The organism is Wolinella succinogenes DSM 1740 (genome assembly GCF_000196135.1).
Lineage (GTDB): Bacteria > Campylobacterota > Campylobacteria > Campylobacterales > Helicobacteraceae > Wolinella > Wolinella succinogenes.
In genome coordinates, this window is the sequence record NC_005090.1 from 343,658 (window position 1) to 399,643 (window position 55,986).

58 protein-coding genes and 1 tRNA gene (2 of these 59 only partly in view) are annotated in these 55,986 nt (G+C 48.9%); 51 read left to right on the forward strand and 8 right to left on the reverse strand.

The window, feature by feature from the left end; genetic code table 11:
- A protein-coding gene (locus WS_RS01730; RefSeq protein ID WP_011138297.1) for a hypothetical protein crosses the window boundary here: on the forward strand, positions 1-25 show its end. It extends 392 nt beyond the left edge of the window; 25 of the gene's 417 nt are visible here — the last part of the coding sequence; its start codon lies beyond the left edge, outside the window; the stop codon is at positions 23-25.
- Here the strand turns inward: WS_RS01730 and WS_RS01735 are convergent.
- Positions 22-849 carry a prephenate dehydrogenase gene (locus WS_RS01735; protein WP_041571689.1) on the reverse strand — a complete coding sequence of 276 codons (828 nt, stop codon included), beginning with the start codon at positions 847-849 and terminating at the stop codon, positions 22-24. The two genes, WS_RS01730 and WS_RS01735, sit on opposite strands and share 4 nt — an antisense overlap.
- A gap of 129 nt (positions 850-978) precedes the next feature.
- Between WS_RS01735 and bamA the strand changes: the two genes are divergently transcribed.
- From bamA to WS_RS01790, 11 genes are all read left to right on the forward strand, one after another.
- Positions 979-3,210: an outer membrane protein assembly factor BamA gene (gene bamA, locus WS_RS01740; protein ID WP_011138299.1), complete on the forward strand. Its 2,232-nt coding sequence runs from the start codon at positions 979-981 to the stop codon at positions 3,208-3,210.
- Positions 3,210-4,253, forward strand: coding sequence for a dehypoxanthine futalosine cyclase (locus WS_RS01745; protein WP_011138300.1), 1,044 nt, complete (start codon positions 3,210-3,212; stop codon positions 4,251-4,253). Before bamA ends, WS_RS01745 begins: the two co-directional genes overlap by 1 nt.
- Positions 4,254-4,306: 53 nt before the next feature.
- Positions 4,307-5,551 carry a M16 family metallopeptidase gene (locus tag WS_RS01750; RefSeq protein ID WP_011138301.1) on the forward strand — a complete coding sequence of 415 codons (1,245 nt, stop codon included), beginning with the start codon at positions 4,307-4,309 and terminating at the stop codon, positions 5,549-5,551.
- Complete coding sequence (gene recG / locus WS_RS01755; RefSeq protein ID WP_011138302.1) at positions 5,551-7,368, forward strand: ATP-dependent DNA helicase RecG; 1,818 nt, start codon at positions 5,551-5,553, stop codon at positions 7,366-7,368. Before WS_RS01750 ends, recG begins: the two co-directional genes overlap by 1 nt.
- Before the next feature lie 103 nt (positions 7,369-7,471).
- Positions 7,472-8,893, forward strand: a complete 1,422-nt coding sequence (locus tag WS_RS01760; RefSeq protein ID WP_011138303.1) for a replicative DNA helicase — start codon at positions 7,472-7,474, stop codon at positions 8,891-8,893.
- 46 nt (positions 8,894-8,939) lie between these two features.
- On the forward strand, positions 8,940-10,148 hold the full coding sequence (locus WS_RS01765; protein ID WP_011138304.1) for a ComEC/Rec2 family competence protein: 1,209 nt from the start codon (positions 8,940-8,942) through the stop codon (positions 10,146-10,148).
- 52 nt (positions 10,149-10,200) lie between these two features.
- Complete coding sequence (locus WS_RS01770) at positions 10,201-10,743, forward strand: DUF502 domain-containing protein (protein ID WP_011138305.1); 543 nt, start codon at positions 10,201-10,203, stop codon at positions 10,741-10,743.
- Between the two features lie 3 nt (positions 10,744-10,746).
- On the forward strand, positions 10,747-11,610 hold the full coding sequence (mqnP, locus tag WS_RS01775; protein ID WP_011138306.1) for a menaquinone biosynthesis prenyltransferase MqnP: 864 nt from the start codon (positions 10,747-10,749) through the stop codon (positions 11,608-11,610).
- Positions 11,607-12,092: a hypothetical protein gene (locus WS_RS01780; protein WP_011138307.1), complete on the forward strand. Its 486-nt coding sequence runs from the start codon at positions 11,607-11,609 to the stop codon at positions 12,090-12,092. Before mqnP ends, WS_RS01780 begins: the two co-directional genes overlap by 4 nt.
- A 37-nt stretch (positions 12,093-12,129) precedes the next feature.
- On the forward strand, positions 12,130-12,645 hold the full coding sequence (locus tag WS_RS01785; RefSeq protein WP_041571691.1) for a DUF6115 domain-containing protein: 516 nt from the start codon (positions 12,130-12,132) through the stop codon (positions 12,643-12,645).
- A gap of 99 nt (positions 12,646-12,744) precedes the next feature.
- Positions 12,745-13,290: a queuosine precursor transporter gene (locus tag WS_RS01790; RefSeq protein WP_011138309.1), complete on the forward strand. Its 546-nt coding sequence runs from the start codon at positions 12,745-12,747 to the stop codon at positions 13,288-13,290.
- Here the strand turns inward: WS_RS01790 and WS_RS01795 are convergent.
- Together WS_RS01795 and WS_RS01800 are read right to left on the reverse strand one after the other, a co-directional pair.
- Entirely contained in the window at positions 13,280-13,606 is a 327-nt protein-coding gene (locus tag WS_RS01795; protein WP_011138310.1) for a hypothetical protein, read from the reverse strand. The genes WS_RS01790 and WS_RS01795 overlap by 11 nt on opposite strands.
- Before the next feature lie 2 nt (positions 13,607-13,608).
- Positions 13,609-14,112 carry a peptidylprolyl isomerase gene (locus WS_RS01800; protein ID WP_011138311.1) on the reverse strand — a complete coding sequence of 168 codons (504 nt, stop codon included), beginning with the start codon at positions 14,110-14,112 and terminating at the stop codon, positions 13,609-13,611.
- Positions 14,113-14,186: 74 nt separating this feature from the next.
- On the opposite strand from WS_RS01800, the gene WS_RS01805 reads away from it, so the two are divergent.
- The 12 genes from WS_RS01805 (at position 14,187) to WS_RS01860 (ending at position 25,737) form a co-directional block, all read left to right on the forward strand.
- Positions 14,187-14,906 carry a hypothetical protein gene (locus WS_RS01805; protein ID WP_011138312.1) on the forward strand — a complete coding sequence of 240 codons (720 nt, stop codon included), beginning with the start codon at positions 14,187-14,189 and terminating at the stop codon, positions 14,904-14,906.
- Between the two features lie 54 nt (positions 14,907-14,960).
- Positions 14,961-17,447 carry a DNA gyrase subunit A gene (gene gyrA, locus WS_RS01810; protein ID WP_011138313.1) on the forward strand — a complete coding sequence of 829 codons (2,487 nt, stop codon included), beginning with the start codon at positions 14,961-14,963 and terminating at the stop codon, positions 17,445-17,447.
- Positions 17,419-17,868: a hypothetical protein gene (locus WS_RS01815; RefSeq protein ID WP_011138314.1), complete on the forward strand. Its 450-nt coding sequence runs from the start codon at positions 17,419-17,421 to the stop codon at positions 17,866-17,868. Before gyrA ends, WS_RS01815 begins: the two co-directional genes overlap by 29 nt.
- A 15-nt stretch (positions 17,869-17,883) precedes the next feature.
- Positions 17,884-19,197 (forward strand): sigma-54-dependent transcriptional regulator, encoded by a 1,314-nt coding sequence (locus WS_RS01820; RefSeq protein WP_011138315.1) that lies wholly within the window; start codon positions 17,884-17,886, stop codon positions 19,195-19,197.
- A 5-nt stretch (positions 19,198-19,202) separates the two neighbouring features.
- Positions 19,203-20,234 (forward strand): aspartate-semialdehyde dehydrogenase, encoded by a 1,032-nt coding sequence (locus WS_RS01825; protein ID WP_011138316.1) that lies wholly within the window; start codon positions 19,203-19,205, stop codon positions 20,232-20,234.
- Positions 20,235-20,237: 3 nt separating this feature from the next.
- Positions 20,238-20,753 carry a YqhA family protein gene (locus WS_RS01830; protein WP_011138317.1) on the forward strand — a complete coding sequence of 172 codons (516 nt, stop codon included), beginning with the start codon at positions 20,238-20,240 and terminating at the stop codon, positions 20,751-20,753.
- Between the two features lie 19 nt (positions 20,754-20,772).
- Entirely contained in the window at positions 20,773-21,795 is a 1,023-nt protein-coding gene (gene hemE / locus WS_RS01835) for a uroporphyrinogen decarboxylase (protein ID WP_011138318.1), read from the forward strand.
- The gene (locus WS_RS01840) at positions 21,795-22,298 is read left to right on the forward strand and encodes a TRAP transporter small permease subunit (protein ID WP_011138319.1); all 504 of its coding nucleotides are present in this window, start codon (positions 21,795-21,797) and stop codon (positions 22,296-22,298) included. The genes hemE and WS_RS01840 overlap by 1 nt, the downstream gene beginning before the upstream one ends.
- On the forward strand, positions 22,292-23,584 hold the full coding sequence (locus WS_RS01845) for a TRAP transporter large permease (protein WP_011138320.1): 1,293 nt from the start codon (positions 22,292-22,294) through the stop codon (positions 23,582-23,584). The genes WS_RS01840 and WS_RS01845 overlap by 7 nt, the downstream gene beginning before the upstream one ends.
- A gap of 22 nt (positions 23,585-23,606) precedes the next feature.
- Positions 23,607-24,665 carry a TRAP transporter substrate-binding protein gene (locus WS_RS01850; RefSeq protein WP_011138321.1) on the forward strand — a complete coding sequence of 353 codons (1,059 nt, stop codon included), beginning with the start codon at positions 23,607-23,609 and terminating at the stop codon, positions 24,663-24,665.
- A 4-nt stretch (positions 24,666-24,669) separates the two neighbouring features.
- Complete coding sequence (locus tag WS_RS01855; RefSeq protein WP_011138322.1) at positions 24,670-25,581, forward strand: radical SAM protein; 912 nt, start codon at positions 24,670-24,672, stop codon at positions 25,579-25,581.
- A gap of 81 nt (positions 25,582-25,662) precedes the next feature.
- A tRNA-Asn gene (locus tag WS_RS01860) sits at positions 25,663-25,737 on the forward strand.
- A 186-nt stretch (positions 25,738-25,923) separates the two neighbouring features.
- Here the strand turns inward: WS_RS01860 and WS_RS01865 are convergent.
- Complete coding sequence (locus tag WS_RS01865; RefSeq protein ID WP_011138323.1) at positions 25,924-26,634, reverse strand: SIMPL domain-containing protein; 711 nt, start codon at positions 26,632-26,634, stop codon at positions 25,924-25,926.
- 153 nt (positions 26,635-26,787) lie between these two features.
- On the opposite strand from WS_RS01865, the gene WS_RS01870 reads away from it, so the two are divergent.
- The 22 genes from WS_RS01870 (at position 26,788) to WS_RS01970 (ending at position 47,724) form a co-directional block, all read left to right on the forward strand.
- A complete protein-coding gene (locus WS_RS01870; RefSeq protein ID WP_011138324.1) occupies positions 26,788-27,300 on the forward strand; it encodes a response regulator in 513 nt (170 codons plus the stop codon).
- A gap of 28 nt (positions 27,301-27,328) precedes the next feature.
- Complete coding sequence (locus tag WS_RS11270) at positions 27,329-27,478, forward strand: helix-turn-helix domain-containing protein (RefSeq protein WP_331852779.1); 150 nt, start codon at positions 27,329-27,331, stop codon at positions 27,476-27,478.
- On the forward strand, positions 27,450-28,895 hold the full coding sequence (locus tag WS_RS01875; RefSeq protein ID WP_011138325.1) for an ATP-binding protein: 1,446 nt from the start codon (positions 27,450-27,452) through the stop codon (positions 28,893-28,895). The genes WS_RS11270 and WS_RS01875 overlap by 29 nt, the downstream gene beginning before the upstream one ends.
- Before the next feature lie 120 nt (positions 28,896-29,015).
- On the forward strand, positions 29,016-31,088 hold the full coding sequence (locus tag WS_RS01880) for a cytochrome c (RefSeq protein ID WP_041571692.1): 2,073 nt from the start codon (positions 29,016-29,018) through the stop codon (positions 31,086-31,088).
- A gap of 90 nt (positions 31,089-31,178) precedes the next feature.
- Positions 31,179-31,970, forward strand: coding sequence for an FKBP-type peptidyl-prolyl cis-trans isomerase (locus WS_RS01885; RefSeq protein ID WP_011138327.1), 792 nt, complete (start codon positions 31,179-31,181; stop codon positions 31,968-31,970).
- Positions 31,971-32,006: 36 nt separating this feature from the next.
- On the forward strand, positions 32,007-32,684 hold the full coding sequence (locus tag WS_RS01890; RefSeq protein WP_011138328.1) for a 4Fe-4S dicluster domain-containing protein: 678 nt from the start codon (positions 32,007-32,009) through the stop codon (positions 32,682-32,684).
- A gap of 2 nt (positions 32,685-32,686) precedes the next feature.
- Entirely contained in the window at positions 32,687-33,643 is a 957-nt protein-coding gene (nrfD, locus tag WS_RS01895) for an NrfD/PsrC family molybdoenzyme membrane anchor subunit (RefSeq protein ID WP_011138329.1), read from the forward strand.
- 9 nt (positions 33,644-33,652) lie between these two features.
- Positions 33,653-36,346, forward strand: coding sequence for a cytochrome c biogenesis protein CcsA (locus WS_RS01900; protein WP_011138330.1), 2,694 nt, complete (start codon positions 33,653-33,655; stop codon positions 36,344-36,346).
- Between the two features lie 22 nt (positions 36,347-36,368).
- Entirely contained in the window at positions 36,369-36,899 is a 531-nt protein-coding gene (locus tag WS_RS01905; protein WP_041571693.1) for a CopD family protein, read from the forward strand.
- Positions 36,896-37,744, forward strand: coding sequence for a tetratricopeptide repeat protein (locus WS_RS01910; protein ID WP_011138332.1), 849 nt, complete (start codon positions 36,896-36,898; stop codon positions 37,742-37,744). Before WS_RS01905 ends, WS_RS01910 begins: the two co-directional genes overlap by 4 nt.
- A gap of 15 nt (positions 37,745-37,759) precedes the next feature.
- Complete coding sequence (locus WS_RS01915; RefSeq protein ID WP_041571694.1) at positions 37,760-38,809, forward strand: nitrous oxide reductase accessory protein NosL; 1,050 nt, start codon at positions 37,760-37,762, stop codon at positions 38,807-38,809.
- A complete protein-coding gene (locus WS_RS01920) occupies positions 38,806-38,994 on the forward strand; it encodes a hypothetical protein (RefSeq protein ID WP_011138334.1) in 189 nt (62 codons plus the stop codon). Before WS_RS01915 ends, WS_RS01920 begins: the two co-directional genes overlap by 4 nt.
- Entirely contained in the window at positions 38,984-40,093 is a 1,110-nt protein-coding gene (locus tag WS_RS01925; protein ID WP_011138335.1) for an ABC transporter permease, read from the forward strand. Before WS_RS01920 ends, WS_RS01925 begins: the two co-directional genes overlap by 11 nt.
- Entirely contained in the window at positions 40,090-40,767 is a 678-nt protein-coding gene (locus WS_RS01930; RefSeq protein WP_011138336.1) for an ABC transporter ATP-binding protein, read from the forward strand. The genes WS_RS01925 and WS_RS01930 overlap by 4 nt, the downstream gene beginning before the upstream one ends.
- The gene (locus WS_RS01935) at positions 40,764-41,717 is read left to right on the forward strand and encodes a hypothetical protein (RefSeq protein ID WP_011138337.1); all 954 of its coding nucleotides are present in this window, start codon (positions 40,764-40,766) and stop codon (positions 41,715-41,717) included. Before WS_RS01930 ends, WS_RS01935 begins: the two co-directional genes overlap by 4 nt.
- On the forward strand, positions 41,714-42,223 hold the full coding sequence (locus WS_RS01940) for a hypothetical protein (RefSeq protein WP_011138338.1): 510 nt from the start codon (positions 41,714-41,716) through the stop codon (positions 42,221-42,223). Before WS_RS01935 ends, WS_RS01940 begins: the two co-directional genes overlap by 4 nt.
- Before the next feature lie 15 nt (positions 42,224-42,238).
- On the forward strand, positions 42,239-42,631 hold the full coding sequence (locus WS_RS01945; RefSeq protein ID WP_011138339.1) for a thioredoxin fold domain-containing protein: 393 nt from the start codon (positions 42,239-42,241) through the stop codon (positions 42,629-42,631).
- 89 nt (positions 42,632-42,720) lie between these two features.
- On the forward strand, positions 42,721-43,431 hold the full coding sequence (locus WS_RS01950; RefSeq protein WP_011138340.1) for an MOSC domain-containing protein: 711 nt from the start codon (positions 42,721-42,723) through the stop codon (positions 43,429-43,431).
- A 175-nt stretch (positions 43,432-43,606) separates the two neighbouring features.
- Positions 43,607-45,334, forward strand: a complete 1,728-nt coding sequence (locus WS_RS01955) for an aldehyde ferredoxin oxidoreductase family protein (protein ID WP_011138341.1) — start codon at positions 43,607-43,609, stop codon at positions 45,332-45,334.
- A gap of 2 nt (positions 45,335-45,336) precedes the next feature.
- Positions 45,337-45,567: a MoaD/ThiS family protein gene (locus tag WS_RS01960; RefSeq protein ID WP_011138342.1), complete on the forward strand. Its 231-nt coding sequence runs from the start codon at positions 45,337-45,339 to the stop codon at positions 45,565-45,567.
- The gene (locus WS_RS01965) at positions 45,564-46,235 is read left to right on the forward strand and encodes a HesA/MoeB/ThiF family protein (RefSeq protein WP_011138343.1); all 672 of its coding nucleotides are present in this window, start codon (positions 45,564-45,566) and stop codon (positions 46,233-46,235) included. The genes WS_RS01960 and WS_RS01965 overlap by 4 nt, the downstream gene beginning before the upstream one ends.
- 121 nt (positions 46,236-46,356) lie before the next feature.
- Positions 46,357-47,724 (forward strand): sensor domain-containing diguanylate cyclase, encoded by a 1,368-nt coding sequence (locus tag WS_RS01970; RefSeq protein ID WP_011138344.1) that lies wholly within the window; start codon positions 46,357-46,359, stop codon positions 47,722-47,724.
- Here WS_RS01970 and WS_RS01975 read toward each other — a convergent pair.
- Together WS_RS01975 and WS_RS01980 are read right to left on the reverse strand one after the other, a co-directional pair.
- The gene (locus WS_RS01975; RefSeq protein ID WP_011138345.1) at positions 47,721-48,140 is read right to left on the reverse strand and encodes a PNPOx family protein; all 420 of its coding nucleotides are present in this window, start codon (positions 48,138-48,140) and stop codon (positions 47,721-47,723) included. The two genes, WS_RS01970 and WS_RS01975, sit on opposite strands and share 4 nt — an antisense overlap.
- Before the next feature lie 16 nt (positions 48,141-48,156).
- On the reverse strand, positions 48,157-49,488 hold the full coding sequence (locus WS_RS01980; protein ID WP_011138346.1) for a cation:dicarboxylate symporter family transporter: 1,332 nt from the start codon (positions 49,486-49,488) through the stop codon (positions 48,157-48,159).
- Positions 49,489-49,744: 256 nt separating this feature from the next.
- Here WS_RS01980 and WS_RS01985 point away from each other — a divergent pair, with 256 nt between their 5' ends.
- On the forward strand, positions 49,745-50,914 hold the full coding sequence (locus WS_RS01985; protein WP_011138347.1) for a MalY/PatB family protein: 1,170 nt from the start codon (positions 49,745-49,747) through the stop codon (positions 50,912-50,914).
- The gene (locus WS_RS01990) at positions 50,893-52,140 is read left to right on the forward strand and encodes an MFS transporter (RefSeq protein WP_011138348.1); all 1,248 of its coding nucleotides are present in this window, start codon (positions 50,893-50,895) and stop codon (positions 52,138-52,140) included. Before WS_RS01985 ends, WS_RS01990 begins: the two co-directional genes overlap by 22 nt.
- Here the strand turns inward: WS_RS01990 and WS_RS01995 are convergent.
- Positions 52,109-52,705 carry a pyridoxamine 5'-phosphate oxidase family protein gene (locus WS_RS01995; protein WP_011138349.1) on the reverse strand — a complete coding sequence of 199 codons (597 nt, stop codon included), beginning with the start codon at positions 52,703-52,705 and terminating at the stop codon, positions 52,109-52,111. The two genes, WS_RS01990 and WS_RS01995, sit on opposite strands and share 32 nt — an antisense overlap.
- Before the next feature lie 216 nt (positions 52,706-52,921).
- Here WS_RS01995 and WS_RS02000 point away from each other — a divergent pair, with 216 nt between their 5' ends.
- From WS_RS02000 to WS_RS02010, 3 genes are read left to right on the forward strand one after another with little or no spacing between them, the layout of a single operon-like run.
- Positions 52,922-53,194, forward strand: a complete 273-nt coding sequence (locus WS_RS02000; protein ID WP_011138350.1) for a hypothetical protein — start codon at positions 52,922-52,924, stop codon at positions 53,192-53,194.
- Between the two features lie 45 nt (positions 53,195-53,239).
- On the forward strand, positions 53,240-54,742 hold the full coding sequence (locus WS_RS02005; RefSeq protein WP_232013700.1) for an ABC1 kinase family protein: 1,503 nt from the start codon (positions 53,240-53,242) through the stop codon (positions 54,740-54,742).
- Positions 54,743-54,766: 24 nt separating this feature from the next.
- Positions 54,767-55,666, forward strand: a complete 900-nt coding sequence (locus WS_RS02010; RefSeq protein ID WP_129545351.1) for an AEC family transporter — start codon at positions 54,767-54,769, stop codon at positions 55,664-55,666.
- Here the strand turns inward: WS_RS02010 and WS_RS02015 are convergent.
- Positions 55,663-55,986 carry the 3' portion of a P-II family nitrogen regulator gene (locus WS_RS02015; protein ID WP_011138353.1) on the reverse strand. Its footprint extends 15 nt past the window's final position, so the window shows 324 of its 339 coding nt (coding positions 16-339); the start codon falls outside the window, past its right edge; its stop codon occupies positions 55,663-55,665. The two genes, WS_RS02010 and WS_RS02015, sit on opposite strands and share 4 nt — an antisense overlap.

Consider the following 55,986-nt stretch of genomic DNA (forward strand, 5'->3'; position numbering starts at 1 on the left):
CTCTCCTGTTCAACCCTTGATCTAGAGGATGTGATGGAGAGTGTTGGCCTTCTCCATCCATTCATAGAGCTCCTCCCAGCGCTCCTCTTTGATGAGCTGCTCCGCTAAAATCATCTCCTTGCCAAAAAAGTCAATGGTCTGAAGTAGCTCTTCTTTGTTCTGCTTGGAGACATCCGTCCACATTCTTGCTGAGCTTTGGGCGATTCGGCTCATGTCTCTAAAGCCTCCCGCCGCAAGCGCTAGAATACTTTGGGGGTCTTCTTGGGAGAGGACAGTGTTGGCTAGTGCATAACTAATGATATGGGGCAGATGACTGATGAAGGCAGCGTGGCGATCATGGGAGGCGGAGTCCATCTTCACGATATTCATGCCGATGCGAATGAAGATCTCTTTGGCTAGTGCGCGCTGAAACTCTCCGCTTCCTTCGATATCGGTGAGCACTACGATGCGATTTTGGTAGAGCTCTTTAAAGGCGGCCTTGGGGCCGAAGTTCTCCGTTCCGCACATAGGGTGAGCGGGAACGAAGTTGCGCCTGATGGATGAGGGCACACTCTCTACAATCTTTCTCTTGGTGCTTCCAAGGTCAATCACGGTGACATGAGGGGCGAGTGGAGGGAGCTTTTGGAGTGTCTCTATGATCGAATCGACAGGAATTGCCAAAAAGATCACATCGCACTCTCTCATCTCCTCCATGGTGACGCACTCGTCCACCAAGCCCAAAAAGAGCGCCTGTTGCGTGTGGATGGGGCTCGCGTCCATTCCGACCACGGTTTTGAACATTTTTGTCTCTTTGAGTGCTAATCCCATGGAGCCTCCCATGAGACCAAGACCGATGATTCCCGCCTGCATAAAAGTCCTTTATCTGCCTAAAAATCGGCTTGGATTATACCTCAAGCTCTTTTAATCAGCATTAATTTAAAGCAGGTATAATGTTTGACTATTTTTTTGAAATCCAACACCCAAGGACACACCCACAGCATGAGATTTCTACCTCTAGCCGCCTTGTGCGCTCCACTGCTTTATGCCGCCCCCCTTCCTACGGTTAAAAATATTCAGTATGAAGGGCTCATTCACATCTCCCCTATGATTGCCAATGAGATCTCCAAAATCAAAGTCGGTGATGCGCTGGATGTGCAGAAGGTGGATCGCTCTATTATTGAGTTCCACAAGCAGGGCTATTTTGAGGATATTTGGGTGACTGAAGAATCGGGAGTGCTCACCTACCACTTCATCGAGAAGTCCACCATTGCCAATATTGAGATTAATGGGTATGGTTCAGGACAAGAGCAAGAGGCACTCTACAAAGAGATTGGAATCAAAAAAGGCGATGTCTATGATGAATCCAAAGTGGAGCGCGCCAGAAAATCGATCATGGCAGCACTTGAGAAAAAGGGATTCTATGACACGGTCGTGGAAGCGACCACCGAGAAGTTGAGCGATCAAGCGATCAAATTGACTCTGGACGTCAATAAGGGTGAGGAGATCATTATTCGCAAGGTCAACTACAATGGTGCGGAGAAGCTAAGTGCTAGCAAGCTTGAGATCCCCACGGTCAACAAAGAGCGCGAATTCATGGGCTGGATGTGGGGTTTTAACGATGGCAAGCTCAAGGTGGGCGAGCTAGAGCATGATTCTTTTCGAATGAAAGACTACTACATGAAGAAGGGCTTTTTGGATGCTGAGGTGAGCCCCCCTTCTCTTTTGGCCGATTTCACCACCTATGATGCCAATTTGGAGTTTAAGATCAGCGAGGGGAAAATCTATGAGGTCTCCAAGGTGGAGATTGTTTTAGAGGAGCCTGTGGTAGGGGTCGAGGAGTTGATGGATGAGGTGAGACTCACCGAAGGAAAGCGCTTTAATATCGAAAAACTCCGCAAAGACATGGAATCGATGAAAGAGGTTGTGGGCGACCTTGGCTATGCGTTTGTAAGAATCACGCCTGATTTGGACAAGGATGAGGAGAACGCAAAGGTGCGAATCGTCTATTATGTTCAGCCAGGAAAAAAGGTCAAAATCAATGACGTTCTCGTCTCGGGCAACACAAGAACCCTTGATAGGGTCGTGAGACGAGAGATTCTTCTGGCGCCTGGAGAGATGTATGAGGCCACCAAGGTGAAAAACTCCAAAAATGCGCTCAAGCGAATGGGTTATTTTGAGAATGTGGAGATTGAAGAACGCCGCGTGAGCGAAGATAGTGTCGATCTGCTCGTGAATGTTAAAGAGGGTCGAACGGGCGAGTTCATGTTTGGAATTGGCTATGGAAGCTACGATGGTCTCCTAGGAAGTGTCTCCGTCAAAGATAAAAACGTCTTTGGAAGTGGGATGACGGCGGGTGTCTATGTGGATAAAAGTGAGAAGGAGAGTGCCTACCGAATCAATCTCTACAACCCTAGGGTCTTAGATAGTCGCTACAGCCTCTCCACCAATGTCTATAAGCGTGACTATGAGAGCTACGATTACACGGATCGAACGACAGGATTTGATGTGGTTGGGGGGCGCTATCTCACCGATCACCTCCAAGCCACGCTGGGTTATACCATTGCACAGACGGAGCTAGTGGACTTTGTGAACAATCTAGAGGAAAAATACAAGCCCTACTATCGTGAAGGGAAATATATCAAGAGCTCCGTCATCCCCGGCCTCTCTTACGACAACACCGATGACTACTACTTCCCCCATAATGGAATCATTGCTTCGGCCTACGCTGAATACGCAGGGGCTGGAGGAGATGAAAAGTTTGTCAAATATTTTGGAAAGGTAGCCGCCTACAAGAGCCTTGAAGATTCTTTGGATATGGATTTGATCCTTCGATACAAGGCACGAGCGGGAGTGATTCAGGAGAATGGCTATCTGCCTATCAACGAGAAGTTCTACCTTGGGGGGATGTCCACCATCCGAGGATATAAATCAAGCTCTGTCACGCCCAAAGATTCTAATGATGTGCGAATCGGGGGCAAATATGTCTTCTCTAATAGCGCTGAGGTGAGCTATGGACTCTTTGAGACCGTGCAGATGCGCCTCACCCTCTTTTATGACTATGGTATGATCGGACAAGATGGCTTCAATGAGATTAGGCGAAGTTCGGCTGGAGCGGCGATTGAGTGGGTTTCTCCTTTGGGGCCCATCAACTTTGTATTCCCCCAAGCCTTGGATGATAAGCCTGGGGATAAGACCTCCTCGTTTGAATTCACAATGGGTCAGAGGTTTTAATGCGTCTAAGCGATGCAGAGATTTTGCATGAGCTGCGCCATACTCCTCTTAAGGAGCTGGGTGAGCGAGCCTATGAGGTCAAAAAGCGTCTCCATCCCAAGCGAATCACCACCTTTGTAGTGGATCGCAACATCAACTACACCAATATCTGCTGGGTGGATTGTAAGTTTTGCGCCTTTAAGCGCAAGCTCTCCCAAGAGGAGACCTATATCCTCTCCTTTGAGGAGATTGATCGAAAGATTGAGGAGCTAATCGCCATTGGCGGGACGCAGATTCTCTTTCAAGGAGGGGTGCATCCTGAGCTAAAGATTGAGTGGTATGAGAATCTTGTCTCTCATATTGCCCAAAAGTTCCCAGAGATCACCATTCATGGCTTCTCGGCCATCGAAGTGGACTACATCGCACGCCTCTCGAAACTCTCCCTCAAAGAGACACTTCAAAGACTCCAAGCCGCGGGACTCTCTTCGATTCCTGGGGCGGGGGCGGAGATTTTGAGCGATCGCGTGCGCGATATTATCGCGCCTAAAAAGCTGAGTGCGGATCGCTGGATTGAAGTGCATCGTACCGCCCATCAAATCGGCATGAAAAGCACTGCCACGATGATGTTTGGGACGATTGAAGAGGAAGAAGATATCATCGAGCATTGGAGAAGAATCCGAGAGCTGCAAGAGGAGACGGGGGGGTTTCGCGCCTTTATCCTTTGGTCTTTTCAGCCTCATCACACTCCACTCAAAGCCGAGTTTCCCCATCTTCAAAAAAGCTCTTCCAATCGCTACTTAAGACTTTTAGCCGCCAGCCGGCTCTATCTGGATAATTTCCCTAACCTCCAGAGCTCTTGGGTGACCCAAGGGAGCTACATCGGGCAGATGGCACTTCTTTTTGGAGCGAACGATCTAGGGAGCACTATGATGGAGGAGAATGTCGTCTCCGCCGCAGGAGCAAGGAATCAAATGAATCAAGAGGAGATGATCGCCCTCATTAAAGATGTGGGGGAGCTGCCTGCCAAACGCAACACCGCCTATGAGATCTTAGAGCGCTACTAAAAATGTCTATTCGTCTTTTTTTTATTCTACTATTTTCACTACAAGGAATCGTAATGGCCGCCCAGTTGAGCGAGATTGAAGTCAAAGGGGTGAAGATTCCCCTCATCTATGAAAAAAGCACCCTGATGCCCGCCGTGAATCTCCAGATCGTGTTCACTCACGCAGGTTCGATCACTGATGAGATTCCCGGGCTCGCTTCACTTAGCGCGCGAATCTTTAATGAAGGCACCAAGACGCTTGGTTCGGTGGAGTTTGCCAAGGAGTTGGAGAATCGCGCTATCAGTCTTAGTGTGGGAAGCGGGAATGAGACGCTCGTCTTTGACATGAGTGCGCTAAAGAGCGAATACTTAGAGGGATTGAGACTCACTAGAGAGCTTTTAAGGCAGCCCAATTTCACCAAAGAGGCGCTCTCCAAGGTCAAAACCGACATCAAGGCCTCGCTTTTGCGCAAAGAGAGTGACTTTGATTATGTAGCGCAGGTGGAGCTCCATCGCCGTCTTTTTGAAGGAACCCCTTTGGAGTATCCCTCCATGGGAAATCGCGAGAGCATCGAGAAGATCACCCTTAAAGAGGTGGAGGAGTTTTGGAAAAAGCGAGGGGTTTTGCGCCGAGCGATCGTGCTTGTGGGGGGTGATGTGGAGCTAGAAGAGGTCAAAAAAGATCTCCTTTCGCTCCTCTCTGTGCTTCCTTTGGGTGAAGAGGGTGAGCTTGTTCGCTATGAAGCCAAAGGGGATTTGGAGGTGAAGAGTGTGATCAAAAACACCCAGCAAGCCTACATCTACTTTGGCTCTCCTTTTAGCGTGAAGAATCTTCGTGAAGATTCTTACAAGGCAAAAGTGGCGGCTTTTGTGCTAGGAAGCAGCGGATTTGGCAGCCGGATGATGGAGGAGATTCGCGTCAAACGCGGGCTGGCCTACTCGGCTTATTGGAGAATCTCGCTCAGCAAAAGCGTCAACTACTCCCTTGGCTATCTTCAGACCAAACTAGAGAATGAGCAACAGGCTATTGGCGTGGTGCGGGAGCTCATCGAGGAGTTCCTGCAAAAAGGAATCACCGAAAAAGAGTTAGAGGGAGCCAAGCAGTTCCTCTTGGGGAGTGAACCTTTGCGCAACGAAACCTTGAGTCAGCGCCTCAGCAGCGCCTTTAGCGCCTACTATCGAGGCTTGCCTCTTGATTTTGCCAAGGAGGAGCTCCATAAGATCGAGGCGCTCACGCTTGAAGAGATCAATGCCTACATCAAAGAGCATCAGGAGCTTTTGCAGCTCTCCTTTAGTGTGGTGACCGCCCCTAAAGAGTGATGGAGCCAAGCGACCTCCTCAAACTATCCAAGCTTCACTGCAAAGACGCGCTCGATTTCGCACTCCTAGCTCCCAAGGGCTATGAGGATAGGCGCCCCTCAAGCGAGCTTGTGAGTGGAGCGGAGGGGGTGGTGGAGATAGAGACGCTGGAGTTTTCCCTGCAAAAAGGTCGGGCTAGGGGGCTGGCTTGGCTGGAGCGATTTAAAGAGCGGGCGGAGCTAATCATTTTTCACCCTTCAAAATATCATCACGCTCTCTTTGCCCCCAAAGAGCGATTCTTCGTGAAGGCGAAGGTGGAGCGGCGCTTTGGAAAACTCATCCTTATTCAACCCCAAAAGCTCGCTAAAATCGGAGAGATTCTTCCTAAATTTTCCACCAAGGTGTTCAAAAATCAGACTCTTATAGAACTCGCCTCTAGGGTGTTGAGCAAGGAGAGTCTCATCGCTTTAGGGATTCCCGCTTTGTATGCTTCACGGCTTTGTGAGCTTTTTTTCCCTGATGACTCTTTTTTGAGGCGTTACCAGCAAGAGAGAGGAATTCCAAAAGAGCATCAAGAGGCGCTCAAGTTTGCGGAAATCTTCCGCCATCTTCGAGCACTCGTGGGGAAAAAGCGCTCCTTTGAGGCACTTTGTCGTTGCCAAAACGCTCCTTGGCCTTTTGTGGATTCCCTCCCTTTTCCTCTCACATCGGGTCAAAAAGAGGCGATTGGAGCGATTTGGCGCGACCTCTCTTCCTCCAAGGCGGCACGGCGAATCATCATGGGAGATGTGGGGTGCGGGAAGACTCTAGTGATCTTAGCGGCTGCCTACATGGCCTATCCAAAACAGGCGGTTTTGATGGCGCCCACGACGATTCTAGCGGAGCAGCTCTATGCGGAGGCGAAGCGTTTTTTGCCCGCTCATTTTAAGATTGCGCTGGTGATGCAGGAGAGATCAAGCGATTCTTTGGAGGCGAATCTGCTCATTGGGACGCACGCCCTTTTGTATCGAAAGCTCGATCAAGCGGCTTTAGTGATGATTGATGAGCAGCATCGATTCGGCACGGCGCAGAGAAGTACGCTAGAGCGCTCTCTTTCCGATGAGAGAGGGCATCGACCTCATGTTTTGCAGTTTTCAGCAACCCCTATCCCTAGGACGCTGGCCATGATTGAATCCAATCTCATTGATTTCACCTTTATTCGCGACATCCCCTTCCCCAAGGATATCACCACCCGCGTGATTGCAAAAGGCGATTTTCCTGCGCTTTTGAGCCATCTTGCTCAAGAGATCGCACAGGGGAAGCAGGCGGCGATTATCTATCCTTTGGTGGAGGAGAGTGAGAATCTTGACTATCTTTCGCTCAAAGAGGGCGAAGCCTTTTGGCGAAAACGCTTTGAGGGGGTCTATGTGACTCATGGGAAGGATAGGGAAAAAGAGGCCGTTTTGGAGGAGTTTAGAGAGAAGGGGAAGATTCTCCTAGCCACCACAGTGGTGGAGGTGGGAATCTCGCTCCCCAAGCTCTCCACGATCGTGATTGTGGGAGCGGAGAGATTAGGGCTTGCCACGCTTCATCAGCTCCGCGGGAGGGTGAGTCGCAACGGACTCAAAGGTTACTGTTTTTTATACACCCATCATAAAGCCTCCAAGCGACTCGATGATTTTGCCTCCACGCTAGATGGCTTTGAAATCGCCGAGCTTGACCTCAAATATCGCCAAGGAGGTGATCTCGTGGGGGGTGGACGGCAGAGCGGAGAGTCGTTTACCTATTTTGATCCAAGCTGTGATCAGGAGCTATTGCAAGAGGCGCAAGCGATTTTAAATGCACAGGTCAAAAGATAGCGAGTTAAAAAAGTGCAGTGGCGATATAGGCGTCAAAGTTAAACAATAAACCGTTATAATCTCCGATACAGCAGAGCCAAATAGCAACGGAGAGCCTAAAGAGATGCAAGAATACGGAATCCAAATCGAACGATCGGTGCTAAGCTCCATCCTCTTTGACCCGAGTCGATTCGAAGAGATTAGCACTAAAATCGATTCTAAAGACTTCTCTTATCTCCCCCATCGTCATATTTTTGAGGCACTCAAAGAGCTTCATCGACTCGACCTTCCGCTAGATGAAGAGTTCATTGTCAAAAAAGAGACGCCTGAGCGTCCGATTGACCGAGAAGAGCTCCTCTATATTTTAGGCACCAATCCTATCTCTAGTATTGAGGCCTATGTCAACGAGATCAAAGATCGCTCCATCAAGCGTGAGCTCCACCGCCTTGCTAACACGATTCGCGAATATAGCCAAAAGGAAGAGCTAGAATCAGAGCAGATTCTTGACCACCTAGAGAGCGAGCTCTATAAAATCTCTCAAGACAACGAGAATCGTGACTTCAAAGAGGCCAAAGAGGTGACGCTCGCCACGCTAGAGCACATCAAAAAGATGAAAGAGCGGGGCAATACGATTCTCATCGGGGTGGATACAGGCTTTAAAGAGCTCAATAAAATGACCACGGGTTTTGGCCATGGAGATCTAGTCATTGTCGCAGCACGCCCAGCGATGGGCAAAACCACCTTTGTTCTCAATATGGCGCAAAAAGCGCTGGACACAGGCAAAGGAGTGGCGATCTTTTCTTTGGAGATGCCCGCTGAACAGCTGATGCTACGGATGCTTTCAGCCAAAACCTCCATTTCACTTCAAAATCTTCGGGTGGGGAATCTCCAAGACGAGGAGTGGGAGCGGCTCTCAAGGGCGAGTGATGAGATGGCTAAAAAACCTCTTTTTGTCGATGATAACAGCAGTCTCACGATTAACCAGCTTCGCTCCAAGCTTCGCAAGCTCAAATCGCGTCACCCTGAAGTGGGAATGGCGATTATTGACTACCTTCAGCTCATGAGCGGGACAGGAAGCCGTGATCGACACTTGGAGGTGAGCGAGATTAGCCGAGGGCTCAAGATGCTTGCTAGGGAGCTTGAGATTCCTATTATTGCCCTCTCGCAGCTCAATCGGAGCCTGGAGAGTCGAAGCGACCGAAGGCCAATGCTCTCCGACTTAAGAGAATCGGGCGCTATTGAACAGGACGCCGACATTATCCTTTTTGTCTATCGTGAGGCGGTTTACAAAATGAAAGATGAGAAAGAGAAAGAGGAGCAGGCCAAGAAAGAGGGCAAAGAGTATCGAAGCAACTTCGTGAATAAAAACGAAGAGGAGGCGGAGATCATCATTGGCAAGCAACGAAACGGCCCTATTGGAACCGTGAAGCTCATATTCCACAAGCACTGCACGCGATTTGTTGATTTTGATAAAGAGGTGGAGATTGTCTTTGAAGAGGGAAAATTTGACACCAATGAGGCAAAGATCGAGATGGCCAGCATCTGAGATCACCCTTTTAGATTCCCCAAAGGAGTGGGCAGGATTGCTTTTGGTGGCTCTTTTGGTGGGGCTTCTCTCTTGGGGTTTTGAATATCATGCCTTTAAAAAGCTAAGAGAAGAGCCAAAGAATCGCCTCCAAGCCCAAGTGCTCCTGCAATACACTAAAAAAGATGAGAAGGGCGAGCGAATCGTGCTCAAACTTCGCACCCAAGAGGGAGTGCAGTTTTACACCACCACCAAAGAGCCTCTGCAAGATCTTACTTTTCGCTATGTTTCACTCACGATTCTTCCTCAAAAGATCACCTTTTTGGACTATCTTAAAGGCTTTTATGCCCCCTCGTATTGGATCATCTTGCGCCCTGAGCGTGACTTTAGAGGGCCTTTGAGGGCGTGGATAGAGGGGCAGCATAAAGAGGCGCTCGCCGGGAGCCTCTATCGCACCCTCTTTTTGGCCGATCCTTTGGAGAAGTCACTTCGAGAGGGGGCGTCAAGGCTTGGAATCTCGCATCTTTTAGCCATTAGCGGATTTCATTTAGGGGTGCTCTCTGGAGTGCTTTGGGGAATCTTTTGGTTTCCCTATCGCTTTTTGCAGAGACGATTCTTTCCCTATCGAAACGCTTTTTATGATCTAGGCGCGCTCACGCTTCTTTGTATGTTTGGCTATCTCCTTTTGCTTGGGGGCTCGCCCTCTTTTTTGAGAGCATTGGCGATGGGGGTTTGGGGCTATTTTTTGCTTCACAGGGGGGTGAAGATTCTCTCTTTTAGCTCGCTTTTGGCGGTGGGAATCATGCTTGTAGCCCTTTTCCCAAGACTTCTTTTTTCTGTTGGATTTTTCCTCTCGATGATGGGTGTTTTTCTCATCTTTCTCCATTTGCGGCACACAGCCCATCTCAAAGGATGGGTCAATTTTATTTTGTTGAATCTCTGCCTCTATTTTTGGATGCTCATCCCTGTGCACTCTATTTTTGAGACCTTTTCGCCCTATCAGCTCTTCTCGCCACTCCTTACGATGCTCTTCACTCTTTTTTATCCCCTCGCCCTTTTTTTGCATCTTGTCGGCGGAGGAGGCATGGGGGATGATTGGGTGCTCTTTGGGTTGCTTGGGGGTTATGAGAGCATAAGCGTGCGCGCTACTTGGCCATGGATGGCTGGCTATGGAATCCTTGCGCTCTTGGCGATGCGCTACCTTTGGGCGTATGTGGGCTTTGGGGCGCTCTGTATGAGCTTCTTTTTCTACGCTATTTATCTATTTTTGGGATGATATAAGATAAGATAAATATAAAATGATATCTCAGAGTGTTAAGGAGTGAGGGATGGAGGATATTTTTCGGCGTATTAGCAAGGGATTGCTCACGATTCTTCCTTTTGTGATTCTGGTTTGGATATTCTCTTTTGTCTATAAAATGTTGGCGGGGATCTTCTTCTATCTCTTTGGAATGACGGATAGCAACCTCTTTGCCACGCTCTTTATCATGTTCTGTTCGCTTGTGATTCTCTTTTATATTGGCTTTTTGGTGGAGAAGAATCGGGAGTTTTTGCTTTTGAAGTTCACTGAATTGGTCATTGAACGTATCCCCGTGGTCAAAGGGGTCTATGCGACGGTTAAAGATTTGATCAAAATCTTCTCTGGCGGCGACAAAGAGAACTACCTAGGCGTGGCCTATGTTGCCTTTGGGGGGAGCAAGCTGATTGGCTTTATCACCAAAGAGGAGGAGGATGGCTATTGGATATTTGTGCCCACTACGCCCAACCCCACCACGGGACTCCTGCTCAAGATCAAAAAAGAGGAGGTTGAACTCTCGAACATGAGCATCTCCGATGGCTTTAAAAAGATCATCTCCTTGGGGGTCAAGTAGGTCATGAACTTCTCTAAGGTGCTTCAGACGCTAAAAAATTTCAATGAGCTGGTGATGTTCCAGCATACGATCTTCTCGCTTCCCTTTATTTTTATTGCCATGATCACAGCTGCAGGCGGGTGGTTTGGCTGGAAGCTACTCCTTCTTGGCCTAGGGGCAGCGGTGAGCGCGAGGAACTTCGCCATGGCGTTTAATCGATGGTGTGATCGAGATATTGACGCCAAAAATCCTCGAACTGCCTCTAGACCTAGCGTGGATGGACGCGTAGGGGGAGGCAAGATGGTGCTTTTTATTTTGGGTAATGGAGCGCTATTTGTGGGGGTCGCCTATCTCATTAATGATCTCGCCTTCAAGCTCTCTCTGCCTATTTTGGGTATCTTGGCACTCTATTCGGTGATGAAACGATTCTCCTTTTTGGCGCATCTCATCCTAGGGCTCTCCCTAGCGCTCGCTCCTATCGCGGGAGTGATCGCGGTGAGCGAGAGCGTGCCTCTTTGGTCGCTCTTTCTCTCTTTGGGTGTGCTCTTTTGGGTGGCAGGCTTTGATGTGCTCTACTCCTTGCAGGATATAGAATTTGACAAAAACGAGGGGTTGCACTCTATTCCCTCGCGCTTTGGCGAAAAAAAAGCGATTCTTCTCTCTAGAATCTTTCATCTGTTCACGCTCTTTTTCTGGTTCCTCTTTGTCATCTTTGCCCCTTTAGGGCAGATCATGCTTTTTGCATGGGCCTTCTGTGTCATGATGCTTGGGTATGAGCATTACTTGGTGAGTCAGGATTTTAGGAATATTCCCAAGGCCTTCTTCACTGTCAATGGCTATCTTGGAATCGTCTTTTTAACCTTTTGTATTGCGGATAGAGCGCTATGAGTGACTGGGGGAGGGTGGTTCGCGTCCCTTTGAGCTTGGAGTGGGAGAGGGTTGAGGCGAGAGAGGGGGAGTTTGAGAGGGAATTCCTTTTGCTCTCCGACCTTGAAGATGATCCCGTGGGGCAGTGGGTGAAGATGGCCAAAGCCAAGGGAGAGGCAAAGTATAGTGATGAGCTTACACTAAAGCTTCTAGTGGCGCTTCATCAAAAGATTGACACGCTCACCAAATTGCTCCAAAATGAGAGCCGAGAGTATCCCGCGCTTGCCTTTAAAGGGGCGGTTGAATCGATAGGACATGGGGTAGTGGTGATGCAAGAATCGGTCTTTAAGAGCCAAGAGCTTTACTATGCCCGAATCAACCTCCCCGTTTTTCCTCAGAGAATCGTCCCCCCTTTTTTTAGAGGGGCTAGAGGAGAGGGCGGCAAAGCTAGTGAGAATCCACGACAAAGATCAGAAGGATTGGGACACCTATATCGCCTCTAGGGAGCGAGCGATGATTCGAGAGAGCAAAGGGGGATAAATGCTAGAGGGAAGTATGACATGGATCATGGCGGGCGGTGGAGCGCTCTTTTTACTCTTGCTTTTGGCCTACCTCTATCTCAAGGAGATGGAGACCAACAAGCGGCTTCGCCACTTTGAAAAGTCGATTGAAGAGCTCAATAAGCAGCTCTATAAGCTCCAAAAAAAGATCAAAGAGGATGAGGTGGAGAGCGAGTTCTCTAGCTCCGCGCTGAGCCACTCCCTGCGCCAAGAGGTGAAAGAGGCGGTGAATAATGCCGCGGCTGGAATCTATCAGAGTGTTGAGAGGGTCGAGGCGCTCTGGATGGAGCATCGAGACAGGGTGGACGAGAAGATCGTGATGCTAGAGGAGAGGGTCAAAGAGATGGGCTATTTCCCCACCAGCCCCAATGGAGTGGATGAGGCGCGAATCCTTAGCATGTTCAAGGATGGATGGAGTATCGATTCTATCGCCAAAGAGCTCCGCATTGGCAAGGGAGAGGTGGAGTTCACCCTCAAGCTCGCTAATATTGAGTGAGTGGATTTTTAGGCTCATTTTGGGTATATTTCCGCCCCTAAAAGGGCTCGAAAGTCGATTTTAAAACTTTGGAGCTCCCTGGAATCAAAGGAGATATTTTTGAGTTCTAAGAGTTTTTACTTCTCATCGATTCTTTTTGCTGCATTAATTGTGCTCTCTAACTTCACCGTCCAATACTCCATTAATGACTATTTGACCTACGGAGCCCTCACCTATCCCTTCACCTTTTTGCTTGCGGATGTGCTCTCGGAGCGTTACGCCAAAGAGGAGGTGCTCAAAGTGGTGCGACTGGGAATCGTGCTCGCCTTTGTCCCCTCGCTCTTGGCATCGGATTGGAGAATTGCTTTGGCTTCGGTGGGTGCCTTTTTTATTGCTCAGCCCCTAGATGTCTATCTTTTTTACTATCTCAAAGAGAAATTTCCTAAGCTTTGGTGGTTGCGCAATAATGGAAGCACTATGCTTTCTCAGTGGGTGGACACAATGATCTTTTTCCATGTGGCATTCTTATTTGTCATGCCTTGGCCTAATGTGATCATGTTGGCCTTGGGGGATTATGCGATCAAGATTCTCCTCGCGCTTTTGGATACGCCCCTCTTCTACCTTTTGGCGATTCGCGTGCAGAAGAGGCTTGGAATTAAGCGCTAGGGGGAGTGAGGAGGGTGAGAGTGATCTCTTTAGCAGGGAGGAAAAACTCCTTGGGTGAAGGCTGCTCATACTCTTTGATGATTCCTAGGCGATGAAGCTTTTCTAGGGAGAGGTAGCGCAAGTAGGTCTCTAGCGCTTCGGCGATCTCTTGATGCTCTAGGGCGCGCTTGCCTGCATTGAGCGCCAAATCAGTGATTGCTTGCATGAGGAGGGGAATCTCTGTGTCAGGATTCTCCTTGATCTTCTCAGCCTCCTTCAAGAGGGCTCCTAGCTGCTCATCAGAGAGCAGCGCGGGGAGATAGAGGGAGTTTGCCATGTTTAGGCGTGCTCAGAGATCACCACTTTGGTGATCTTATCGCCCTGCTTGAGCCTATCTAGCGCCTTCATGCTTTCGCCATCTTGTGGGTCAATCTGTCCAAAGACGGTATGCTCACCATCAAGATGAGGCTGAGGGGCAAAGCAGAGGAAAAATTGACTTCCGCCCGTGTCGCGTCCAGCGTGAGCCATGGAGAGGGCTCCTTTGAGGTGTTTGTGGGGGTTGTTTTTCACTTCGCATCGAATAGCATAGCCAGGACCGCCTGTTCCTGTGCCCTCGGGACATCCGCCTTGAGCGACAAAGCCGGGGATGACACGATGGAAGCTCAGTCCATCATAAAAGCCACTCTCGGCAAGCTCAGCAAAGTTGCTCACTGCTTGGGGAGCCTCGTTGGGGAAGAGAGCAAGCTTGATGTCGCCCTTTTCGGTTGAAATAACGGCGTATTGGAGCTTTTTTAGCTCCTCGGGGCTCTTTTTAAACTCCTTGATCTCTTTCCTGAAAAACATTCTCTAATCCTTTTTGGCATAAAATCGATTCCATATTCTATTACAGTGATGCTTGAAAAAAAGAGGGCGATTGAATGAGGGCTTGGATTGGGTGGTTTCTTTTGGTGTGGGGAGGAGTGCTTTTGGCGGGGGAGACAAGTCTTCTTCAGGTGGTGAAGCTGGAGGCACGATTAGAGAGCGGTGAAAACCAAAAAAGCCTTGGGGTTTGGCTCAAAGGAGGCTATATTCTCGCCCCCTCAGCGGCAGTGCACCGATTCTCCCCCTCTGTCTATGCCGAGCGCATTGAGGTGATGATCGTGGATGATCCAGCACTCCCCTTGATCGCCTTTGGGGGCGCGGGTGTGGTGGCGTTGGATGAGGATTTGGGTGTGGCGCTTTTGCGCATGGAGCGATTCAGCGATATTTATGGCAATCCCCTCCCGCTGAGCGCCTTTCACGAGAAGGTGATGAAGGAGCGAGGAATCTCTCGCCTGGAGGAGCAAGAGAGCGATTCTTCGGCATGGATGACTCCCGTAGAGCTTGCATGGGGGAATCTTGGGCTGGTCTCCCAAGGGGCGCCTCCAGAGATTCAAGGAAGCTCTTTTTGGGATGGAAAGGGAAATTTTCAAGGCATTATCACAGCCCTTGCCCCCAAGGAGAAACGCACCTCCCCTAAAGAGATCAAGGAGTTTGTTTGCACTCTAGCCAAAAAAGGGCTGCTCTTTAAAAAAGGGGATCCGCTCCTTGGGGTGTGCGCCCAAAAAGAGTCAAAAGAGGAGAGCGTCAAAAGCCCTAAATTAGCAAACTTCAAGTAACTCTTCGATAAAATCTAAGAATCATATAAAGCACTATCAAACAGGGAGCTGTGGATGAGCGATTTGCTGAGCAATAACGAGGACATCAAAGAGGTCAATATTGAGGATTCCGTCAAGGAGAGCTACCTAGACTACTCCATGAGCGTCATCGTGGGGCGAGCCCTCCCTGATGCGAGAGATGGCCTCAAGCCCGTCCACCGAAGAATCCTTTACGCGATGCATGAGCTAGGCGTGGGCGCTAGGGCAGCCTACAAAAAGAGCGCGAGAATCGTGGGAGATGTGATCGGTAAGTATCACCCTCACGGAGATACAGCGGTCTATGACGCGTTGGTGCGGATGGCTCAGGATTTCTCCATGCGACTTGAGCTCGTCGATGGGCAGGGAAACTTTGGCTCTATCGATGGGGATAACGCCGCGGCGATGCGATACACCGAGGCGCGCATGACGCAGGCAAGCGAAGAGATTCTTCGAGATATTGAAAAAGAGACGGTCGATTTTGTCTCCAACTATGATGACACGCTCAAAGAGCCCGATGTGCTTCCTAGCCGTATTCCTAACCTCCTTGTCAACGGCTCCAATGGAATCGCCGTAGGGATGGCGACCAACATCCCTCCGCACCGTTTAGATGAAGTGGTCGAGGCGCTTATCCACTTGATTGATCATCCTCAAGCCGAGCTTGAGGATTTGATGGGCTTTGTTGAGGGTCCTGATTTCCCCACGGGAGGAATCATCTATGGCAAGCAGGGGATTATCGAAGCCTACCGCACGGGTCGAGGACGAATCAGGGTGCGTGCTAAGACTCATATCGAGAAGAACAAAACCAAAGATGTCATCGTCATTGATGAGGTCCCCTACCAGACTAACAAAGCCAGACTTGTGGAGCAGATCGCCGAGCTCGCCAAAGAGAAGGTGATTGAAGGAATCGCCGAAGTGCGTGATGAGAGCGACAGGGAAGGGATTCGGGTCGTCATTGAGCTCAAAAAAGACGCCATGAGCGAGATTGTCCTCAACCACCTCTTTAAATCCACCGCGATGGAGACCACCTTTGGAATCATTTTGCTGGCGATTCACAACAAAGAGCCCAAAATCTTCACGCTCCTAGAGCTGCTCAATCTCTTCCTCAACCACCGCAAAACCGTGGTCATCCGCCGAACGATTTTTGAGCTGGAGAAGGCTAAGGCGCGCGCTCATATCCTAGAGGGGCTTAGAATCGCGCTGGATCATATTGATGAGATCGTTTCCCTTATTCGAGCCTCTAGCGATGCCAAGGAGGCTAAAGAGGGGTTGATGGCGCGCTTTGGGCTTAGCGAGATTCAATCTCAAGCCATTTTGGATATGCGCCTTCAGCGACTCACGGGGCTAGAGCGGGAAAAGATCGAGAATGAATATCAAGAGCTCCTCAAAGAGATCGAACGACTCACGGCGATTCTTCGTAGCGAAGAGAAGCTCAATGAGATCATCAAGCAAGAGCTCATCGAGATTCGGGAGAAATTTTCCACTAAGCGAAAGACTACCATTGAAGAGGATTATGAGAGTATTGATATTGAAGACCTCATCCCCAATGAGCCCACCGTGGTCACCATGAGTCATCGAGGTTATGTCAAGCGCGTTCCTCTGCGCTCCTACGAGAAGCAAAATCGTGGCGGCAAAGGCAAAATCTCTGGCAATACCCATGATGATGACTTCATTGAGAGCTTCTTTGTCTCCAATACCCATGACACGATTCTCTTTATCACTGACAAAGGGCAGCTCTACTGGCTCAAAGTCTATCGGATTCCTGAGGCGGGGCGAACGGCCATTGGCAAGGCGGTGGTCAACCTCATTCAGATTGGAGCGGATGAGAAGATCATGGCGACCATCACCACTCAAGATTTCAATGAGGATAAGTCGCTCATGTTCTTCACTAAAAATGGTATCGTGAAGCGAAGCAATCTGAGCGAATTCAAAAATATTCGAAGCGTTGGAATCAGGGCGATTAATTTGGATGACAATGATGAGCTTGTGACGGCTAGAATTATCGATTCCAATGTTAAAGAGATCTTTGTGGCGACCTACAAAGGAATGTGCATCCGCTTCCCCGTCGAGGATATTCGCGAGATTGGCCGAGTGGCGCGCGGCGTGACGGGAATTCGCTTCAAAGAGGATGAGGATTATGTGGCAGGCGCGACCACGATTGGTGATGAGAAAGAGGAGCTACTCACGGTGAGTGAGAAGGGAATTGGCAAGCGCACCGAAGCGGAAGAGTATCGCTTGCAGTCTCGTGGCGGCAAGGGAGTCATTGCGATGAAGCTCACGCCTAAAACGGGTCAGCTTGTGGGCGTGGTGAATGTCGATGAGAGCATGGATTTGATGCTTCTCACCAGCACGGGCAAGATGATTCGTGTCGATATGCAGACCATCCGCAAGGCGGGCAGAAACACTAGCGGAGTTATTATCGTGAATGTGAGCGATGATAAAGTGGTCTCCATTGCGCGATGTCCAAAAGAAGAGAATCCTGAAGAAGAGGCCAGCGATGAAGGACTTCTCTCTCCTGAAGCCTAAGCCTAGATTCCCCTTTAAGAGGGGGCTTGGGCTCCTTCTCTCCTTTCTCTTTTTTCCTCTTTTTCTTGAGGCAGAGACCTATATTTTCTCCTACAAAATCGCCATCAAAGACGGTCTCGTGATCAATGAGAGCTATCGATTCTCCAAAGCAATGGTGATTCCTGCTCGCTATGAGGTGCTAGGGGAGTGTGTGATTGATGTGGACGAGGAAGAGGAGAGGCGTGCGATAGGGAGGGTGAGGAGCGCTCATGCTGAAGTGCTGGAGTGTTTTTTTGAGCGAGGGGTGGGGCTTAGGGATGACACCACGGCAAGCTCTTTTCAAGCGCGCTCCACAACCACCCTCTGGATTCCTCCAACCCACGTGATAGTGGAGTTTAAAGATGGTTTTGTTATGATGAAAATCATCCAACCCCAACCCTAAAGAGTCGCCAAGACCATGAAAATCGCCATCGTAGAAGACGATATCAATATGCGCAAATCTTTGGAGATCGCTCTAGGCGAGTATCCAGAGTTTGAGATTCTCTCTTTTAAAAGCGCCAAGGATGCGCTCAAAAAGCTTGATGAGACGATTGATCTTATTGTCACGGACATCAATATGCCCGGCATGGATGGAATCGAGTTTTTAGAGCGCCTGGAGGGGCGTTATGAGGCGATCATTATCACAGGGAACGCAACGCTTAACAAGGCGATTGAATCGATTCGCCTAGGGGTGAAGGATTTTCTCACTAAGCCTTTTGAGATTGAGACGCTCGTGAGGGCGATTAGGCGCAGTCAAAAAGTGCAGGCGATTCAAAAGAGCCGACCCAAAAGCTCTCCGACTTCAGCCTCCGCCCAAGGCGCATTCATCGCCTCTTCGCCTGCTCTAGAGGGGGCGCTTAGGATCATCCAAAAGGCGGCTTTAACGGACGCTTCGATTCTTCTTTTGGGGGAGAGCGGCGTGGGCAAAGAGCTGTTTGCTTCTCATATTCACGCCCTCTCGCCGAGGAAAAACTCTCCCTTTATTGCCATCAATATGGCGGCAATTCCTGATAATCTCTTAGAATCGGAGCTCTTTGGATACGAGAAGGGGGCGTTCACGGATGCCACCGAGGGGCGTGCAGGAAAGATTGAGGCGGCTAATGGCGGGACACTCTTTTTGGATGAGATTGGCGAGATGCCTCTAGGCTTGCAAGCAAAGATTTTACGGGTTTTGCAAGAGAAAGAGGTGGTGAGGCTGGGAAGTCATAAGCCCATCAAAGTGGAGTTTCGTGTCGTGGCAGCCACGAACGCCAACATTAAAGAGAAGATACGACTAGGAGAGTTCAGAGAGGATCTCTTTTTCCGTTTGCAGACCATTCCTGTCAAGATTCCCCCCTTAAGAGAGCGAAGAGAGGAGATCATGCCTCTTTGCACTTGGAGGCTTCAGAAGGTGTGTGAGCAGTATGACCTGAACCTAAAGAGCCTAAGCTCAAGCGCGCAGAGAGAGCTTTTGGGCTATGAGTGGCCAGGAAATATTCGAGAGCTCCTCTCGGTGGTGGAGCGAGCGGCAATTTTGAGCGAAGGAGAGGAGATCAGCTGTGAAGATCTCTTTTTGAGCAGTCGTGAGAGCGGAGGGAATAGAGTCGAGAATCTGGAGCGCGATCTATTGCAAGAGGTGCTACTCTCTGCCTCGACTCTTCAGGAGTCAGCTCAAATTTTAGGCATCTCTGAAGAGATGTTAAAAAACAAAATGGCAAAATACGCCATCCAATCATCACTATTCAAAGGATAAAGGGCATGAAGCGATATAATGTAGCCGTTGTTGGAGCCACTGGAGCGGTCGGAGAAGAGATTTTCAAAATCCTTGAAGAGCGTAATTTCCCCGTGGAAAACCTCCTTCCTCTAGCGAGCGCTAGAAGCGTGGGGGCTGAGGTGCAGTTTGCAGGCAAGAACTATAAGGTGGTCGAGCTCACCGAAGAGGTTTTTGAGAAGCATCATGTCGATATCGCCTTCTTTAGCGCTGGGGGCAGCGTGAGTGCGAAGTTTGCCCCCTATGCCGCCCAAGCAGGCGCAGTGGTGATTGATAACACCAGCCATTTCCGAATGGATGAGGATGTGCCTTTGGTCGTGCCAGAGGTCAATCCCGAAGATATCGCCCTCTGGCGCAAGCGAGGAATCATCGCCAACCCTAACTGCTCCACTATTCAGATGGTGCAGGTGCTCAAGCCCCTTCACGATGCTTTTGAGATTGAGCGCGTGGATGTGAGCACCTATCAAGCGACAAGCGGCGCAGGCAAAAAAGGGATGGAAGAGCTTGTCTATCAGATGCAAAAATTCTTTGATTTCACTCTCTCAGAGTGTGAGCCCGAAGTGTTTGCTCACCAAATCGCGCTCAATCTCATCCCTCATATTGATGTGTTCCAAGAGAATGGTTACACCAAAGAGGAGATGAAGATGGTCAAAGAGACCAATAAAATCATGCATAGCCACTTTGCTGTGAGTGCGACTTGCGTGCGAGTTCCTGTACTAAGAAGCCATAGTGAATCGATCACGATTCGCTTTAAAAACAGTGCTGACGCCAAAGAGGCGCGCGAAATTCTCTCCAAAGCTCCCAGCGTGGTAGTGATGGATGAGCCCTTGGCGAAAAAATACCCCATGCCCTCCATCGCCACAGACACTGATGAGACTTATGTCGGAAGAATCCGCAACGATATCTACGATGAGAAGATTCTTCATCTCTGGTGTGTGGCGGATCAGATTCGCGTAGGAGCGGCGACTAATGCCGTGCGAATCGCCCAAAAATGGGTAGAGATCGAGGGGGAGAAGTAACGCATGGGGAAGTATTTCGAGCGACTGCTTTGGAATAGCCGACTCTTTGTCATCTTTGCTGTGGTGCTTTCGCTCCTTGGCTCTGTGGCACTCTTTTTTGTGGCGAGCATGGATATTTTCAAAGCCTCCATGAAGACGATCAGCTACTATCGTGGGCTTTTGCCCCCTGATGCGGATATTCACGAGATACTTCTTAGCAACATCATCATGGCGGTAGACCTCTATCTCATCGCCGTGGTGCTCCTCATCTTCGCCTTTGGGCTCTATGAGCTCTTTATCTCCAAAATCGATATTATCGAAGAGGAGATTGGGTCGAAGATTTTGGAGATTCACACGCTCGATCAGCTCAAAGACAAGCTCGCCAAAGTGATTGTGATGGTGCTGATTGTGAGCTTTTTTAACCGCGTGCTTCACATGGAGATGAGCACCTCCTTAGATATGCTCTACTTCGCCATCAGCATCTTGGCTTTGGCGCTAGGACTCTACTTTCTTCATAAAGATAGCCACGGCAAACACTAAACCCTCTAAAGGCAAATAGATGATTTTTATTGATGCGTGCAAGCGCCAGCCCACTCCCTATACCCCCATTTGGATGATGCGTCAAGCAGGGCGCTACCTCACTGAGTATATGCAGACGCGAGAGCGAGCGGGAAGCTTCCTTGACCTGTGCAAGAATCCAGAGCTTGCCTGTGAAGTGACTCTCCAGCCTGTGGAGATTTTGGATGTAGATGCAGCGATACTCTTTAGTGATATCTTGGTCGTGCCTATGGAGATGGGGCTAGAGCTTGGCTTCTATCAGGGTGAAGGACCGCGATTCTCTCAGACAATTCGCACTCAAAAAGATCTTTTGCTTCTTCAAGAGGGAGCGGAGAATCGCCTCGGATATGTCTATGAGGCGATCCATCGTATTCGTGAAAGTCTCCACCAGGAGAAGGCGTTGATTGGATTTTGCGGATCGCCTTGGACGCTTGCCACTTATATGATTGAGGGCGAGGGAAGCAAGACCTACGCACACAGCAAAAAGATGCTCTATAGTGATCCAAAGCTTCTCCATGCAATTCTCGCCCAAGTGAGCGAGGCACTCAAAGGGTATTTGGCTAAGCAGATTGAAGCGGGTGTGAATGCGGTGATGGTGTTTGATTCTTGGGCGGCCGCACTAGAGGAATCGGTCTATTTTGAGTTCAGCTGGGAATACATGAAAGAGATCGCCTCTTTTGTTAAGGCGCGCTATCCCCATATCCCCGTGATGCTTTTCCCTAAGGGAATCGCTGGATTCTTGGATAAGATCGAGGGTGATTTTGATGTCTTTGGAGTGGATTGGAGCACGCCTATGGATTTGGCCAAAGCCAAGCTTGGCGATCGTTATGTTTTGCAGGGGAATTTGGAACCTGCAAGACTCTATGATCGCGCCAAAATGGAAGAGGGGGTCGATCATATCCTCTCCATCATGGGCAAAGAGAGCGGTCATGTTTTCAACTTAGGCCATGGCATGATGCCTGATTTGCCAAGAGAAAACGCCATTGAGTTGGTGAAGATGGTGCGACAAAAGAGCGCGAGGTGATGGAGAAGATCTCCTATGCCTGCGATAAGTTGACCCAGTGGATGGGGAAGGCGAGCGCTTTTTTGGCGTTTGCTCTTGTCTTTTTGGTGCTCTATGATGCACTCTCAAGGTATCTTTTTAAAATGGGTTCGGTGAGTCTCCAAGAGCTAGAGTGGCATCTCTTTGCGCTCATGTTTTTGCTTGGGATTCCCTACGCGCTCAAGCACGACAAACATGTGAGACTTGATCTTTTCTATCAGCACTACTCCAAGCGCTCTAAAAGAGTTCTTTGGATTCTCTGCAACCTCCTTTTTGTCCTCCCCTTTTGCGCCTTTGTGATTTGGCATGGCTATGATTTTGCCCTCATGAGCTATCTTCAAAATGAATCTTCGGATAGCGGAGGGCTTCCCTATCGATTCCTTATCAAGTCAGCGCCTCTTTTGGCCTTTTTCCTTGTAGCGCTTCAGGCGCTTTCTGAGGTGATCAAAGCCTCTATCCTTCTTCGCAAAGAATCTTCATGTTGACCTCGATTCTCCTTTTTGTAGTGGCGTTCCTCTTCCTTTTCGTCGGGATTCCCGTGGCATTTGCCTTTGGGGGAGCGGCTTTGCTAGTCGCACTCCTCTCGCCTGAGGCGAGCCTTTCCATCCTTTCGCTCCTTCCTTCTCGAATCTATGGAATTATGAGTAACGCCACTTTGATGGCAATGCCCCTTTTTATTTTCATGGGGTTGGTGCTGGAGAAGAGCGGCATGGCGGAGAAGTTGCTTCGCAATATTGGCCGACTTTTTGGGTCGATTCGCGGAGGAATGGCTATTGGAGTAGTGGCGGTGGGAGTGCTCCTGGCCGCTAGCACAGGAGTAGTGGGGGCAAGTGTGGTTATGATGGGGGTCATTGCCGTGCCCGCGATGCTAAAGAGTGGCTACTCTCCTGCTCTCTCCTCGGGCGTGGTCGCAGCGAGTGGAACACTGGGGCAGATCATCCCTCCTTCTATTGTACTGATTTTACTAGGGGATGTGATGCAGGTCTCCGTGGGCGATCTTTTTGCGGCGGCGATTGTGCCGAGCCTTATCTTGGTGCTCTTCTATGTGTTTTTTATTTTGGCACTGGCGTTTTTAAAGCCCGCTCTAGCCCCCGCTTTAAAGGGCGAGGAGGGAGAGTCTCTTAGGGGTGTGATTCTAGAGACGCTTCAAACCTCCCTTCCTCCTATTGGACTGATTATCATCGTGCTTGGAGGAATCTTTTTGGGGGTGGTGACCCCCACAGAAGCAGCCGCATTAGGGGCGATGGGCTCGATTCTTCTCACGCTTTTTTTGCGCTCTTTTTCGTTGGAGCTACTTAGGTATGCGGCGATTCAGACGGTGGTCTTTTCAGGAATGATCTTTGCGATTCTTATTGGAGCGAGCGCTTTCACGCTGGTTTTTAATGATGCAGGGGGAGGTGATCTAATCTTTGATTTTTTCAGCGATCATCTAGGCTCCCCTTGGGCGTTTATTTGGGTGGCGATGGGGGTGGTCTTTCTGCTTGGATTCTTTATCGATTTTATTGAAATCTGTTTTGTGGTTGTGCCGCTGTTTGTCCCTCTGGTGGGGCATTTTGGAATCGATCCTATTTGGTTTGCGATGCTTTTGGCGATCAATTTACAAACCTCTTTTCTCACGCCTCCTTTTGGCTTTGCCCTCTTCTATCTCAAAGGAGCAGTGGGGGATAAGCTTAAGACCTCTGCTATCTATCAAGGAGCGGTACCCTTTATTTTGCTGCAGCTCCTTTTGCTTGGAATCGTGGTCGCTTTTCCAGCGGTGATCGTCTATTAAATTTATCAATTAAGGAGTGAAGATGAAAAGAAGAGAGTTTATCCAAAAAGCAGCCCTGGCCACAGCGGCGATTCCTGCGGTAGCCAGCGCCTCTAGCGGTAAAAAAATCCGTCTTAAGATGGCCACTAGCTGGCCTGCAAGTATGCCGATTCTCCAAAGCACGGCGGACTATTTTGCCAAGCGCGTGGGAGAGATGAGTGGGGGAGCGATGGAGATCAAAATCTATCACGCAGGCTCCCTTGTGCCTCCCTTGGGGGTCTTTGATGCAGTGAGCGCAGGACAGATCGACCTCTATCACTCCGCCACCTACTATTGGAGTGGAAAGAATAGCGCCTTTTCTGTTTTTGCGGGGACGCCTTTTGGTATGGTGGATAATGAGATGCTGGCTTGGATGCGCTTTGGTGGAGGTTTGGAACTCTGGAGAGAGCTAGGAGCCAAATACAATGTCTATCCTCTTTTGGGAGGCAACACGGGAATTCAGATGGGTGGATGGTTCAAAAAGCCTGTCGAAAAGCTGGCCGACCTCAAGGGGCTTAAGATGAGAATCCCTGGTCTTGGTGCGCAAATCCTTTCTAAACTTGGGGTGAATACGGTCATGATGGCAGGAGGAGAGATCTATTTGGCTTTAGAGCGAAATGTCATTGATGCGAGCGAATGGGTCGCTCCAGCGCTTGATCTTAGCGTTGGATTCCATAAAGTGGCCAAATACTACTACACCGCATGGCATGAGCCAGCCAGCACGGCGGAGTTTGTTTTTAACACTAAATCATGGGCAGGGTTGCCCCCAGAATATCAAGCCATCATCGAGGTGGCCTCACAAGACGCGAATGTTCGCATGACCGCTGAGTCCCAAGCTAGAAACGCCCCTGCGATGAGAGATCTTCTCAAGCAGGGAGTCGAGGTGAAGACTTTCCCTGCAGATGTGATGGCGGCGTGCAAAAAGGCTCTTGGCGAGGTGGTCGCCGAGGAGAGCGCCAAAAATCCCGATTTCAAGAAGGCGTGGGAGAGCTACTCTAGCTTTTTAGAGGAGCAGAAAGATTGGACAAAACTAGGGCTAGGCCGCTATTTGGAGACACGCTAGGACGATGGGGCGCTACCTCTTTGGTCCAATCCTCTCTAGGCGTTTTGGGCTCTCTTTGGGAATCGATCTCTCACCTGGCGCCAAACAGTGCAATTTTGACTGCCTCTACTGCGAGCTAGAGGGTAAAAAAGCGACCGATTCGATGGGAGAGGTGGCGAAGGTTGAGGAGATTTTAGAGGAGCTAAGAGAAGCGCTTCCTCGCTACAAACCCGATGTGATCACGGTCACGGCTAATGGCGAGCCGACCCTCTATCCCGCTCTTTTGCCTCTTATCCGAGGAATAAACGCTCTTCCTCATAGCGCCAAGACGCTCATTCTTAGCAATGGCTCAAGGTTTGGAGAGCCAGAGGTGCAAGAGGCGCTTTTGGAGTTTGACATGGTCAAATTTTCGCTGGATGCGGTGAGCGCTAGGGCGTTTAAGCGTGTGGATCGAGCCCATGACTCCCTCTCTATTTCGCAAATCATCCAAGGAATCAAGGGCTTTAGAAGTCGATATCGAGGTGATCTCATTGCTGAAGTGCTTTTTGTCAAAGGGGTGAATGATAGCCCAGAGGAGGCAAGAGCGATCGCTAGGGTACTAAAAGAGATCGCGCCTAGTCGTGTCGATCTAAGCACCATCGATCGTCCGCCCGCCTATAAAGTCGAGGGAGTCTCGCCTCAAAAGCTAGAGGAGCTAGCCAGTGCTTTTGAGGGGCTCAATCTCTTTATCGCCAAGCGTCAAAGCGAAGAGGGCTCATTGAGGCAAAGATTTTCCAAGGAGGAGATCCTCAACACCCTCAAAAAGCGTCCTTGGAGTCAAGAGGATGTGGAGAGGTTGCTAGAAGAGGAATCCAAACTCCTTTGGCAAGAGCTTCTAGATGAGGGGAAAATTGAGCGCCAAGAGGCGGGGGGTGTGATCTTTTTTAGGGCGCGCTAGCCTCGCTAAAGAGGCACTAGCTCTTGACAGATGAGGGGAATTTCAATATAATTCCAGCCTCTTAACAAATGAGCTTCATGTTCCGGATTAGCTCAGCGGTAGAGTAGGCGGCTGTTAACCGCTTGGTCGCAGGTTCGAATCCTGCATCCGGAGCCACTCTTCTTCACTTTATTTAATTCTTTTCAATCCGAAATCAACTTTAATCAAAATCTAAATAGCGATTCCCCCCCTCAACCCATTTTCCCGCTTTTATCTATTAAGCCCTCGTATCTCCAGAGGATGCTCCTCAAATGATTGGCTCCAAAAGGGGAGCAGGAGGGGTTTGGCGTCCCAAGGGAGGGCTTAGTCGTCCAAATAGTACTCGATGGTGGAAACCACCCTCACGCTTTTGATATAGGGGGTGTTTTTGTCTCGATTTCCGATGGTGAACTGCCCTTGGCTGGCGGATTTGATCTTGCCTAGGCGACTTTTGGAATCTTCGGCAAATTTTTGCGCCGAAGCGCGCGCACTAAGCGTTGCCTCTTCGATCATGGCGGGCTTAATTTCGTTGAGCTTAGTGTAGAGATATTCAATCTGATTCTCATACTCTCCCACGCGCAGGACAACCCCTTGTTTTCCTAAATCAGAGAGCTTGGCGGCGCTAGAGCGCACTAGATCGACTGAGGGGGTGTAGAGCGAGAGGGTTTGGGAGGCGACATAGCGGAAAGAGATCTTCTCGCCACCCCCATATTCGTGACTGAGTTTGTCGATAATGGAGGGGGCGCCTAGGCTCATCTCTTCAGCTCGGAAGCCCTCGCTGATCAAAAATGCCTCAATACGCGCCCTGTCGCGCTCTAGTTCGGTGTAGAGCGTGGCTAGGTCATTGCCAAGGCGGACATACTGAATAGGCCAAATAGCAATATCAGCTTTGACTTCACGCTCAGAGAGTCCCTTCACGCTCACGGTGCGCTCCATTCCCTTGAGGGTAAGGAGGCTGTTTCCTAGGGTGTAACCAAGCCCTAAAAGTCCAGCAAAAAGAAAGATTCCAATGATTATTGCACTGCTTTTGGTCATGCTAGCTCCTTTAAAAGTACTCTTTTTCTAGTGTAGCACACGATTCCTCAAAGGTTTGAACATCAAGAAAGAGGGACACAACTATTCTCTTTAGTTATTTTTGTGTTAAGATATTTTTAGGAGTTTTTGGGAAGGCAGAGGGAATCCATAATCATGGCTGAATGCAATTATTTGGAAATTTTATCAGACAAAAAGGTGCTTTGTGTCGAAGATGAGGAGGTGATTCGCTCCAATTTGATGGAGACGCTAGAGCTCTTCTTTGATAAAGTCTCAGGCGCAAAAGATGGCTTTGAGGCGCTTGAACAAGCCATGTGTGACACATACGATGTCTTTATTTTTGATATTTCGATTCCTCATCTAGATGGACTCGAAGTGCTCAAAAGAGTCCGTCAATTTAACAAAAAAACCCCCATTGTCATTCTCTCAGCCCATAAAGAGCAGGAGTATCTTTGGCGCGCCGTGGAGCTTAAAATCACCCGATATTTGACCAAGCCTTATGATAAAAACAGCCTGATCAAAGCTCTTGAAGAGGTTGCTTTGGAGCTCATGGACTACCATCCTCTCTTTCAAATCTCCCCCCTGCACAGTTACGACTTTTGCCGCAAGGCCATGACCTGTAAGGGGGAGATGGTCTATCTCTCCAAAAAGCGAGAGCCGACTTCTTGAATATTTTTTAAGACACGCCAATCAGACCATCACCTATGAGCAGATATCTGAGTATATGTGGGAGTTTGAACAACCCACCAAGGAGGCAATCAAGTCCATCGTGAAGGAGCTGCGTAAAAAAATCGACAACTCTTTTATTAAGAATCTCTATGGAATCGGATATCTCTTTGAGGTATAACTTCAAGATTATCATTGGCTCTTTTGTGATTCTTTATGGAGTGGTGACCCTCCTTTTTTTTAACTTCTATCGAGAGCTTGCACTCAAAGACGCTAGACAAGAGGCAGTCTTTGTTTTGGATACCATGAACGCGATCAGGGATTACGTCTCGATCATTCAGCGTCCTTTGGTTGAGGAGCTCAAAGAGAAGCATGGATTAGACCCTGACTTTTTTGATCCAAGACTGCTCTCCTCCTCCTATATTGCCCGAGAGATCTACAATATTCAGCGTGCCAAGAAAAACATCAACTATGACTATAGCCTCACCGCGCACAATCCTCTTAATCCTGAGCATGAGGGAAGCGTCTTTGAGAAGAGAATCTTGGATGATTTTAAAGAGGGAAAGTACAAGGAGTATTCAAAAATCATCCAAGAAGAGGGAACCTCCTATTTTTTTGTAGGCTTGCCCATTCGCAACTCTCATCCTTCTTGCTCGAAGTGTCATATCGCCTCGAATGCTCCCAAGGGAATGTTGGAGCAATACCCTAATCTAGGGCTCTTTGAGAGCAAGGTTGGAGAGGTGATCGCCATGATCTCATTTAAGATTCCCGTTTGGAGTATTTTGACCTACCACACCAAAGAGTTTGTGGTTGGCGGGACGGCGATGTTTGTCGTGTTTACGCTTTTTGTCTTGTTCATTTACAAGATACACAAAAAAGATCGAGAGCTGGAGGAGAAGACTCAAATGCTCATGATCAGCCAAAATCGCCTCGCCTCCATGGGGGAGATGATCGGGAATATTTCCCATCAGTGGCGGCAGCCCTTGGCGCAGGTGGGTTCGATCTTGGTCAATCTAGAGCTCTATAGTGAAAAGGAAAAGCTCACCCATGAGAAGCTTTCGCGCAAAATTCAAGAGGCCAATGAGCAGCTAGTCTTTATGTCGAGCACGATTGATGATTTTAGGGATTTTTTCCGCCCCCAGAAAGAGAAAAAACTCTTTAGCGCCCAAGAGGTGATTGGACAATCCAAAAGACTTTTGAGTGTCTCGCTGGAAAAATTTGGCATTGAGGTTGAGGTGAAGATAGAGAAGAATTTTAGACTTGAGGGCTACCCAAATGAGATTGCACAGGTGATGATCAATATTATCAATAACGCCAAGGAAGCCTTTTTGGAGAGCCCCCAGAAGAATCGCCGTGTGCTTATCCGAGCGTTTGTCTCAGAGGGCGTGGCGACGATCTCTATCAGCAACAATGCAGGTTTAATTCAAGAGAGCGTTTTGGAACATATTTTTGAACCCTACTTCACCACCAAAGAATCAGGCAGCGGATTGGGACTCTATATGAGCCAAAAAGTGGCTGAGAAGAATCACGCCCTCTTGGAGGCCAAAAATACGGCTGATGGAGTCTGTTTCACTCTCTCATTTAATTCCTTCTCTTAATATTCATTTAACACTTTTCCCCTTATTCCCCCCTCTTTTCTCGTTACCATCTCAGGTGAAGCATTCACTGCTGGTCAATGCTTTATGTTGTCAGGCTGGAGTGTTTTGAAAGGAGGAAACATGAAATATTGGGACAAAGCGTTGCTGAGTCTGTTCATGTGTGTTTCAACTCTTTCGATCGCCGCGACTCATGCGGTGGCGATGGAGGGAATGCAGATGACCAAGGAGGCACGAGAGATTATCGCTCATCCCAAAGGAACCAAGGAGAGCAGGGGAGTCATCTCTCTGCAAGACTACATAGTCGAAGAGCAAGCCATGTATGACTGGCTCTTTAAGAATCACCCTATTTTCACCAAATACGGTGGCAAGACGGTGGGCAAGTTGGTCGTGAAAGACCGTGGCGAAGAGTGGATTGAAGAGGGAAGGGGAAATGACTTCTCTAAAGCTTCCAAACGAAGCGGCGGCGAAGGTTTTAGCTCTATGATGTATAGAGTGGCTCGAAACTCGACTCTTCAATATCCCAATAAATTCATCGGGCCTGAAAAGTGTGGTGAGTGCCACCCTGCGCAGTATGAGACCTGGAGCAGGTCGCGACACGCCACCACGATTCGTTTCCCAGGCGAACACCCCGAGGTGAACAACAAGCTTAATGATCCCGTCTTTGACAAGGACACGGCTTCGATTCTTCCTCAAGGCATTACGCCTGATGTCGTCTATTGTACTGTAGGGCATATAAGAACAAAGTTTGGATTCTTTGACGCATGGCTTCTTCGAGGCACCTATCATGTCGAAGGAGGACTCCTTAAAAATGGAACAGGTCAAATTGTCGCGGGTGGAAACCAATGGCAGCGAACTTGGGCGCTCAATCTCTCTCCAGAGGTAGCGAAAAAGATCAAAAAGTGGGTTCCTGATTTTCCCGTCACTCTTGAAGAGTACGGTGATAATGGTGGCTATGTGAGAGGTTTGGCTTCTTACGCGGCTAAATATAAAAAATCAATGTCATTCCAAGCCTCCACCTCCTATTGCGAAGTGTGCCACCCTTGGAAGTTTGACTTTAAAAACGAAAGTGAGTTTTACGCGGCCCTTGGAAACGCCAAAGAGCTCCAAAAACACACCATTTCCAAGGGTGTCTCTTGCGAAGAGTGTCATGGTGCTGGCGGTCACCTCGAAGGGGGTTCAGGTTTGCTTATCTCTAACTGCGAACGCTGTCACCAACGATTCAGCTATAGTCCTGATTTGATGAGGAACAACCCTCTTAATGCGGGTAAACCCGATTTAGCGCTCAGCTCTAAATTCAAATCCATGGGACCAGGATGCGGCAGTGAAGGCTCACAGACCTACTTTACCGCACACTATGAAAAAGGAATGCGATGCGCCACTTGCCACGATCCTCATGATGTTACAGGTAATGTCACGGGCGAGAAGGGAATCAAAGGCGTGAGCTATAACTCCGAACAAGGCTATCTAAGCTCGCTCTATAGCAAGCCAAAGCTCAAAAAAGAGTGCACAGATTGCCACAAAGAGCAGGCTTATATTCAGTCCAAGGCGGACACGCACAGCAAAAACAGTTGCGCAAGCTGCCATATGCCTTTCATGATGAGTTGCGAAAACTTCTATGCGATCCAATTCCAAGACCAAGCGGGATTTGACACGCAACGAAGAGCGCACATTTGGAAGATCGATGTCGATCCTGCACGCAAGTCGCTTGTCGCTGGTTCTACCTCTAAAGATCCGCGAGATGGCAAAGATTGGCACTTTGAAAGGAACGAAGAGGGCCGAAACTTTGTTGATTTGATGTGGGCGTGCGCTCGCACCACATGGGCGGATAAAGATCAAGCCGAGGCCAAAGGCTGCCATAGTCCTGTCGTCTCTGAACTCAAAGAGACACTTCACTTCAAAGATCAAAAACAGGTCTATAACGAAGTGATGGGATGGCAAACGCCTGTTAAAGATAAGTTCACTCAGGTCAAAGTGGGAATCCAAGGACTCTACTCTTTGCTTGAGGTCAAAAAACTCGCCCCCTCCGATAAAACAAGAGTTTACGAACTGATCGAAAAAGCTCAAGATACAGTGGATTTGATTGAAAAAGATGGATCATGGGGTATGCACGGATTTAAATACACTAAACAGCGACTTGATGCCGCGGTTGAGTATATCAATGAAGCGCAGAGAATCATGAAAAAGAGCCTTTAAGGCCAAAGGTGTCGCTTTGAGGCGATGAGATAGACCAAGGGAGAACTCCCTTGGTCTTATATTGATGGTTTTGAGTGAAAGGGGTATTAGATGAGCGTTAAAAAAATCTCTGTTGGGTTGTTTCTGTTGGCCTGTTTGGTTTCTCAAGGAATCGCAAGTGATCTGAAAACAGATGTGCAAAAAGAATCGTATAGCATTGGAGCGTCCATGGGCGCTTATGTCTCCAATCAACTTTTTGAGCAATCTCAGCTCGGCGCTAAGGCGGATGTCCAAGCGTTGATTGATGGGTTTGTGGATGCTTTGAAAAAACAGCAAAAACTCTCTGATGATGAGATCATCACGCATCTTAACAATCGAGCCGAGGGTTTGAACAAAATCAGCCAAGAGAGATTTAAACAACAGCTTGATCAGAGGCTCAAAGAGGGCAAAAAGTATCTCGCCAACAACGCCAAAAACAAAAAAGTTCTCACCACCAAGACAGGCCTTCAATATGAAGAATTGGTCGCTGGTAAAGGGGAGAGACCCAAGAAAGAGAGCATTGTCATGATTCACTACAAAGGGACTCTTGTGGATGGGACACCCTTTGATAGCACCTATGAGCGTCAAACCCCTGCCCATCTCTCCATGGTCAATGTGATTGATGGTTTGCAAGAGGGGCTCATGCTTATGAAGGAGGGCGAGAAGGCTAGATTGGTGATTCCTAGTGATCTGGCGTATGGCAATGCGGATGTCCAAGCGATTCCTGCGGGCTCAACAGTGGTTTTTGAGGTGGAGCTTTTGAAGGTGCTCAAGCCTGGCGAGCTAGCTGATAGTGCCAAACCGCTTAGCGATGAGGTCAAAAAAGAGGTTGAAGAAATGGGGAAAAAGCCCATCAAAGGCTAGAAGGTTCATAGCTGCATATAAAAGGGGAAGAAGAGAATGGAACAGGATGGCAGAAGAAGACTATTTTTGAAATATATAGGAGCGGGCACCGCGGTGGTGGGTTCGGCGCTCTCAGGGGTGAGGGCCAATCAAGAGGTGGAATCTGTAGGAGAGAAGCCTCATTATGGGATGGTATTTGACCAAAACAAGTGCGTGGGATGCACGGAGTGCGAGGTGATGTGTAAAAAGGTCAATAGTGTTCCGCAGGGGCAAGCTAGACTCTATGTGCAAAACAAAACTAACCCCGAGACTCCAATGGAGAAGCGATACACTCGTGTCTCCTGCCAGCAGTGCGAGGATGCACCATGCGTTTCGGTCTGTCCAACCAAGGCTTGTCATAAAGATGAACAAACAGGAATCGTCACAATGAATCCTGAGGATTGCATCGCTTGCAAATATTGCATCGTGGCGTGTCCCTATGATGTTCGATTCATCAATCATGAGACCAAGGCAGCGGAGAATTGCAATTTCTGTCTTGGCACTAAGCTGGCCAAAAATGAGGAGCCCGCGTGCGTTCAAGCCTGTAAATACAAAGCGCTCGTCTTTGGCGATCTCAATGACAAAGATTCCTATATCAATCAGATTTTAGGGGTCAAAGATTCGGTGCGCATGAAGCCATTTTTTGGCACCAAACCCAGCTTGCGCTACATACCTGTTGTGAAAGTAGGAGTTTAGCCATGAATGAAGCGATTGAATTTACCGTTGGATTCTCGCATGGAGTGGAGTGGGGATGGCCTATTGGGGTCTATTTGTTGTTGGCGGGTATCTCAGGGGGTGCAATGATTGTGGCGCTGGCGCTTCGATACTATAAAGGGCAGAAAGAGGAGACCCCTCTTTTGAAGGCAGCCTCTTTGGTCTCTTTTGCCACTATCGCCCTAGGGATGATCTTTTTGGTGGGTGATTTAGAGAAACCCCTCTATTTTTGGAAGATTTTGATTCACTATAACTTCTCTTCGGTGATGTCTATTGGGGTGTTGGCGCTCTGCTTTTATATCCCTCTTAGTTTCTTGATGGTGGCGATCGTCTTTGAATCGATCATCACTCCGTGGCTTCAGAGGAGTCCTCTAGCGCCTTTGGTAAGAATCTATCCCCTTCTTCGGTCTCTACGGAAGCCTTTAGAGGCGATGACATTTTTGCTAGCGCTGACTGTTTGCGCCTACACGGGATTTTTGATCTCGGTATTGGTGCGATTCCCTCTCCTAAACACAGCGATTCTTCCTGCGCTCTTTGTCGCTTCGGGTCTTTCAGCAGGAACAGCGTTTTCTAGCGTGGTTGCTGCCTTTTTCTTCAAGGAGGAGACCCACTCTAGCGATCTAAAGACACTTCATGCCATCGAGTGGCCAGTCATGGCGGCGGAAATACTCTTTTTATTCATGCTTTTTGTCTCTCTAGTGCTTGGCACGCAGATGGGCAAAAGCAGTGCCCCTGCATTTTTTGAGGGAGCTTACGCGGGGCTTCTTTGGATTGGGGTTGTAGGGATTGGCTTTGGGGTGCCTTTGGTGCTTAATTTTGCCCTAGGCAAAAAGGTCGCTTCCTCTCATGCGAGCTTTTATCTCTCAGGAATCTCTAGCGTCGTTGGTGTGCTCTCTTTGAGACTCTTTATCTTATACGCGGGTCAGACCTTTGCCCTATAGGAGAATCCTTTGAAACAATGGATCAAAAAAGGCGCGGGTTTACTGTTTTCGTATCCAGCGATTCTTGTATTGCTGGCTCTTTTGGCTATGGGTGGGGCGCTGGCCACTTTTGTGGAGAGCTATTATGACACCCAAAGCGCCAAGCATCTCGTCTATGAGGCAAAGTGGTATGAGGCGGTGATGATTCTGCTCACCCTCTCTATGGCAGGACTCATCTACAGGGCGAGGATGTGGAGACGCCTAGGGGCTTTTTTGGTTCATATCGCCTTTGTGGTGATATTGATTGGGGCTGGATTGACTCGCTATTTTGGCTATGAAGGAATCATTCATATTCGAGAGGGCAAGAGCGAAAAAGAGATGATTAGTGTTCTTCCCTATCTGCAGGTCGAAGCCAAGGGGCAACGCTTCAGTTACCCGCTCACGCTTGGGCAGCTGGGAAGCAATGACTTTTTGTTTCGAGAGAGAATCGATGGCCAAGATTTGGTTCTCACCTATGAAGACTATCACTTCGACGCCAAAGGAGAGCTGGCCACGCTTTGGATCAAGGCTCGCTATGGCAAAGAGGAACGAATCTTGAAACTTCAAGGCGGTGCTGGATGGATTGAAGAGCCTGAATATCTCTCGTTTGATGATTTGGAGGTGGCGTTTGTTTGGGGCTCCAAGGTGCTCTCTTTGCCTTTTGCGCTCAAACTCAATGAGTTTCAGCTAGAGCGCTACCCCGGCTCTAAAAGCCCCTCCTCTTACGCGAGCGAGGTGGAGGTGATGACGACTCGCGGAGAGAGCCTTTTTCCCTATCGAATCTTCATGAATCACCCCCTTCATTTTGAGGGCTACACCTTTTTTCAATCCTCCTATGATCTTGATGAGAAGGGAACGGTTCTAGAGGTGAATAGAGATCCTGGAAAATGGCCTACCTATTTGGGTTATTTTCTTTTGTGCACGGGTTTTGTGCTCAATTTTTTCACCCAAGGAAGCCGATTCCTCTATCTTAAATCCTACCTGCAAAAGTCGCAGCTTTTGTGGATAGCTATCTTTTTGTCCCTTGATGGGGGCAAGCTTTGGGCGGAAGATTTTTATATGAAATCCCTTCGGCAAAACACCCTAGAGCACGCCAAAGAAGCCTTTGGAACTCTTTTGGTGCAAGATCAGCAAGGGCGAATCAAGCCCATGAGCACGGAGGCTTTGGAGATTGTCAATAAGCTCACAACCCAAAGCTCACTCTATGGGTTGAGTGCAGAGCAGTTGGTCTTGGGCATGATCACCAGCCCTGATTTGTGGCAAGAGATTCCTTTGGTGAAGGTGACCAACAAGCAGATCAAAGCGATACTCTCCCTTCCAGAGGAGAGTCGCTATATGACCTTTGCCCAAGCCTTTGATGAAAAAGGGGCTTATAAGCTGGCTCAAGCGGTCAATTTTGCCAATCAAAAGCCTCAATCCAAGAGGGGCGTATTTGAGAATGATCTTATTAAGACCGATGAGAGACTCAACATCGCCTATCTCACCTTCAAAGGAGTGCTTTTTAGATTCTTGCCTCTCCCGCAAGACGAGAATCGTCGATGGGTGGATGCAAGTGAGGCTTTTGGGAATTCTCAAATCCCCCTAGAGACTAGAGCGCTTTTGAGTGCCTATTTTGAAGGACTTCAGGAGGGAATCTCAAAGAATCAATGGGAGAGCGCTAAGGGAGCCTTAGAGCAGATCAAAGCCTATCAAAGGGAGCATGCGCAGGAGATACTCCCCTCCTCTTTACAAATCCAAGCCGAAGTGCTCTATAACCAGCTAGCCCTTTTTAAGAGATTGATTCCCTTCTATTTTCTCGTAGGATTGGGAGCGTTTGGTGTGGCGATCCTCTTTTTGTTTGCGAATCGGCGATGGATAGGAGCGGAGAGAGCGGTGGTCTATCTTTTGGGAGTGCTTTTGGTGGTGCACACTTTCGCGCTCGCGCTTCGTTGGTATGTCTCAGGGCATGCGCCTTGGAGCGATTCGTATGAATCGATGGTCTATATTGGATGGTCGGCAGCATTAGCGGGGATGGTGGTGTTTCGTCGCTCTATTCTTTCGCTCTCGGCCGCGGCTATTTTGGCGGGAATCGTCATGCTGGTGGCTCACATGAGCTTTGTCAATCCCCAAATCACTAACCTTGTTCCTGTGCTGAAATCTTACTGGCTCAGCATCCATGTCTCCGTCATCACGGCAAGCTATGGGTTTTTGGGATTGGGCGCTCTTTTGGGTTTGATGAGCCTTTTGATTATGGCGTTCAAAAATTCTTCCAATGAGGCGCGTTTCAATGCGCAGATTCGTGCGTTAGCAGCGATCAATGAGATCAGCCTTATTATCGGGCTTAGCTTGCTCACGATAGGGAACTTTTTTGGGGGAATTTGGGCGAATGAGTCGTGGGGCAGGTATTGGGGGTGGGATCCCAAAGAGACTTGGTCGTATGTCTCGATTCTCGTGTATGCGCTGATTCTTCATATGCGATTTGTCCCCAAGATCTATTCGATCTTCTCCTTCTCCCTTGCTTCGGTGGTGGGGTTTGGATCGATTCTCATGACCTATTTTGGGGTCAATTTCTATCTCACTGGCATGCACTCCTACGCAGCCTCAGGAGAAACTCCTGCGATTCCCTTGGAGGTGTATGGTGTGATCTTGTGCATCGGAGTGCTTTCTGCCTTGGCCTATCGACGCCGAAAAGTGGGGACGATTTGAAAACTCTATCTAAGGAGGTGTGATGCTTTATACCTATCTCTTGATTCTTCATGTGATGGCAGTGATGTCATGGATGGCAGTGATGTTCTATCAGCCAAGACTCTACGTCTATCACAGGGAGCATTATGAAAATGAGGGCTTTGTGGAGGTGGTGAAGATCCAAGAGTATAAGCTTTATAAATATATTGGACTACCCGCTTTTTGGGCGAGCCTAGGGAGCGGTGTGGGGATGATTATCCTCAATAACGCTCTTTTGGAGCAGTCTTGGATGTGGCTAAAGCTTGCTGTTTTGGTGCTACTCACCCTCTTCTCCTTTAGCATGGAGTATTATCGTGTGAAGCTTCTCTCCAATCCAACTCTGCATGATGGGCAGTTTTTTCGTGCATACAATGAGGTGCCCACTCTTCTATCGATTCTAATTGTTGCTTTTGTGATTGCCAAAGACGAGATGCTTTGGTTCTCTTTGGGGGTGCTTCTCTTTTTTGGTGGAGTGATCTATCAAATCGCTACCCTTAAAAAGCACGCTCAAACCTCTTTAAAGGAATCTAAATGAAATTGAAAATAGTCATCCTCTCAGCCCTCGCCCTTGCAACGCTTCAGGCGGGATTCATCAAAGAGGGAATGGAAGCCAAAGAGGGGGGCGACCATCAAAAACTAGTCGAGATCTACGAAAAAGCGTGCAATGAAGGTAAGGCTTCGGGGTGCTATAACCTCGGTGTGCTTTATGAGGAGGGAAGCGGAAATGTCGTTAAGGATGTGAAAAAAGCGATAGGGCTTTATGAGAAGGCTTGTAAGGCGGACTTCTCCTCAGCGTGCTATAACCTCGGCGTGCTTTACATCAAAGGGGTTGATGTTAAGCAAGATATTAATAGAGCCAAAGAGCTATATGAAAAAGCGTGTAAAGCGGATGATGATATCGCTTGCAATAGTTTAGGGCTTCTCTATGCCAATGGCTCAGGAGTGGCTCAAGATTATCAGAAGGCGAGCGAGCTCTATAGTCGAGCTTGCCAAAGCGGGAATCTCTATGCCTGCAATAATCTAGGCTTCCTCTATAACGAGGGGCGGGGTGTGGATCGAGATTATAAAAAGGCGAGCGAACATTACCAAAAAGCCTGCAATGGAGGCCTAGCCATGGGTTGCGATAATCTTGGGCTGCTCCATGCTTCGGGCAAGGGAGTGGCCAAGGATTACAAAAAAGCCGCTCAGCTTCACGAAAAGGCTTGCCAAAATGGCTATGAGAAGGGGTGTAATAACTTAGGGATTCTCTATGCAGAAGGCAGAGGCGTAGAGCTTAATCAAGATAGGGCTAGAGAGCTTTTTAAGCAGAGCTGCGAGAAGGGATTGCAGGTGGGATGTGAGAACGGACGCCTTCTTGATTCTCCTCATGTAAAGCCCTAAAGAAAGGATTTATGAATGTTGAAGAAGATTTTAGGATTGTGCTTTTTGTTTTTGAGTCTAGGATGGTCGGCGGAGATGTTCCAAAGCGTGCCCAAGGAGAAAGCAACCCTGATTCAAGAGGGAGAGGCGAAACAATATTGCCCTAATTGCGGGATGGATTTGGTGAAGTTTCACAAGACCAATCACGCCCACCAAAATCGTCAATATTGCTCTATGCACTGCTTGGTGGAGGAGTTTGACGGAGAAGAGGTGGAGGGGGTAAAGGTGGTGGACACCAAAAACCTCGGGTTTATCGATGCACTCAAAGCCTTTTATGTGGTGGGGAGCAGCGCGCCTGGAACGATGAGCGCGGTGAGCCAATATGCGTTCGTGAGCGAGGCAGATGCCAAAGAGTTTCAAGGTGAGCGAGGGGGTCAGATTGTCTCCTTCAAAGAGGCCTACGCCATGGCTAAAGAGAGGATGAAAGAGGATCAAGAGAGAATCAAAAGCAAGCGTGAACAGAGCGTCTATGGAGTGGGCGAGAAGCTCTACAAGAATGGATGCGAGACGATCAACCCCAATCTCTTTAGCACGATTGCTGAGCTCAAGGTGGCACTCCAAAAGTCGTGTCGCTTGGAATCAGAGGGTCAATATCAGATGGTGGCGATCTACCTTTGGGATCACAAAGGAGAGCCTACAAGCGCTGCCGTAGAGAAGATCAATGTCCCCAAAGAGGCAAAGTGCCCCATATGTGGAATGTTTGTGGCGAAGTATCCCCATTGGGCAGCCACGATTGAGTCGCCCGAAAAGAGCTTTTTCTTTGATGGGGTCAAAGATATGATGAAATTCATTTTTTTACAGAAAAAGGCTTTTGACAAAATCTATGTCAGCGATTACTACACGCTCAAAAAGATAGAGGCTAAAAAGGCTTTTTATGTAGTCGGGGCGAATGTTTATGGTCCCATGGGGGCGGAGCTGATCCCCTTTGAAAAGCAGAGCGAGGCGCTCTCTTTTATGAAAGATCACAATGGCCGGCGCGTGGTGAAGTTTGAAGAGATTGATGAGAAGCTCGTGGAGGGATTGTGAGGTTTATCCGTTTTTTGGCGCTCTTCTTTGGTTTGGCCTATGGGGTGATTTGGCTCCACTATCTTGGATTTGATCGAGCCAAAAAGAGCCAAGAGTTAGAAAAAATTGCCTCCAAGATGAGGCACATTGAGCCCTCTTTGAGTTTCAAGGGGGCATCCTACAAAGAGTTTGTCTATGATAACTAGAAATTTGATCGAATACTCCATCATCCTGCTTTTCAAAGATCGCTCAGACCACCTCTTTAGCTTTCTTATCTTTACTTTTATCGTCACTCTTTTGAGCGCGGTTTTGTTTATCTCTGATTCCCTCCAAAGCGATTTGGTGGAATCGGTGAAATTTCAACCTGATATCGTGGTGGAAAACACCTTGGCAGGAAGAGCGTTTAAGCTCAGCGAAGAGGACTTAGAGGGGGTGGCAGAGCTAGCGGGAGTGAGCGCGGTGGAGGGGGTAGTGGAGGGGCGATACTATTTTGCCCAGCAGAGAATTTGGTTTGAGATCAAAAGTGACCCTAGCCTTTCCATCAATCAGATGAGCGTGGGTGCAGGCGTGAGAGAGGCAATGAGGGCGCAGCACTATGAGGATGAGTTTAACTTCTTCACTCCCAAAGGAAAGTTCACGCTTAAGATCATCAATACGCACTCTCCCTCCGCTCACCTCCTCTCTAATAGCGCCATCTATGTCCATCCTATCAATGCGAGGGCGATTCTTGGTTTTGGGCTGGAGGAGTATTCCAAGCTTTATGTGACCGTCCCCAATCCTAATGAAGTGGGCGACATAGCCCTCAAGATTGATCAGCTCCTCCCCACAGCCAAAGCCACTCCCAAGGAGGATGTAATGGCGGGCTATCAACACCTCTTTTACTACAAAGGGGGAATCTTCATGATTCTCTATCTGGTTTGCATGGTCTCCTTTTTGATTCTGCTCAAAAATCAGATCGGTCTTGTCTATGGCGAGAAAAAGAGAGAGATTGCGATTTTGCGAAGCATCGGATATGGGATCAGAGAGATCATCGCGATGAAGTTCATCCAAAATGGAGTGGTGGCGCTTAGCGCCTTTGGAATGGGAGTCTTGATCGCTTATGTCTATGTCTTTGTTGCCCAAGCGCCGCTTTTGCGTTTGATATTTTTGGGTTCAGAGTTGAGTCATAGGGTGGAGCTTACGCCCATTGTGGATCTCAATCTGCTCTTTTTGCTCTTTGTCTTTAGCGTGATTCCTTTCATGGCGTTTGTGATTTTGCCCTCGTGGAAAGTGGCGATTGCGGATATGAGTGAGGCGGTGAGATGAAGCAGATCGTTGTCAATGGCGTGAGCAAGGTGTATCATGCGGGCAAAGCCAATGCTTTTTTTGCCCTAAAGAAGGTTCATTTAGAGGTTGAAAAAGGCGAAGTGGTGATTTTAAAAGGTGTGAGCGGAAGCGGAAAAAGCACGCTTCTTTCGCTTATTGGAGGATTGAGTAAGCCCACAGAGGGGGAGATTTTGGTGGAGGGGCATAATATTGCCAAGCTGCCTGATGTCATGAGCTCTTCTTATCGCCACAAAAGCGTGGGCTTTATCTTTCAATCCTTCAATCTTTTGGCAGGACTCACGGTCTATCAAAATGTGATGGCGCCCCTTGGTCTCACTCAGCTAAGAGGCGCAGAGATAGAGGAGCGGATCCATTGGGCGCTTGGCGTGGCGTGCATTGATCACAAAAAGCATCAAAAGGTTGGAGAGTTAAGCGGAGGCGAGCGTCAACGCTGTGCGATTGCTAGAGCGATTGTCATGAATCCTGCCATGATTTTAGCGGATGAGCCCACGGCGAATCTAGACGCTCAAAACAGTCTCGCCTTTGTCGAGATTCTAAAAAGCTTCAAGCAAATGGGCAAGAGCGTGCTCATTGCAACGCACGACCCCCTTTTTGATGAGGTGGGAGAGGTGGATCGCTCTTTGATGATGAGGGATGGAGAGATTCTCTTATGAGTATCTTTTTGTCGCATGAAATCGTGGTCTTTTTGCTGGTGGAGGCGATTATCTTGGTGCTCATGGGGATAGCTTGCGGAAACATCCTCTATATTCTGCGTCATTGGGATTTTGAGGCAACCACCTCTTTGCAGTATCGTTTAGAGAAGAGGAACTATCTTGTCAATACGATTCTCTACTTCACCGTCGGAGTGAAGATAACCCTCTTCCTCTTTTATGTGCAGTCGCTTGGCTCTCTCTCGGGGGTGGTTCCTGGGGCGATGTGTTCAGCGGGAGTGGTTGGAGCCAATGGATATGGGAATCCTCTGCTACTTTTAAAGATTCTTCTGATCTTTGGATTGGGGCTTTGGATCACGATCAACAAGCTTGATCTATTAGCGCCCAACTTTCCCTATCTGAGGCGAAAATATTGGCTTTTTTTGGGGCTTTTTGTCGGAATCTTGGGGGAGTTTGCTCTGGAGTTGACCTACTTCTCTAATATCCCTTTGAGCGTGCCTGTCTTTTGCTGTTCAGTGCTTTTTCAAGCACCTAGGCTCCCTTTTGGATACACTCAGGCCTCTTTGGTGATTCTCTTTTATCTTTTTTGGTTTTTGATCACTCTGCTCAATGGTTTGAAAAATAGCTTGGCGAGCTTTTTTTGCAATCTTATCTTTCTTTTTATCGGCTACTACGCCATCACCTACTTTTTTGGTCTTTATGTCTATGAGATGCCCAATCATCAGTGCCCCTATTGCATGCTTCAAAGAGAGTATTACTATGTTGGGTATGGAATCTGGATGGGGCTTTTTGGAGGAGTCTTTTTTGGAATCACCCCTTTTTTGGTGGAGAAGTTCACACGCCATCGGCTTGATGAGTGGCTTTTGTACTCCAGTCTTGCTCACGCCTTCGTGGGATTTGTCTGTACAGCCTATGTGGTGCGATACTATTTGATCAATGGGGTTTTTCTATGATTAGGAGCATCTTGGGGGGAGCGATTCTTGTAATGGGGGTGTTGGGGTTGTTTCTCTTAGCCAATCCCGAAGAGAAAAGCGTCTGGGTGGTTCGCGGAAATATGCAAAAAGAGCCTTTGGAGATTGTGCTTGAGAGGTATTTTTGTTCAGAGAACAGGGTTCCTATTTTGGAGCTTCACAACACGGCTCAAGCGATCAAACCCAACGGAGAGACCTATTTTTTTGCCGATGTAGGGAGCCTCTTTTTGTGGTTGGATCGTCAAAAAGATAAAGAGGAGATGACTCTTTGGGTCTATGCCCAAGATACAGAGCGATATGTTCCTGCGCAGGGCGCTTGGTATTCTCGCATCGATGTGACACCGATGGGATATGGCTTTGGGGCGTATGAGTTTCATATTTATGGTTTGGCGGATTACTACTACGAAGAGGTGCAGCAACTGGCTCTTCGCGGGGAGACACTTTGGTATCCGATGGTTCGCCAGCTGCTAGTAGAAAATAGACTATAAAGAAGGAGAGAAAAGATGCGGCTTTTTTGGCGATCCCTTTGGATGGGCTGTTTGTTAGGGAGTGTTTGGCTTCATGCCGAATCGTTAGAGTCAGGGAGCATAAGAGCGCTCAAAGAGAATAAACTCTTGCTTGTTAGTATTGAGAGCGAGGCTTGTCCCTACTGCAAAAAGATGAAGAGAGAGATTTTTGAAGAGGCGAAGTATCGCCAAGAGATTGAGAAGCGATATGTTCACCTAGTCTTTAATAATCGAGACTCTTCTCTGCCGCCTGATCTGCGTGCCCCCTATGTGCCCGCCAATGCGATTCTCTCACCTAAAGATCAGAGCATCTTGGATGCTTATGTGGGATACATTGCTCCAGAGCGCTTCATGAAGATTCTAGAGGAGACCCACAAGGGGGTGCAATAGTTTGTCGGGCTCTTGGTTTTGAGTCTCTGTGAGATTTGAGGATTTTTTGTCTAAGATGGGGAGAAAACTTTTTGAGCGAGGAGATAAAGATGGCAGAGGTTCGTTTAGAAGGCAGAGTTTTGGGCTTGCGCGTGGGCAAAAAGCGCGATGGTGTCTTTAGAGCCAAGGGAGTCGAGGGGGAGCCCTCAGCCATCGGCAAGACTCCCGTGCAAGAGGCGCTTTTAGAGAGCGAAGGATTAAGGGGTGATGAGCAAGCCGATAGAGCAAATCATGGAGGAATCCATAAAGCCATTCTCCTCTTTTCTATCGATTCATACCAAAAACTTGCCCTCCAAACGGGTTTGACCTTTGATGTGGAGAATCAAGCCCTTCTGGGAGAAAATCTCCTTGTCGAGGGGCTCAATGAGTCATCCGTTTGTGCAGGGGATCGATTCTTGGTGGGTGAGGCGGAGATTGAAATCTCCCAACCGCGCCAACCCTGCTGGAAGCTCTCAGCCAATAATGACCGAAGCGATCTTTCGCTTCAAATCTATCGTTTGGGGCTCACAGGCTGGTATGCACGGGTGATCTCTGGTGGAGTGATTCGTCAAAACGAGACCCTAAAGCTCCTCTCTAGACCCCATGAGAGACTCACGATCGCCGCACTCAATCGCCTGATCCAAGATGTCTCCAAGGATGCGCCTCTCCTAAGCGAAGCGCTAGCGTGTGAAGCGCTCTCTCCCAACTTCAAAAATGCACTCCGCTATTGTCTAGAGCACCATATTAACACCCCGCCTGCCTACATTCACCTCCCAAGCTAAAGAAGCGCTCGCGAGGGGGCTGGCTATACAAAAAGCTCCATAAATGTAATTGTTTCAAAAAGTGATATGTAAAAATCGCCTATCGACTTTCCGCGAAAAGGGTTGGAATCTTTAAGAGTTTTGGACGAGAATAGAGAGTGAACCTTTTGCAAAATCTCTCATCAAGGAGTCCCTTATGGCTGAAATGATCTACCGAGTCAACATGAGCGAAAAGAGTTTTTCTATCAGTGAGTGCCCTAAAGAGTGGCAAGAATTTGGGGGTCGAGGACTCACTTCAGCGATTGTAGCGGCTGAAGTTGATCCCCTCTGTCATCCCTTGGGAGCAAACAATAAGCTGGTTTTTGCCCCGGGCTCCCTCTCTGGAACTACAGCGGCCAACTCAGGACGCACCTCTGTGGGCGCTAAAAGCCCTCTCACCAATGGAATCAAAGAGAGCAATGTCGGCGGGACAAGCGCTCAAGCCTTTGCCAAGCTTGGAATCAAAGCGCTAATTATTGAAGGAGCGGCGCCTGAGGGTCAATTTTATCGATTGCATATCACTAAAGATAATGTAGAGTTTATTGATGCCAAAGAGATTCTTGGGAAGAACAATCGCTATGTGACCGAGAAGATGCTCGAACTCTACGGACGCAAGGTCTCCGTGCTCACCATCGGAAGAGCAGGAGAGAATCGAATGCTAGTGTCCAACATCTCCGTCAAAGATCCCGATGGCAAGCTAAGAAGCATGGGGCGAGGTGCAATGGGTGCAGTGATGGGCTCTAAGGGTCTAAAATGCGTCACGGTTGATCAGGGTAGCACCAATGAGGTGAATTATGTCGATGAGGCGCGATTCCGCGAGGCAGCGAAGGTGTTTGCCACCTCTCTCAAAGAGGATGATGTGAGCGGCAAGGGCTTACCCGCCTTTGGGACCAATGTCCTTGTGAATATCATCAACGAAGCGGGTGCTCTCCCCACGCGAAACTTCCGATCGGGTCGTTTTGAGTTTGCCGAGAACATCTCAGGCGAGACCATGGCGGAGAATATCAAAGCCAGAGGCGGAAAGACCACTCACGGATGTCACGCGGGCTGTATTATTCAATGCTCTCAAGTCTATAACACCCCTGAGGGCGAGTATCAGACTTCGGGCTTTGAGTATGAGATGATTTGGGCGTATGGCGCCCATACGGGCATCAATGATCTAGATGTGATTGCCCAAATCGATTCGATTTTGGATGATTATGGACTAGATGCCATTGAAACGGGAGTGACCTTTGGGGTTGCCGTGGATGCGGGAATCCTTGAGTATGGAGATGGAAAGCGAGTCGTTGAGTTGCTTGAGGAGATCAACAACGCTACTCCTTTGGGTCGAATCCTAGGCTCAGGTGCGGCCAACCTTGGACGATGTTATGGCCTCTCTAGGGTGCCTGTGGTCAAAGGACAATCCATCCCTGCCTATGATCCAAGAGCCATCAAAGGTCAAGGAATCACCTACGCCACCACTACGATGGGAGCCGATCACACCGCAGGATACGCCGTTGCAGTGAATATCCTTGGAAGCGGAGGGACGCTTGATCCTCTCAAAAAAGAGGGGCAAATCGAGCTTAGCCGCAATCTCCAAATCGCCACCGCCGCTGTGGATAGCACGGGAATGTGCATCTTCACCGCCTTCCCTATGCTCTCTGACCCCAAAGCGATGCCTGCTTTGGTGCAGATGATCGAAGCCAAAACAGGGGCGACCCTTGGAATGGATGGATTGGTCGAATATGGCAAGAAGGTGCTCAAACTTGAGCGAAATTTCAACGAGCGCGCAGGATTGAATAGGGCGCATGATCGATTGCCTGAGTTTTTCAAAGAGCCCCTGCCACCTCACAATGTGGTCTGGGATTTCACCGATGAAGAGCTTGATAGCCTCTGGAACTTTTAATCATGCGAATCACTGTCCGCCTTTTTGCTCAATATCGGGAAGGTTTTTTCAAAGAGGAGGTGCGTGAGTTTCCTCTAGAGACCACAGTGCAAGAGGTGATTGAGAGCCTTGGAATCAGGGTCGATCTCTATCCCATCGGAATCATGGTGCTCAATGGGCGCCACGCCTCTTTGGAGACGATTCTCCATGAGGGGGATGTGCTTGGGCTCTTTCCTAAGGTGGGTGGCGGATGAGTGGGTTAAACGAGCGCTATCTTCGCAACCACGCCACGCTCTCCTTGGAGGATCAGGCACACCTAGGCGAGTGCAGGGTGATGATCATCGGGTGCGGAGGGCTGGGCGGCTATGTCGCTGAGAATCTCACCCGTTTGGGGGTGGGGAAGCTGGATCTGGTCGATCCAGATGAGTTTGCCATTCACAATCTCAATCGCCAAAGGTTCTCTAACACTCAAACCCTCCATCAAAACAAAGCCCAATGTGCCGCATTTGCGCTAGAGGTGATCAATCCAGAAGCCAAGCTTACGCCTTTAGAGGTGGGGCTTGAAGAGATCGAAGAGACACGCTTTAAAGAGGTCGATCTGCTGGTGGATGCGCTGGATAATAGTGCCTCTAGGCGCTATCTCCAAAAAATCGCCGTGGCTTACCAGAAGCCGCTTGTGCATGGAGCCATCGGAGGCTTGGGGATGCAGTACGGACTCAATGTGCCCCTAGAGAAACTTTATGCTGAGGATAGTTTTGGGGCGGAGAAGAGGGAGGGGAATCTCTCTTTTGTCGCCTCAGGATGCGCGGCGATGATGAGCTATTTGGCGATGATCTCTCTTTTGGGTAGAGCGCAGGCGCATGAAGGAATTCTCTATCGATTCGATTGGTGCGACATGGAGATCACCCCCCTCTCTTTTTGATTCATCCAAGAGATTTTCTTATAAGAATCTTTTATTTATAAAAAGATTTGTTTTTTAAGATAAAATCCCACGAAATAATTTAAAAGGAGCGTGGCTCCGTTGATTCGTGGGGGAAGAATCGATGTTAGAGGACATTCGTAAACGCTGGAGCACCAAGGGGCTCTTTTTGGTGCTTTCGCTTTTGGCGATAGCGGTTGTTTACTTTCACCACCAGTTTAGACTAGAGCGAGAGCGTCTTTGGCTCACCAACCTCTCCATCACCTACGGAGAGCACATCAAGGATAATCTGCATCAATCGCTCTCCGCCACCTACTCTTTTGCCGCATGGCTCAAAGCCCAAAAAGGTGCGATAGAGGGATTTGAGGCGATGGCGGGAGAGATGCTCGCCTACTACCCCTGTGTCATGTCATTTCAATTGGCTCCCATGGGGGTAGTCACCCAAGTGGCTCCTTTGCAAGGGAATGAAGAGGCGTTAGGGCATGACCTTTTTGGTGATCCCACTAGAGCCAAAGAGGCTTTGGCGGCTAGAGAGAGTGGAGAGCTAATATTGGCAGGCCCATTTAGATTGCGCCAAGGAGGTGTAGGGGTGATTGGGCGGCTCCCCATTTTTTTGGATGCGATTCATGAGGAGTCACGCTTTTGGGGTTTTGTGATTGTGGTGATTCGATTCCCTGAGGTGCTTGAAACGGTGAAGTTAGAGGCTCTCAAAAGCAATCAAGCCCTCTATCGACTCTCTAAAATCGACCCTTTTTCAGGTGAGGAGCGAGAGCTAGCGGGCTCCAAAGAGGGAGCGAATCTTTCTAGGGGTGTAGAGAATCGTCTGCTTCTTCCTGGGGCAACATGGAGCTTGGAGATATTTCCAGCCAAGCGTTGGAGCGATTGGGTCGAGCCTCTTTTTGAAGGGCTAATGGGGCTTGCTTTGGCTCTTTTGATCACCTCTTGGGTTAGTTTTGTGCATAAAAGAAAGCGAGAGGAGGCGTTGGAATCGCTCGCCTTTTTTGACCCGCTCACTAGGCTCCCCAATCGGACGAGACTTTTTGAGTATTTCAGTGCTTTGGTGAATGATCAGCGCCACGAGGGCGAGGGAATCTTGGTGGGCTTTTTGGATTTGGATCGCTTCAAGGAGGTGAATGACACCTTTGGGCATAAAGTCGGTGATCTTTTGCTTTTGGCGGTGGTGGAGCGTCTTGGAAAGCACATGAGGGGTGGGGATATGCTCTCTAGGCAAGGGGGCGATGAGTTTATCTTTTTGTGGCCTCATATCGGCTCTTTGGAGGCTTGCCAGGGGCGGCTTGATGAGCTTTTGGCGCTCTTTAGCGAACCTTTTGAGATTCAAGGAGAAGAAATTAGGGTGAATGTTTCTATTGGTGTGAGCTTTTATCGTGGGAATGAGAGGGATCTTGATGCGCTGATCATGGAGGCAGATGCGGCAATGTATCAGGCAAAAATAGAAGGAAGGGGTCGCTACTGCCTCTTTCAGAAGCCCTAAAGAGAGTGATTTTCTCTAAAAAACTCTAACTTTTTGCCAAAGCCTAGGCGGTTATCGGTGAGCTTGGCATGAAGAATCTCGATTCGCCAAAGCACGGGAAAGAGAGCGCGAGCTAGGGGAAAGGTCTTGAAATAGAGCTCGCGTGCCTTGGGATCTTCACTCTTCCAAATTCCCTCAAACTGCAATCCTTGGATAAGCCCCACGCTTTTTGTCTCCAAAGCCACAGAGCCGGCGATTCTTGGCTCTTGAAGCGCTCCTTGGGTGTGGCGTGTTTTGGGATCACTCGCCACGACAAACTCGATTCGCTCCTCATCTAAAGCATAAAAGAGGGGTGCGCACCAAAGCCCTTGTTCACCCAAGGTGGCCAAGTGCAAAACATGGTGCCCGCGCAAAAATTGATAAAATCGCTCCTCCATGCTTTGCCTTTTGTCTCTAGTGGTGGGCGAACTCTTCGGGATGATTCATCGCATAGTCGAACTTCTCTCGATCGATTTGTTTATCCCAAATCGCTACAATGAGACACGCCACAGCATTCCCGCAGAGATTCCCGCAGGCACGCATCTCACTCATGAACTTATCCACACCAAGCAACACCGCCACACACGCCACAGGGATCGCCCCATGAAGAGCAGAGAGCGTTCCTGCGAGCACAATAAAGCCTGAGCCTGTGACGCCGACTGCCCCTTTGCTGGTGATCATCAAAATCACAAGAATGCTGAGCTCTTGCTCCAAGGTCAAGGGAATGTTGAAGGCTTGGGAGAGAAAGATGACACTAAGCGCAAGATAGATGTTGGTGCAGTCGAGATTGAAAGAGTAGCCTGTCGGAATGACAAGCCCCACGGTTCCTCGCGTGATTCCTGCGGCTTCAAGCTTGCGCATGAGCGGAGCAAGCGCGGTTTCGCTCGAGGAGGTGGCAAAGACCACCAAGACCTCTTTGCCGATAAAGCGCATGAATTTAAAGATGTTCACCTTGGCAAAGTAGCAGATTGCCCCCAAGACAACAAAAATAAAAAAGAGGCAGGTGATCGCCATGACTCCAAGGAGCCATGCCATGTTCACCAGCGAGCTAAAGCCAAATTTCCCAATCAAAAATGCCATCGCGCTAAAGGCCGCCACGGGGCTAAAGAGCATAAGGACGGTGAGAATCTTAAAAAAGAAGTTCTGTGCAATCTCGATGGGGCGAAGCACGCGGCTTTTGTATTTGTTCCCCATAAAAGAGATGATAAAAGCGGTGCAGAGCGCCATGAATAGCACTTGGAGGGTGTTGGCTTTGAGAAAAGGAGTGAGGGGATCAGGGGGGATTGCCCCGATGAGAATCGCCTTAAAGGAGCCGACATCTTGGGTGGCGGCATTGGCGAACTTCTCGACGCTCCCCGCGTCCATCATTTCCACAGAGAGGTTCATCCCCACGCCAGGCTCTAGGAGATTTCCAAAGATGATTCCAATGGCTAGGGCGATAGTGCTCACGATCTCAAAATAGATGAAGGCCTTAAGACCGATAGAACCGACCTCTCGGAGGTTTTCTAGGCCGACGATTCCAGAGATAATGGTGAGAAAAATGATAGGTCCAATCAACCATTTAAGCGCTTGAATGAACCAATCAATTCCGATTTTAGATTGGATACCCAACTCAGGACTGACAACCCCCAGTACAATCCCCAGCAAGATACCGATCACCACCCAAAACGCGAGACTTTTAACCGATCGTTTGAGCCAATGGGCTCGACTCTCTTCCTTAAGGGAAGTGGTGCAGCAAGATGACAAAATAGGCTCCTTGTGTTCTTTTGCAGAGTTAAGAAGAATCTCAAGCTGGCGAATGGTATCCAAAAGCCCTTGTCAAATAATTTTTTCAAAAAAGCCTTCGAGGAGTTTCACCCTAAAGTGAGGAGAAGAGTAACAAATCAAGAGTAGTTTTATGAGAATCATAAGAAGAAAAACTAATATTTCACCCTCAGTCCTCCCTACAATCAAGGGGACTGGAAGTATAATGGCGCCAAAATGAGAGAGGAGAATCTCTAAGATGAGTCAAATTTACCAGGGTGCACGCTTTAAGGCCTATTGCCCCAAGCGCCAAGGAAGCGATTCGCTCAAGTTTGATGGAATGGAGGCGGAGTTTGGTCGAAGCGATCTGCTTGCTTTTTGGGTGGCGGACATGGATTTTCTTCCCCCCTCTTTTATCCCTAAGCTGATCGCCCAAAAAAGTCGTGAGGTGCTGGGTTATCCCCATTTGAGCCCTTCGGTTAAGGAGAGCGTGGCGGGGTGGTTTCAGAGACGCTTTGGAGTGGAGGTAGAGAGCGAGGCGGTGATTCCCACGAGCGGGGTGGTCACCTCCATGTATGTGGCGATAGAGGAGTTCACGCAAAAAGGCGATAAGATTGTCTTGCAATCTCCTGTCTATGGGCCCTTTTTCTCCATCATCCAAGGTTCAGGTCGGCAGATTCTTGATAATCCCCTGCGACTTAGCGAATCGGGCTATGGGATGGACTTGGAACACTTGGAGAATCTTTTTTTAAAAGAGCACCCCAAGATGCTCCTCTTCTGCTCCCCTCAAAATCCCACAGGGCGTGTTTGGCGCCATGAAGAGCTTGGGGATCTTGTGAGACTTTGCGCACGCTATGAGGTGCTTTTGGTTTCTGATGAGATTCACTTCGATCTTGTCTATGAGCGCCATACGCCTCTATTGGCGATAGAAGAGGCGAGAGAGCGGACGATTCTTATTAGCGCCCCCACTAAAAGTTTCAATGTGCCGGGGCTCAACATCTCTTACGCCGTGATTCCCTCTAAACTCCTTAGGGAGCGCTTTGAAAAGAGGGCGAGAATCGTCCATATCGCTCGACCTAATGCGATTGGATTGGCTGTGATGGAGGCACTCTATCAAGAGGGCGAGGAGTGGCTTTTGGGGCTTTTAGAGTATCTCAAGGCCAATCGCTCCCTTCTTGAAGGTTTCATCGCCACCCATCCTAAGCTTAAAGGAGTTGCACCTCAGGGCACCTATCTCTATTGGATTGATTTTGGCGGACTCAATCTCAGTCATGAAGAGCTCAAAGCCCTCTTCTTAGAGGCGAGATTGGCGCTTAGTCCAGGGAAGTTTTTCACTCACGGGAGGGAGACCTCCCATTTTCGATTCAACTTTGGCACCTCTAGGGCGAGAGTTAGGGAGGGGTTGAAGTGCCTCGGGAAGATTCTTTGAGAGAGAAGCTTGATTTTTGGAGGATTCTTAGCGCTAGAGCGCTTAGTATGTTTTGCTATCAGATGCTTTCTGTGGCGGTGGGCTGGCAGGTCTATTCACTCACAGGAGAAGTGTTTGATCTAGGCTTAGTTGGACTAGCCCAATTTTTGCCTATGTTTTTGCTCACCCTTTTGGTGGGGCAGGTGGCGGACTGGTATGACCGGCGGGTTATCGTCGCGCTCGCTCAAGCGCTTCAAGCCATGGGGGTTTTGCTCCTGGCATGGGGAAGTCTTGGTGGATGGCTTGACCTTTATCACATTTTGGGGATTCTCCTTCTTCTCTCTAGCGTGAGGGCGTTTGAGGGACCGAGTATTCAAGCGCTCCTCCCCAATCTTGTCTCTAAAGAGTTTTTCCCCAAGGCGGTGGCGTGGATGGCCTCATGCACGCAGAGCGCGGTCATTATTGGACCTGCTCTTGGAGGGGTGCTCTATGTGTGGGGAGCCCAGAGTGTTTATGGCACGGTGAGCGCTCTTATGGTCGTGGCGAGTCTTCTTGTGGTGGGAGTGAGAAGAACCCATGAGATTGCCTCTAGGCAGAAGATGAGCAAAGAATCGCTTCTTGCAGGAATCGCTTTTATTCGCAGTCGTCCAGCGATGATGGGGGCGATCTCGCTCGACCTCTTTGCCGTGCTTTTGGGTGGGGCAACGGCGATGCTTCCTGTTTATGCTAAAGATATTTTAGAGACAGATACGGTGGGACTTGGGCTTTTGCGTGCGGCTCCAGCGATTGGGGCGCTTTTGGTGTCGCTCTATTTGGCAAGGTTTCCTTTGCAAGGAGGGGTGGGGCGCAAGATGTTCCGCGCGGTGATGATTTTTGGGCTGGCAACCATTGGCTTTGCCCTCTCGACTCATTTTTGGCTCTCCATGGGGATGCTAGTCGTGCTAGGGGGATCAGATGTGGTGAGCGTGGTGATTCGCTCTTCGCTTGTGCAGCTCTCCACGCCCGATGAGATGAGGGGGAGGGTGAGCGCGGTCAATTCGATGTTTATTGGCGCCTCCAATCAGCTAGGAGAGTTTGAATCGGGTATGGCCGCTGCACTTCTTGGGGTTGTCCCCTCGGTCGTGCTTGGGGGTGTGGGAACGATTCTTGTCGCTCTTTGGTGGATGAGGCTCTTTCCTGAGCTTTCAAGAATCGAGCGTCTCAAGGATTTAGAGCCTACGCCAAGCTCTTCAGCGCCTCTAGGGTGAAAATATCTAAAGGTTCGCCTCTCTCTAAGAGCATTGCAATAAGCTTTTCTCTTGCCTCTAGGGGGCGATTTTGTCCTAGTTTCACCTTGATAGACCACTCTTTGGGTGTGAGCGCAAAAGTGGCTGTCTTCTCTAGCATGTGAGTGTAGCGCGTATTTTGGGGAGTGATGGGCTCATAACCTCCCTCTTTTTGCATCTTCTGCATGAGCGATTCCAAGAAGACGCACGCAAGATCAGAATCACGGACAAGTTCCACCTCGCCGCTTAAGTGAGCGGAGATGAAAAATTGGGTAGCGGGGCAGGCTAGAGAGGTGCCGCTAAAGTGCGAAGGGATGAAGGCGTAGGGTAAAACTACGCTCAAAGCGACAAGAGGACGCTGGGAGAGAATCTCAAACTTACGTCCTGCCTTGGCGCCATGAAAGACGATCTTCTCGCCATGGGAGGCGAAATTGATCGGGAGGGCGTAGGGTTTTGAATCAAAAAGGGCAAGAGTGCCATAGTCGCATCGCTGTAGTATTTCTTGAAGAAGGTTTGGGTCATAGGAGGCGAATTCATCGCGTCTCATGGGGTTCCTTGGATTTTGGACTATAAATTGCTAAGGAAATCATAACCAAACTTATCCAAGGAGGAGAAGGTGTCGCTCTTTTATACGATTTTATTGCTTGTGATTCCTGTTGTGACGGCGATTCTAGCCCTTTGGGAGCCTAGGAGAAAGCAAGAGGGTTAGTGGGGTTCTTTTGAGATATAATCGATAGGATACAAACCTACAAAGAAGGAGTGGATGATGGAGATCAAAGATATTTTAGCCACGGGAATTGGAGCCTTCTATCTTGCCAAGGAGAAGGTCGAAGAGGAGCTTGAAAAGCTTGTAGAGAAAGGGAAAATCTCACGTGAAGAGATGAAAGGCCTCCTAGAAAAGGCTCGTCAAAAAGGAGAGAGCGAAGAGGTTAAAACCAAAGAAGAGGTCAAAAAGATGGTCAAAGAGGCTCTTGATGAGCTGGGGGTTGCCACTAAAGAGGACTTGGAGGAGCTAAAAAAGAGCCTTAAATCCTAATTCATGGGTTTTTTGCGTCTCTATTCGCCATGGCGTGTTTGGAAGGTGTTTCGCTTTTTGGCGACCATCTTTTTGCTCATCAAAAAGCGCGATTCCTTTCTTTGGATCACGCCTCTTTCTCCAAGGGCTCTCCATGGTGTGATTCTTGATCTTGGAGCGAGTTTTATCAAGTTGGCTCAGGTGTTGGCCACCCGATCTGATTTTTTTGATGAATCCTATCTGGAGCCCTTAAGAACGCTTCATGATGATATTCCCCCTATGGACCATGAAGCCTTTAGTCGCGTCTTTGAGCGCTCCTTTGGAGAGAGTGATCCTTTTTTGGAGTTTGCCTCCAAGCCTCTAGCGAGCGCTTCCATCGGTCAGGTGCACCGCGCTAGACTCAAAAGTGGAGAAGAGGTCGCGGTGAAGTTGCTACGCGAGGGAATTGGCGCTAGGGTGCAGGCGGATATTTGTATTATCACCTTTTTCAACCTCCTCTTTCGTCCGCTCTTCTCTCCCTATACAAAACACTCCGTGGAATCGGTGCTTTTGGAATTCTCTTCCATGATTCTTAAAGAGGTTAATCTCGCCCAAGAGCGCTACCATCTTGAGCTCTTTTGGGAGGTTTATCGGGAGAGTGGAGTGCTCTTTCCTCTCCCCTTTGCGGATTATTGCACGAGTGAGGCGCTAGTGATGAGCTTCCATGAGGGAGTGCGCTTTGATGATAAAGAGGGGTTGCTTACTCTTGGAGTTGATTTTGGCTCTCTCATGGAGAAGTTAGTGGAGTTTTATGTGGAACAGATGCTCGTTACGGGGCTTTTTCATGCGGATCCACACCCTGGAAATCTTCTTGTGGACGCTTCAGGGAATCTCATCTTTTTGGACTTTGGGATGGTTAAAAAGATCTCCACTCCAACGCGAATTGCCATCATTGAACTGGTGAAAGCGGCGCATGAGCGTGACTTTGAGCACTATATCCTGGCGTGTAAAAAGCTTGGAATCATCGCCCAAGAGGCGCCAAGTGGCGAGATGGAGGAGTTTGCCTCGCGGATGTTTGCGATTTTTGACAACACTTCTTTGGATTCGGCTAGTATGCAAAAGCTTGCTTTTGAGGTGCTAGAGAGTATGCGCGATATGCCTTTTAAGCTCCCTCAAGAGGCGATCTATATCTTGAGGGTGAGTGCGATCATTGAAGGGCTTGGGACGCGTTATATTGAGAATTTTAATGGAATCAAGGACATTCTACCGATTTTGCAGAAGAATCTCTCTCGCGCTTTAGGGATGAGAGAGGGGTTGTTGGAGGGGATATGGAGTGAGGCAAAATCACTCCCCATGAGCCTCAAACATCTTAAAAATATTCTTGCCAAGGCGGATGAAGGCGAACTGAGGGTGAGGATTGCACAGGGGGACGCAGAGGCACTCGCTTGGAGGCTAAAGGGATATATTCGAGGAGTTTTGCCAGGAATCCTCTCGCTACTTGGAGCCTTCTTTCTCCTTGGGGCAGGCTTTAGAGAAGAGGCATTTTGGCTCTTTGGGGCAGGAATCGTTTGGCTTTTTTATAAAGTGTGACAGGAGGGAGCTTTGCAGGCTGTGTTGGCAATTTTGCCTATATTTTTGTTGATTTTGACAGGGTATGCCCTCGCACGGGCGAAATTTTTGGAGGCAGCCTTCTGGGTGGGGGCGGATAGACTCACCTACTATGTGCTCTTTCCCGCGCTTCTTTTTGTGGGAATCTCTAAGCCAGGAGAGAGTTTAGAGGGATTGGGTTTGATTGTCTTGGCTGTGGGGGCGACCCTCTTTTTGGGGAGTGGGGGGTTGTGGCTTTTGAAACGCGCCCTTAAAGTGGAGGATAGGGATTATATGGCCTATTACCAAGGGGGAATTCGATTCAATACCTTTATTGGTATCTCCATGGTGATGGCACTTTTTGGAGATGAGGGGATGTTTTACGCCTCTATTATCATCTCTTTTATGGTTCCGTTGATCAACACTCTTTGCGTGGTGGTGCTCACCCTCTGCTCTTCGCAAAAAGAGGTAAGGGGGATGAAGATTCTTAAGGATATTGCCAAAAATCCCCTCATCATCGCCTGTTTACTAGGGCTTCTTTTTCGTTATGGCGAGTTGGCTTTGCCCGATTTTCTACTCTCTTTTTTGACGATTTTAGGGCGATCGGCTCTTCCTTTGGGGCTACTCTCTGTGGGGACGGCGCTTAGTATCAAAGGGCTTTTGGCTCCCACGACTCCCTTGGTGGCGTTTGGAGGTTTTAAGCTTTTGATTCTTCCCTGTGTGGCGTATGGAGTGGGTGTGGGGCTTGGGTTTGAGGCGACACTGCTTTGGATTTTTGTCCTGCTCTTCGCGCTTCCGACCGCTTCTTCGAGTTATATTTTAGTGAGGCAGTTTGGAGGGGATACGGGGCTTATGTCAAAAATCATCACGGCCGAGACCATTCTCTCGACCGTGAGCTTGACCCTTTTGGCCTATCTTTGGGCTTAGATCGCCTCTTCGTCAGTTTCGCCTGTTCGGACACGAACCACTTTAGAGACATCCGTGACGAAGATTTTTCCATCACCGATTTTGCCTGTTTTGGCGGTGGCGACAATTGTATCGACGATTTTGTCGGCCTCGCCATCCCCTACGACAATCTCGATTTTGATCTTAGGGATGAAATCCACCACATACTCTGCCCCTCGATAGAGCTCTGTGTGGCCTTGTTGGCGGCCATATCCTTTGACTTCAGTGACGGTCATTCCTGTCACTCCTAGCTCTGTGAGTGCGTTTTTTACATCATCAAGCTTGAAAGGCTTGATGATGGC

What these genes read in the sequence shown, in the direction of transcription:
- recG (WP_011138302.1), top strand. Translation starts at nt 5,551, where the DNA reads ATGGAGCCAAGCGACCTCCTCAAACTATCCAAGCTTCACTGCAAAGAC.
- WS_RS01875 (WP_011138325.1), top strand. Translation starts at nt 27,450, where the DNA reads ATGGAATCGGATATCTCTTTGAGGTATAACTTCAAGATTATCATTGGC.
- bamA (WP_011138299.1), top strand. Translation starts at nt 979, where the DNA reads ATGAGATTTCTACCTCTAGCCGCCTTGTGCGCTCCACTGCTTTATGCC.
- WS_RS01780 (WP_011138307.1), top strand. Translation starts at nt 11,607, where the DNA reads ATGAGTGACTGGGGGAGGGTGGTTCGCGTCCCTTTGAGCTTGGAGTGG.
- mqnP (WP_011138306.1), top strand. Translation starts at nt 10,747, where the DNA reads ATGAACTTCTCTAAGGTGCTTCAGACGCTAAAAAATTTCAATGAGCTG.
- WS_RS01830 (WP_011138317.1), top strand. Translation starts at nt 20,238, where the DNA reads ATGGGGAAGTATTTCGAGCGACTGCTTTGGAATAGCCGACTCTTTGTC.
- gyrA (WP_011138313.1), top strand. Translation starts at nt 14,961, where the DNA reads ATGAGCGATTTGCTGAGCAATAACGAGGACATCAAAGAGGTCAATATT.
- WS_RS01735 (WP_041571689.1), bottom strand. Translation starts at nt 849, where the DNA reads ATGCAGGCGGGAATCATCGGTCTTGGTCTCATGGGAGGCTCCATGGGA.
- nrfD (WP_011138329.1), top strand. Translation starts at nt 32,687, where the DNA reads ATGAATGAAGCGATTGAATTTACCGTTGGATTCTCGCATGGAGTGGAG.
- WS_RS01960 (WP_011138342.1), top strand. Translation starts at nt 45,337, where the DNA reads ATGCGAATCACTGTCCGCCTTTTTGCTCAATATCGGGAAGGTTTTTTC.
- WS_RS01750 (WP_011138301.1), top strand. Translation starts at nt 4,307, where the DNA reads ATGGCCGCCCAGTTGAGCGAGATTGAAGTCAAAGGGGTGAAGATTCCC.
- WS_RS01940 (WP_011138338.1), top strand. Translation starts at nt 41,714, where the DNA reads ATGATTAGGAGCATCTTGGGGGGAGCGATTCTTGTAATGGGGGTGTTG.
- WS_RS01870 (WP_011138324.1), top strand. Translation starts at nt 26,788, where the DNA reads ATGGCTGAATGCAATTATTTGGAAATTTTATCAGACAAAAAGGTGCTT.
- WS_RS01910 (WP_011138332.1), top strand. Translation starts at nt 36,896, where the DNA reads ATGAAATTGAAAATAGTCATCCTCTCAGCCCTCGCCCTTGCAACGCTT.
- WS_RS01805 (WP_011138312.1), top strand. Translation starts at nt 14,187, where the DNA reads ATGAGGGCTTGGATTGGGTGGTTTCTTTTGGTGTGGGGAGGAGTGCTT.
- WS_RS01825 (WP_011138316.1), top strand. Translation starts at nt 19,203, where the DNA reads ATGAAGCGATATAATGTAGCCGTTGTTGGAGCCACTGGAGCGGTCGGA.
- WS_RS01890 (WP_011138328.1), top strand. Translation starts at nt 32,007, where the DNA reads ATGGAACAGGATGGCAGAAGAAGACTATTTTTGAAATATATAGGAGCG.
- WS_RS01760 (WP_011138303.1), top strand. Translation starts at nt 7,472, where the DNA reads ATGCAAGAATACGGAATCCAAATCGAACGATCGGTGCTAAGCTCCATC.
- WS_RS02000 (WP_011138350.1), top strand. Translation starts at nt 52,922, where the DNA reads ATGATGGAGATCAAAGATATTTTAGCCACGGGAATTGGAGCCTTCTAT.
- WS_RS01855 (WP_011138322.1), top strand. Translation starts at nt 24,670, where the DNA reads ATGGGGCGCTACCTCTTTGGTCCAATCCTCTCTAGGCGTTTTGGGCTC.
- WS_RS01950 (WP_011138340.1), top strand. Translation starts at nt 42,721, where the DNA reads ATGGCAGAGGTTCGTTTAGAAGGCAGAGTTTTGGGCTTGCGCGTGGGC.
- WS_RS01795 (WP_011138310.1), bottom strand. Translation starts at nt 13,606, where the DNA reads ATGGCAAACTCCCTCTATCTCCCCGCGCTGCTCTCTGATGAGCAGCTA.
- WS_RS01930 (WP_011138336.1), top strand. Translation starts at nt 40,090, where the DNA reads ATGAAGCAGATCGTTGTCAATGGCGTGAGCAAGGTGTATCATGCGGGC.
- WS_RS01815 (WP_011138314.1), top strand. Translation starts at nt 17,419, where the DNA reads ATGAAGGACTTCTCTCTCCTGAAGCCTAAGCCTAGATTCCCCTTTAAG.
- WS_RS01965 (WP_011138343.1), top strand. Translation starts at nt 45,564, where the DNA reads ATGAGTGGGTTAAACGAGCGCTATCTTCGCAACCACGCCACGCTCTCC.
- WS_RS01880 (WP_041571692.1), top strand. Translation starts at nt 29,016, where the DNA reads ATGAAATATTGGGACAAAGCGTTGCTGAGTCTGTTCATGTGTGTTTCA.
- WS_RS01925 (WP_011138335.1), top strand. Translation starts at nt 38,984, where the DNA reads ATGATAACTAGAAATTTGATCGAATACTCCATCATCCTGCTTTTCAAA.
- WS_RS01995 (WP_011138349.1), bottom strand. Translation starts at nt 52,705, where the DNA reads ATGAGACGCGATGAATTCGCCTCCTATGACCCAAACCTTCTTCAAGAA.
- WS_RS01770 (WP_011138305.1), top strand. Translation starts at nt 10,201, where the DNA reads ATGGAGGATATTTTTCGGCGTATTAGCAAGGGATTGCTCACGATTCTT.
- WS_RS01945 (WP_011138339.1), top strand. Translation starts at nt 42,239, where the DNA reads ATGCGGCTTTTTTGGCGATCCCTTTGGATGGGCTGTTTGTTAGGGAGT.
- WS_RS01975 (WP_011138345.1), bottom strand. Translation starts at nt 48,140, where the DNA reads ATGGAGGAGCGATTTTATCAATTTTTGCGCGGGCACCATGTTTTGCAC.
- WS_RS01970 (WP_011138344.1), top strand. Translation starts at nt 46,357, where the DNA reads ATGTTAGAGGACATTCGTAAACGCTGGAGCACCAAGGGGCTCTTTTTG.
- WS_RS01820 (WP_011138315.1), top strand. Translation starts at nt 17,884, where the DNA reads ATGAAAATCGCCATCGTAGAAGACGATATCAATATGCGCAAATCTTTG.
- WS_RS01845 (WP_011138320.1), top strand. Translation starts at nt 22,292, where the DNA reads ATGTTGACCTCGATTCTCCTTTTTGTAGTGGCGTTCCTCTTCCTTTTC.
- WS_RS01935 (WP_011138337.1), top strand. Translation starts at nt 40,764, where the DNA reads ATGAGTATCTTTTTGTCGCATGAAATCGTGGTCTTTTTGCTGGTGGAG.
- WS_RS01800 (WP_011138311.1), bottom strand. Translation starts at nt 14,112, where the DNA reads ATGTTTTTCAGGAAAGAGATCAAGGAGTTTAAAAAGAGCCCCGAGGAG.
- hemE (WP_011138318.1), top strand. Translation starts at nt 20,773, where the DNA reads ATGATTTTTATTGATGCGTGCAAGCGCCAGCCCACTCCCTATACCCCC.
- WS_RS01850 (WP_011138321.1), top strand. Translation starts at nt 23,607, where the DNA reads ATGAAAAGAAGAGAGTTTATCCAAAAAGCAGCCCTGGCCACAGCGGCG.
- WS_RS01905 (WP_041571693.1), top strand. Translation starts at nt 36,369, where the DNA reads ATGCTTTATACCTATCTCTTGATTCTTCATGTGATGGCAGTGATGTCA.
- WS_RS01865 (WP_011138323.1), bottom strand. Translation starts at nt 26,634, where the DNA reads ATGACCAAAAGCAGTGCAATAATCATTGGAATCTTTCTTTTTGCTGGA.
- WS_RS01785 (WP_041571691.1), top strand. Translation starts at nt 12,130, where the DNA reads ATGCTAGAGGGAAGTATGACATGGATCATGGCGGGCGGTGGAGCGCTC.
- WS_RS01885 (WP_011138327.1), top strand. Translation starts at nt 31,179, where the DNA reads ATGAGCGTTAAAAAAATCTCTGTTGGGTTGTTTCTGTTGGCCTGTTTG.
- WS_RS01985 (WP_011138347.1), top strand. Translation starts at nt 49,745, where the DNA reads ATGAGTCAAATTTACCAGGGTGCACGCTTTAAGGCCTATTGCCCCAAG.
- WS_RS01745 (WP_011138300.1), top strand. Translation starts at nt 3,210, where the DNA reads ATGCGTCTAAGCGATGCAGAGATTTTGCATGAGCTGCGCCATACTCCT.
- WS_RS01955 (WP_011138341.1), top strand. Translation starts at nt 43,607, where the DNA reads ATGGCTGAAATGATCTACCGAGTCAACATGAGCGAAAAGAGTTTTTCT.
- WS_RS01840 (WP_011138319.1), top strand. Translation starts at nt 21,795, where the DNA reads ATGGAGAAGATCTCCTATGCCTGCGATAAGTTGACCCAGTGGATGGGG.
- WS_RS01915 (WP_041571694.1), top strand. Translation starts at nt 37,760, where the DNA reads ATGTTGAAGAAGATTTTAGGATTGTGCTTTTTGTTTTTGAGTCTAGGA.